We start from the raw sequence: 57,671 nt of genomic DNA, 5'->3' as shown, positions 1-57,671 counted from the left end.
CGATCGCGAACAGCATGCCGATGACGGCGGCGAACGCCACCCGGAGGATCCATCTGCGCACGTCGGGCCGGGCGATCAGTTCGCGGAAATCGGGCTTCCCGCCCGGTTCGCCTTCGGGAGGCTGCCCTCGGGCGCCGCCACGGTCGATCATGGCCATCGCTCAACCCCTCTACGAGAAACGGACGTTTCGTGGTCAGGTGACCCCGCGAACATGATCCTCTGCGCGCAGAGTAACCAGATTCGCCGACGGTCGCCTAGGGGTGTCCGGTTAACAGTTTTCTTGCCTGTCCTACCGGATTGACAACATTTACCGGCGGGTAGATTTCGGTGATTTACTCACGGGTAGGCTCGCGTGCCCCCCGGTTCACTGCCGCCAGACCAGCACCAGCGCGCAGTCGTCGTCATGCGCGTCCGAGAGCGTCTGGACGATCTCCCGCGCGCCCTGGCGGAACCCGCGGGGCACCAGCCGCTCGGCCTCGCCCAGCAGGGCGTCGATGCCCGCGTCCAGGTCTCGGCCGGGGGCCTCGACCAGCCCGTCGGTGTAGAGCATGAGCGCGTCGCCCGGCGCCAGGCGGCCGGTCTCCGGCTCGCACTTGAGGTCGGGGACCACGCCCAGCACCACGCCCTTGGCGGTGCCCACCTGCCAGGTCCCGCTGGCGGAGGCGAACTTGACGGCGGGGGGATGCCCGGCGGACTCGATGGTGTACTCCCCGGTCTCCATGTCGACGACGAGATGGACGGCCGTGACGAACCCCTCGTCCCAGCGCTGGCGGTGGAGGTAGGTGTTGCAGGCCGAGAGGAACGTCTCGGGCTCGACCGAGCCGAGCAGCCCGCCGAACGCCCCGGACAGCATGAGCGCCCTGGTGCCGGCCTCGATGCCCTTGCCCGACACGTCCACCAGCGCGACCTCCAGGAGGTCGCGTTCGCCGTCGGCCGAGCGGTGCCGGCAGGAGACGACGAAGTCGCCGCCGAAGGAGGAGCCCCTCGCCTGGGCGAGTTCCACCTTGCTGTCCCAGCCGCGCGGCAGCGTCGGGATCTGGCCCTGCCGGTTCAGCCGGTCCCGCAGCTCCAGCAGCATCGACTCGCCGCGCAGGCCCTGGACGCCCAGCTTCTGGCGGGTGCGCGACAGCGACAGGCCGAGCAGGGTGGTCAGCGCGAGGGTGATGACGATGCCGGGAGAGAATCCGCGGTCCAGGACGAAGGAGTCGACGCTCAGCACGACCGCGACCACGACGAGTAGCGCGCTGAAGGCGCGCACCCGCAGCACCAGGCCGCCGGCCAGCACGATGAGCACCAGGGCGCTGGGCGGGAACCACTGCTGGGAGACCAGGAGCGTGCCCAGGCACATGAGCACCGAGACCAGGGACAGCCCGGCGAACAGGTACCGCTCGCGGATGCGGCCGCGCTGCAGCCAGCGGTAGAGGGTCACCAGGAAGGGCACGCGCCTCAGCTGGGCACGTACCTTCGGCGGGAACAGGTGGACCAGGCGCTGAAGCATGTTGCCCGCCACTGTACCGAGCGAATCGCGTGGAGCGCGGTAATCCACCGCACCCTTACCTTCATGCCATCGCCTCGTGATTGCTATTGCGAGTATCTTGCAATTACTCTTGGCAGGCTCCAAACTGGAATAAAAGGCTCCTAACAGGGAGGATTCGCCGTGCATGTTCCCGACGGGTTCATCGACGCGCCGGTGTCGGTGACCGCGGGCGTGATCGCCGCGGCGGGAATCGCCGTCTCACTCCGCGGCGCGCGCCGCGAGCTGGACGATCTGACCGCCCCGCTGGCCGGACTCACCGCAGCGTTCGTCTTCGCCGCCCAGATGCTCAACTTCCCCGTCGTGGGCGGCACCAGCGGCCACCTGCTGGGCGGGGCGCTGGCCGCCATCCTGGTCGGGCCGTTCACCGGGGTCCTGGTGGTCTCGGTCGTCCTCATCGCCCAGGCGCTGATCTTCGCCGACGGCGGGCTCACCGCCCTGGGGGTCAACATCACGATCATGGCGATCGTCACCGCCCTGGTCGGGTACGGGGTGTTCAAGCTCCTGGTGAAGGTGCTCCCGCGTCGCCGCTCGAGCGTGACGGCGGCGGCGTTCTCGGCGGCGCTGCTCTCGGTGCCCGCCTCCGCGGCGGCCTTCGTCGCCTTCTACGCCGTCGGCGGCACCACCGACGTCCCGCTGTCCACGGTCATCCCCGCGATGCTGGGCGTGCACGTCCTCATCGGCCTGGGCGAGGCCCTGATCACGGCGCTGGCCGTCTCCAGCGTGCTGGCCGTCCGGCCGGACCTGGTCTACGGGGCCCGCGGCCTGGCCCGCCCGCTCCGTCTGGCCACCGAACCGCAGAAGACAGAGGAGGTCGCGACCTCATGAGCCTCAAGCGCCTGCTGGTACTCGGCCTGCTCGTCGCGGCGGTCCTGGCCGGAATCGTCAGCTACTACGCCAGCTCCAGCCCCGACGGCCTGGAGAAGGTCGCCGGAGACAAGGGCTTCAACGCCAAGGAGGAGGAGCACCCGCTGGGCGGCTCCCCGCTGGCCGACTACGGGGTGAAGGGCGTGGAGCACGAGCGCGCCTCCGTCGGGCTGGCCGGGATCGTCGGCGTGGGCGTGGTCCTCGTCGCGGGCACCGGACTCTTCTGGGGACTGCGGACCAGGTCGAGGCCGGACCGGCAGGACACCCGGAAGACGCACGCCTGAGATGGGCGCGGGTCACGCTCACACGCTGTACCGGGCAGGGGAGTCACCGGTGCACGGGCTGCCCCCGCACTGCAAGATCCTCGCCACGCTCGGCTTCGTGCTGGCCGTGGTCGCCACTCCCCGCGAGCAGATATGGGCCTTCGCGGCCTACGCCCTGCTGCTCGCGGGAGTGGCCGCCTGCGCGCGGGTGCCGCTGGGGCACGTCGCGAAGCGGGTGCTGATCGAGGTCCCGTTCGTGGGGTTCGCCTTCCTGCTGCCGTTCCTCGCGACCGGGCCCAGGGTCGAGGTCCTGGGCCTGGAGATGAGCCAGAACGGCCTGTGGGGGGCCTGGAACATCCTCGCGAAGGGCACCCTCGGCGTCATCGCCTCGATCCTGCTGGCCACCACCACCGACCCCAGGGTGCTGCTCCTGGGCGTCGAACGGCTGCGCGTCCCGCCGCTGCTCACCCAGATCGCCACCTTCATGTTCCGCTACGGCGACGTGGTGGTCGAGGAGATGCGCCGGATGAAGACGGCCCGCGCGGCCCGCGGCTTCGAGGCCCGGGACCTGCGCGACGCGCGGATCCTGGCGCGCTCCCTGGGCGCGCTGTTCCTGCGCTGCTTCGAGCGGGGCGAACGGGTCCACCTGGCCATGCTCAGCCGCGGTTACGACGGGCGGATGCCCGTCCTGCTGCGGGCCGACGCCTCCGGCGGCCAGTGGGCGGCCAGTGCGATCCTGCCCGCGGCCGCAGCGGCGGTCTCGCTGGCTGCTTGGATGGCGCAGTGGACGTTTCTCTAGAGGTCAGCGGGCTGGCCTACGCCTATCCGGACGGAACCCAGGCGCTGTTCGGCGTGGACGCCGTGATCGGCAAAGGCGAACGGGTGGCCTTGCTGGGGCCCAACGGAGCCGGCAAGACGACCTTCGTCCTGCACCTGAACGGCATCCTGCACGGCGGGGCCGGTACGGTGCGGGTCGGCGGGCTGCCGGTCGACCCCCGCGACAAGAAGGCGCTCAAGGAGATCCGCCGCCGCGTCGGCCTGGTCTTCCAGGACCCCGACGACCAGCTGTTCATGCCGACCGTCCGGGAGGACGTGGCGTTCGGCCCGGCCAACCTCGGCGTGCGGGGCGCCGAACTGGAGCGCAGGGTCGCCGCGGCGCTGGAGCGGGTCGGCATGGCGCACGTGGCCGACCGGGCGCCCCAGCACCTGAGCTTCGGGCAGCGCCGCCGGGTGGCGGTGGCGACGGTCCTGGCGATGGAGCCGGAGATCCTGGTGCTGGACGAGCCGTCCTCCAACCTCGACCCCGCCTCCCGCCGGGAGCTCGCCGAGATCCTGCTGTCCCTGGACGTCACGGTGCTGATGGTCACCCACGACCTGCCGTACGCCGCGCAGCTGTGCCCCCGCGCGCTCATCCTCTCCGGCGGGGTGATCGCCGCGGACGGGCCCACCCTCGGGCTGCTGGCCGACGAGGAGCTCATGGCGGCGCACCGGCTGGAGCTCCCCTACGGGTTCGTCGTCCCCCAGCCCTCCTGACCGCGCGGCTTTCCCGGGTGTGACAGCGCGTTCGGGTTGCGCCACGGGAAGTGATTCGCAAGACTCGGCTATGACAATGGTTTTCATTCTTGTACAGCCGAGTGGCTCTTAGGAGGGCACTGTGAAGGTCGCGTTCGTGGGCAAGGGCGGCAGCGGGAAGACGACGCTCTCATCGCTGTTCATCCGTCATCTGGCGGGGGTCGGGCTGCCCGTCGTGGCGGTGGACGCCGACATCAACCAGCACCTGGGCGCCGCGCTCGGCCTGGACGACGGCGGCGCGGCGGTCCCCGCGCTGGGAGACCACCTGCCGGAGCTCAAGGAGTACCTGCGCGGCGGCAACCCCCGGATCTCCTCGGCCGCCGCGATGGTCAAGACGACCCCGCCCGGCGAGGGCTCCCGGCTGCTGCGCCCGCACGGCCCCGACCCGTTCCACGCGGAGTTCTCGCTCTCCCTGGAGCCGTCGCTCAGGCTCATGGCCACCGGCCCGTTCACCGACGACGACCTGGGCGTGGCGTGCTACCACTCCAAGACCGGCGCGGTGGAGCTGTACCTCAACCACCTGGTCGACGGGCCGGGCGAGTACGTGGTGGTCGACATGACCGCGGGGGCCGACACCTTCGCCTCCGGGCTGTTCACCCGGTTCGACGTGATGTTCCTGGTGGCCGAGCCCACCCGCAAGGGCGTCGGCGTCTACCGGCAGTACACCGAGTACGCCCGCGACTACGACGTGACGATCAAGGTCGTGGGCAACAAGGTCCACGACGAGCAGGACGTCGCCTACCTGCGCGAGCACGTGGGGGAGGACCTGCTCACCTGGTTCGGCCACTCCCCGGCGGTGCGGGCGATCGAGCAGGGGCGGCCGGGCGCGCACCTGGAGGAGGCCGGGGTCGCCGCCCTGGACGTGCTGCGCAAGACCGTCGACGAGCAGGTCAAGGACTGGCCGAAGTACCTGGAGCAGGCCGTCGAGTTCCACCGGAGGAACGCCCGCAGCTGGGCCAACCGGGCCGTCGGCGAGGACCTGGAGGGGCAGATAGACCCCGTGTTCGCCTTCCCCGCCTGACCTGGGAGACTTGGGTCCATGCGAGTTTTCCTGGGATCCGACCACGCCGGCTACGAGTTGAAGGAACACCTGGTCGGGTGGCTGAAGGCCAACGGCCACGAGCCCGTCGACTGCGGCCCGTCGGTCTACGACGCCCTCGACGACTACCCGCCGTTCGTGCTGCGGGCCGCCGAGGCCACCGCGGCGGAGCCCGGCTCCCTGGGCATCGTGCTGGGCGGTTCGGGCAACGGCGAGGCGATCGCCGCCAACAAGGTCAAGGGGGTGCGCGCCGCCCTGGTGTGGAGCGAGTCCACCGCGACCCTGGCGCGCGAGCACAACGACGCCAATGTGATCAGCCTCGGCGCGCGCCAGTACTCCCTGGAGGAGGCCACCCGGTTCGTGGAGCTGTTCCTGGCCACCCCGTACTCCGGCGAGTCCCGGCACACCCGCCGGATCGACATGATCAGCGAGTACGAGAACGACGGAAAGCTGCCTCCGCTGCCCTAAGGCCTGACCGCCGCTCTTGCGAAGCCTGCGAAGACGCCGCCGTTCTCCCTTGCGGGAGAGCGGCGGCGTCTTCGTCTCGGCGTCCGGGGAGGGGCCGGTCCGCGCGTCCGGGGCGGGTACTCCGGCGCCGGCGGGCGGCTCGGCGGGCGTCCGGCCGTCGCCGGGGCGGGAGACGTCCCGGACCCGCATCGCGATCTGGGGGGTGATCCGCGTCTGCTGGGTCATGGCCCGGCGGTACCCAGTGCGTTACTACTCGAAACTGGGAGGAACGTCGCGAGAGCGCTTGAGTTCGTAGAAACCGGGCGTACCGGCGACCAGCCGCACGCCGTCCCAGAGGCGTCCGGCGTCCTCTCCCCGGGGGATCGGGGTGACCACCGGGCCGAAGAAGGCGACGCCCTCGACCTCGATGACCGGGGTGCCGACGTCCTGGCCGACCTTGTCGATGCCGACCTTGTGAGAGGCGCGCAGGGCCTCGTCGTGCGCCTCGCCGTGGGCGGCGCCGATCAGCTCCGGGTCAAGGCCTGCGGCCTCCAGGGCCTCGACGACCACCTCGTCGCTCACGCCGCGCCCCTGCTCGTGGATCCGGACGCCGAGCTCGGTGTAGAGACCGCCCAGGACCTGCGGGCCGTACTTCTGCTCGGCGGCGATCGCCACCCGCACCGGACCCCAGGCCTTCTTGAGGCCCTCGGCGTACTGGGCGGGGATCTCGCGGCCCTCGTTGAGCACCGCGAGGGACATCACATGCCAGCGCGGCTCGATCTGGCGCACCTTCGCGACCTCGTGGATCCACCGGGAGGTGATCCAGGCCCAGGGGCACATCGGGTCGAACCAGAAGTCGACCGGTACTTTCTCGTTTTCGGACACGTCGAACTCTCCTCACCACAGGTGTTTTCCCTGCGGACAACCCGGGGGACGGACGGCGAATTCCCGCAGGCCGGGTAGACGTGAAAAGATCGGGAGAGCTACCAGACAGATTTCGGGAGGGCACGTGGCAGGCAACCTCACGCGCGACGAAGCGCGGGAAAGGGCCCGGCTGCTGACCGTCGAGTCGTACGGAGTGGAGCTGGACATCACCGCCGGTAACGGCGAGGGTGCGGTCTCCACGGGCACCGAGCGCTTCGGCTCGGTCACCACCGTGCGGTTCGCCGGCGCCGAGGCCGGTGCGACCACCTTCATCGACCTGCACGACGCGGTCGTCACGGAGGCCGTGCTGAACGGAACCCCGCTCGACCCCTCCACCTACGACGGAGAGAAGGGCAGGCTCCCGCTGCCCTCGCTGGCCGAGGCCAACGAGCTGGTCGTCAAGGCGGAGATCCTCTACTCGCGTACGGGTGAGGGCCTGCACCGGATGGTCGACCCGGTGGACGGGAACGCCTACCTCTACACGCAGTTCGAGACGGCCGACGCGCACCGCATGTTCGCGTGCTTCGACCAGCCCGACCTGAAGGCGACCTACACGTTCACCGTGACGGCCCCCGAGGGCTGGCAGGTCGTCTCCAACACCGCCCCGGAGCAGGACGGCGGGGTGTGGCGCTTCCCGGAGACGGAGAAGATGTCCACCTACATCACCGCGCTGGTCGCCGGGCCGTACCACGTGGTGCGCGACTCCTACGACGGCGGGCGCATCCCGCTGGGCATCTACTGCCGGGCCTCCCTGGCGGAGTTCCTGGACGCCGACGCCATCTTCGACGTCACCAAGCAGGGCTTCGAGTACTTCGAGCGCGTCTTCGACTACCCGTACCCCTTCGGCAAGTACGACCAGCTGTTCGTCCCGGAGTTCAACGCGGGCGCCATGGAGAACGCGGGCTGCGTGACGTTCCTGGAGGACTACGTCTTCCGGTCGCGCGTGACGGACGCCGCCTACGAGCGCCGTGCGGAGACGATCCTGCACGAGATGGCGCACATGTGGTTCGGCGACCTCGTCACCATGCGCTGGTGGGACGACCTGTGGCTGAACGAGTCGTTCGCCACCTACATGTCGGTGCTCTGCCTGGCCGAGTCGACCCGCTGGAAGAACGCCTGGACGACCTTCGCCAACCTGGAGAAGGCCTGGGCGTACCGGCAGGACCAGCTTCCCTCGACCCACCCGATCGCCGCCGACATCCCCGACATCCGGGCGGTGGAGGTCAACTTCGACGGCATCACCTACGCCAAGGGCGCGTCCGTCCTCAAGCAGCTCGTCGCCTACGTCGGGCTGGAGAACTTCCTCGAGGGCGTCCGGCGCTACTTCCAGCGGCACGCCTGGGGCAACACCGTCCTGGCCGACCTGCTGGACGCGCTGGAGGAGACCTCGGGCCGGGAGCTGACCTCCTGGTCCAAGGAGTGGCTGGAGACCTCCCAGGTCAACACGCTGCGGCCGTCCTACGAGGTGGACGAGGCCGGGAACTTCACCGGTTTCGCCGTGCTGCAGGAGGCCGTGCCGGAGTACCCGACGCTGCGCTCGCACCGGGTGGCGATCGGCCTGTACGACAAGACGTCCGAGGGCCTGGTGCGCCGCAGGCGCGTCGAGCTGGACGTCGTCGGCGCCCGTACCGAGGTGGCCGAGCTGGTCGGAGAGAGGCGTCCCGACCTCGTGCTGGTCAACGACGACGACCTCACCTACGCCAAGATCCGGCTGGACGAGCACTCGCTGCGGACCCTCGTCTCCTCGATCGGCGAGGTCAAGGAGAGCCTGCCGCGGGCGCTTTGCTGGTCGGCGGCGTGGGACATGTGCCGCGACGCCGAGATGGCCACCCGCGACTACGTGAAGCTGGTGCTGTCGGGAATCGGCGGCGTCAGCGACATCACGGTCGCCCAGACGCTGCTGCGCCAGGCCCGCACCGCCCTCGGCCAGTACGCCGACCCGGCGTGGCGCCAGACCGGCCTGTCCCTCATGGCCGGCCGGCTGTACGACCTGGCGCGGGCCGCCGAGCCGGGCTCGGACTTCCAGCTCAACTACATCCAGGCCTTCACCTCCTGCGCGATCTCCGACGAGCACCTCGACTACGTCAAGGGCCTGCTGGAGGGCTCGGAGGAGCTGGAGGGGCTCAAGGTCGACACCGACCTGCGCTGGACGCTGCTGCGCAGGCTGGTCGTCCGGGGCAGGGCGGGCGAGGCCGAGATCGAGGCCGAGCACCGGCGGGACGCCACCGCCGCGGGCGAGCGCCACGCCGCCGCGTGCCGGGCGGCGATCCCCGCGCCAGAGGCCAAGCGGGCCGCGTGGGACCGCATCATCGCCGGCGACCTGCCGAACGCGGTCTTCCGCGCCACGCTGGGCGGGTTCGTGGAACCCGACCAGGCGGAGCTGCTCGAGCCCTACACCGAGGAGTTCTTCTCCGAGGTCGGCAGGGTCTGGAGCGAGTGGAGCAGCGACATGTCGCAGACGTTCGCCGAGGTCGCCTACCCGTTCCTCAACATCTCGCAGGCGACGGTGGAGCGCACCGACGCCTACATCGAGACGGAGAAGCCGCCGTCCGCGCTGGTCCGGCTGCTGTCGGAGGGCCGTGACGGCGTGGCGCGGGCGCTGCGCGCCCGGGCGAAGGACGCCGCCGCGGGCTGACCCGAGAGTCGTCGGAAGGGGCCGTCCGGTAGTTCCGGGCGGTCCCTTCCTCATCAGTCCAGTTCGCCGCGCAGGCCCTGGAGGCTGGGTCCGTACAGGCGCAGGACATGGGCGCTGAGCTCCTGGACGCTCACCGCACCGGACATCCCGGCCGAGCGCCGGCGGATCCAGTTGGGGACGCGCCAGGGCCGCATCAGGACCACGCCGCCCGCGGTCATCCGGGTGTCCTTGGGCTTGCCGCCGTGCACCGCGACGATGATCGACGCCTTGACCGGGAGGCCGAGGTCGCCCGAGAGCGTCTCGGAGACGCTCTGCGCGAGCTTCTCCAGCCTGGCCACGACGTGGGCGTGGGACGACTTGCCGACGAACAGCCGTCCCTTCACCGAGAGCAGGGTGTCCTCGGGGGAGTACACCTGGTTCTCCACCAGCCAGATCCGGCCGTTCCCGACCACCAGGTGGGGGAACGCGCCGTAGCCGGGGATCACCCGCCGGTGCAGCACGCTGTAGCCCTTGAACTCCAGCAGCCGCAGGAAGCGCGCGGTGTGGGCGGCGCCGCTCTCCCCGCGCCGCCACACCCGGTTGGTCAGCCGCTGCTGGGTCTCGAACAGCAGGTCTCCGGCGAGGTAGACGACTCCCGCCGCGACGGAGATGACGGGGCCGGCGAGCCACCACGCCAGGGCCAGCACGATGACCGCGTTGCGCAGCCGCGCCTTCCAGCGCCGCTGTCTGCCCGCCAGCCACAGCTGCTCGTGGACCTGTTGAGGGGATCCGCCTACCAAGGCCGAATTGTCGCCCTGGTAGATGTTGTTGCCGAACATGCCTCTATGGTCGCTTAATCACAGTCAAAAGCAAGATATCCGCGTGGTAACTGAGAGTTGTCAGGTCACAAGAAAGATGCGGCTGTTGACACTCTTTGTCGGGGTGTGGTGCTGTTCGCGGATCCGATCATTTCGTGGGGGCCACGTGAAGAAAGTTGCGCTGGGGGCGGTACTGCTCGCCGGTTCACTCGTCCTGGTGCCGCTGGCGGAGAGCGCTTCGGCGGTTCCGGCCGCTCCGGCCGCCGCTCCCAAGGCGGCGGGCGAGCCCAACCTGAAGATGGGCAGCAAGGGAGCCGCGGTCAAGCGGCTCCAGCTGCGCCTGAAAGAACTGCACTACGACCCGGGCACGGCCGACGGGCGCTACGGCTCGACGACCAGGGCCGCGGTCTGGGCGTTCCAGAAAGTGAACAAGCTCACTCCCAAGGCCGCCGGCGCCGTCGGCAAGAAGACCTGGGCGGCGCTGAAGGACCCGAAGACTCCCAAGCCCGTCACTCCGAAGCGGCTGCGGGAGCGCAACCGGGTCGAGGTGCTCATCGGCCGGCAGCTCGTCGTCGTGTACAAGAAGGGCGAGATCGCCCTGATCAGCCACACCTCCACCGGCAGCGGCCGGTACGAGGACGGAGCGGTCTCCCGCACTCCGCGCGGGAACTTCCGCGTCCAGCGGAAGATCAAGGGCATCCGGGTGGCCAAACTGGGCACGCTGTACAACCCCATCTACTTCTACGGGGGGTACGCGCTGCACGGCTCGCCGAACGTCCCGCTCTACCCGGACTCGCACGGCTGCGCCCGGCTGCCCTTCGGCACGGACATGAAGATGTTCAAGCTGGTGCCGATCGGCTGGCAGGTCTACGTGAAGTGAGGCCGTAGAACGTAGAACACGGAAGGCCCGGATCCCTGAGGATCCGGGCCCTTCATGTTCCTGCCTTGTTGCCGTGGCCCGCGTGCTAGGACCTCCCACCCCTGGGGCTCTTACACGCGGGCCACCGGTCCGCCGCACGGTTCCCGGGCCCCGATCGTCGTCCGTCGAGGAGGAGCCGACGACGATCGGCGGTTCGTGTTCCGTGCGACCCCGCTTAGCGGAGATGTCTTAAGACTAGGGAACTAGATCGCACGGAAGGCTACGTCCCCGTGACGTGTTTGTTTCGTACGCTCCAATTCGCGGGGGCCGCCCGCGGCCTACCCGACGGCCACATCGGGGTGACGATTCGGTTGCATACACCTCCCCGAACGGGCAAATAGGGCACCCTTGACCTCGCATGATCGTCGCCGACGGAACGGGTGCAGGTGCAGGTGCAGGAGACGCTGCCGGGCGGAATACATCCGCTGACGCATGAGGATCCGCGGACGGTGGGCGGCCTTCCGCTGCTGGGCCGTATCGGCTCGGGCGGGATGGGCACCGTCTACCTGGCGGAGGAGCCCGGCGGGAGGCGGGTGGCGGTGAAGACCATCCATCCCCGGCTGGCCGAGGACAAGGTCTTCCGCGCCCGCTTCGCCGACGAGGTGGAGCTGGCCGGGCGGGTCGCCTCGTTCTGCACCGCGCAGATCGTCGGGCACGGCGAGGACCACGGGCTCCACCCGTCGGGACTGCCGTACATGGTCAGCGAGTACATCGGCGGGGTCTCCCTGGCGCGGCGGGTGCACGAGAGCGGGCCGCTGCCCGTCTCCGACCTGCACGGGGTGGCGCTGGGCGTGGCCACGGCGCTGGCCGCCATCCACGAGGCGGGGCTCGTCCACCGGGACCTCAAGCCGTCCAACGTGGTCCTGACCCTCTCGGGGCCGCGGGTCATCGACTTCGGCATCGCGCGGGCCCTGGACGCCACCACCTCCTGGACGACGACGGGGACCGTGCTGGGCACCCCGGGGTGGATGGCGCCCGAGGTGCTGGTGGGCGGGAGCGCCGCCCCCGCCGCCGACGTCTTCGCCTGGGGGCTGCTCATGGCCTACGCGGGCACGGGGCGTCCGGCCTTCGGGCAGGGGCAGGCGCTGGACGTGGCGCGCCGGGTCGTGCAGGAGGAGCCGGACCTCGAGGGGCTGGAGGAGGGGCCGCTCCGCGAGCTCATCCGCGCCGCGCTGGGCAAGAAGCCGGAGGACCGGCCCACGGCTCCGGAGCTGATGATGCTCCTGGTCGGGCGGGAACCGGACGAGGCTCCTCCCGCTCCGGAACCGGCTCCGGAGCGTTCTACGCGGCCCTGGGCCGCGGTCGCGCTGATGGTGACGGTCGCGGCGCTGTCGCTGGGGCTGGTGGTGGCGCTGTCCAGGAATCCCCCGTCTCCCTCGCAGACGCCGACGAAGGTGACGCCTTCGGTGCTCGAGATGGTGCAGAAGGCGGAGCGGGGGACCGGTCCCTGAAACCCTTTAACTGTTAACAAACTTGCCTATTATGGGGTCGTGACCCTCTCGCTGATTCCGGCTCCGCGCGCCCTGGTCGTCCGTGAAGGCGCCTTCGAGCTCGCCCCCGAGACCGCCGTGCACGCCCCGCGGTGCCACGCCGCCCGGTTCCTGACGGAACTCCTGCGGCGCGCCACCGGATACGCCCTGCCCGACGCGTCCGACGCGTCCGACGCGTCCGACGCGTCCGACGCGTCCGACGGGGCGCTCCGCCTGTCCCTGGACGGACCGGCGGACCTGGGCCGGGAGGGCTACCGGCTGGACGTCGGCGCCGAAGGCGTCCGGCTCCGCGCCCACACCGAGGAAGGGCTCTTCCGAGGCGTGCAGACCCTGCGCCAGCTCCTGCCCCCGGAGATCGAGTCCCCGACTCCGGTCCCCGGACCCTGGCGGATCCCGTACGTCTCCATCACCGACGCGCCCCGCTTCCGCTGGCGGGGAGTGATGCTCGACGTCGCACGCCACTTCTTCGACGTGGAGGCGGTCAAGCGCTTCATCGACCGCGCCGTCCCCTACAAGTTCAACGTCCTCCACCTGCACCTGACGGACGACCAGGGCTGGCGCCTGCGGATCGAGTCCCATCCCCGGCTCACTGAACACGGCGGCACCTCCCAGGTCGGCGAGGGACCCGGCGGCCACTTCACCCAGGCCGACTTCGCCGAGATCGTCGCCTACGCGGCGGCCCGCCACCTGACGGTCGTCCCCGAGATCGACCTCCCCGGCCACACCCAGGCCGCCATGGCCAGCTACCCCCACCTGGCCCCCGACGGCGTCACACCCGAGCTCTACCGCGGCATCGACGTGGGCTTCAGCCAGCTGGCCGTCCACAAATCCACCACCTACGACTTCCTGGACGCTGTCCTCTCCGAACTCGCCCCCCTGACCCCCGGCCCCTACCTGCACCTGGGCGGCGACGAGGCCCACCAGACCGTCGCGGAGGACTACGACGCCTTCATGACCCGCACGATCCCCCTGGCCACCCGCCACGGCAAGACCGCCGTCATGTGGCAGGAGGCCGCGGCCGTCACCGCCCTGCCGGAGGGCACCCACCTGCAGTACTGGCGTCCCACCCGTGAGCCCGTCCCCCCGGCCCTGGCGGACGCCGCCTCCCGCGGTCTCCCGCTCATCATGTCCCCCGCCGACCGCGCCTACCTGGACATGAAGTACGACGACACGACCGCCCTCGGCCTCAGCTGGGCGGGAACCCTGGGCGTGCGCCAGAGCTACGACTGGGACCCCGAGACCCTCGTCCCCGGCGCCCGCGTCGCCGGGATCGAATCCCCCCTGTGGACCGAGACCCTCACGACCCCCGACGACCTCGACCACATGCTCTACCCCCGCCTCCCCGGCCTGGCCGAGGTCGCCTGGTCGCCCGCCCCCAAGGACTGGTCCGCCTACGTGCCCCGCCTGCGCGCCCACACCCTCCGCTGGGACGCCGCCGGCATCACGTCCTACCACCGCTCTCCCGAACTGGAAGAGGACTGACCCCCGCCCCGGGCGGCGGGCTCCGGTCAGCCCCGCGGGGGCCGCATGCGGAGGAGGGAGCGGTACGTCGCCTGGGGAGCGGGCGGTTCGGGGAGGTCGCCGGCAGGGGCGGCGAAGGCCACGAGAACCGGGCCTACGAGCTGAGCGGCGACGAGGCGTGGACCCTGGCCGAGTACGCCGCCGAGGTCTCCCGCCAGTCCGGGAAGGAGATCGTCTACCGGGACCTCCCGCCCGCCGAGCACGAGAAGTTCCTCGTCGGCGCGGGCATCCCCGAGATGTTCGCCTCCATCCTGGTCTCCACCGACGACGCCGTTCGCCGCGGCCTCCTCGCCGTCGGCGACGGAGCCCTGTCCCGTCTCATCGGCCGCCCCACCACCCCGACCGCGGACTCGATCGCCGACGGGCTCAAGAACGCGGGCTGACGTCCCGGACGGCCGGAGGCCGGGTGCGTGCCGCCGCCGCCAGCGTCGCGACGATCGAGACCTGGAGGGCCAGTTCGCCCAGGTTCGCCACCCACACGTGGGAGCTTCCGGCCGCCGCGGCCACGAACATGGTGAGCGAACCCAGGCACAGCCAGGGGCTTCCGGCGGTCCGCCAGACCGCCACGCCGAGCGCGAACAGCACGAGGATCGTGACGATGGAGGGGATCGGGGGACCTTCGGAGCCTTCATTGGTGTAGCGCACGAGGTCCGCGTACTCCGTGGGCGCCAGTTCCAGCTTGGCGACGTCCTCGACGACGCCGAGCGCGATCAGGGCGACCACCAGCACCCCGCCGGCGACGGCGGCGGGACGGGAGGCGGCCCATCCGACGCCCAGCCGGGCCGCGAGCATCCCGCACGCGATGATGAGCAGGGGAGTGAGCAGCGCGTGGATCCAGAACCTGGGCGCGCTCACCGCTTCCAGCGTTCCGCCGAAGCCCAGGATCCGTCCCACCGCGACGGCGAGGTTGTCATAGGCCAGCCCCAGGCAGATCAGCGCCACCAGGAGCGCCGCGCCGCCGACGGCTTCGCGTCGCCGTAGAGCCAGGCCCCCGAGCACCAGCATGCTCAGGCCGACTCCCGCCATCACCAACGAGACCATGGGGACTCCGTTCCGCAGGGGAGAACAACGTATCCAATTTCGACCCTCTTGCCCATGGTTTCGGGGCCGTCCCCGGCGCGGCTCGCGGAGTCGCCTGACGGTGCGCTTCGGGGTGTCGCTCGTCACCCGGCCTAACCGGACCTGCGGGTCCGCTTACTGCTAGCGTCGGGCGGAAAACGGACTCAAGGGTCCATTCTCTGTTTCGGAAGAGAGCGGGAGGCTTCGGTGAGCGGTGTACAAGAACGTCAGGCGGCGGCCGTTGAGGGGAACGTGCTCGCGGTGCTGCTCGGCGCCCCCTCGTAGCGGAACCGGCAGACTGTGATCATGTCCTCAGAGCTCCCGCCCGAGGAACCTCCGGCCGCCGGCCGGCCCGACCGTCGTGCCGACGCGCGGCGCAACCAGGAACGGGTCTTCACCGCGGCGGTCGAGGTCTTCGCCGAACGGGGCCTGGAAGCCACCGTTCCGGAGATCGCCGCCCGGGCGGGGGTGGGCAAGGCCACCGTCTACCGCAGCTACCCCGCCAAGGCGGATCTCGCCGAGGCCGTCGCCCGGCACCGCCTCGCCTGGCTCGCCGAGCGCATGGCGGCCGCCGCCCGGCAGCCCGACGCCTTCACCGCGCTGCGGGACCTGCTCTGCGACGTCTCCGAGCAGCTGTCCAAGGACCGCCTCCTGGTCGAGGTCCTGCCGCGGGCCCGGCGATGGGAGGAGGAGAACGACATCTCCGGACTGACCGAGAAGCTCATCGCCGCGGCCCAGCGGCAGGGGACCCTGCGCCCCGACGCCACCGCCCAGGACATCCGCGTCCTGGTCGGCGGCTACTCCCGGGTCCTGATCGCCCTGGACGTCCGGGACCCCGCCCAGTGGCGTCGCTACGCCACCCTGTCACTCAACGCCCTACGCCCCTGACCGGCGGCCCCCCGAACACAGGACCACCCGCCCCGGAACCGTCCCTGTGCTCCGCCGCGTTCGAAGGCGCCCCAGAAAGGACGGGCCGTGAACTCCCCGCGCCCCTACCCCCGCCCCAAAGTCATCGGTGAGCTCGTCCTCATCACCATCCTCTACGGCGTCTACCGGCTCGGCCGCCTCCTGGCCAACGGGAACGTCACCGAGGCCTTCGCCAACTCCGTCAGGGTCTGGGACTGGGAGCGCACCGTCCGCCTGCCCGACGAGGCCGCCGTCCAGGCCCTGATCCTGCACAGCGACGCCCTGCAGAAGGCCGCGAACGTCTTCTACACGAGCGTCCACTTCCCGGCGACCATCGTGTTCCTCGTCTGGATGTTCCTCCACCATCCGGGCCACTACGTCTGGGTCCGCCGGACCCTCACGCTGCTCACCGGCGCGGCCCTCCTCCTGCACCTGGCCTTCCCCCTGGCCCCGCCCCGCATGATCGCCGACTTCGGCCTCATCGACACCGGCCGCCTGGTCGGCCCGTCCCCCTACGGCGAGGTCGACACCGAGGGCCTGGCCAACCAGTTCGCCGCCATGCCCTCCCTCCACGTCGGCTGGGCCCTGGTCGTCGCCATCGGCCTCATCACCGTCGCCCGCACCCCCTGGCGCTGGCTCTGGCTCACCCACCCCGCCCTGACCCTCTTCGTCGTGGTGGCCACCGCCAACCACTACTGGCTCGACGCCATAGCCGCCACCGCCCTCCTGACCACCGCCCTCCTCCTGATCCGCCCCCGCCCGCACCCGGGGCCGGGCCGGATCAGGCAGAGGATCACGTCCACCGGCGTGGAGCGGCGAACCGCGTAGCGGGCCCGACGCACGGCGGGACGTCAACGGCTCGCCGGGCTCGGCCTCCCACGCGCCCCTTGGCGGCGCGCCGCGGACGCGTTCCGCTCACGGCCAGACGGGATCGGGAGCGGGGACGGCGACCGTCGACAGGCCGATCGTCGGGCAGAAGGCACGGGCGCGAACGGCCTCCCGCCGGGTCGCGGCGCGGGAGTTCGCGAGGGCCTGCGATGAGGCGGCCTCCATCGCGGGGGAGCCGAAGCCGAAGCCCGAACCGCCGAAACCGGAACCGCCGAACGGCGAGGAACCCATGTTGCCGATCACCGCCATCGAGGAGAGATGGGAGCCGCGCAGGGTGTCGGAGGTCAGCACGGCGTGCAGCTGACTGCGCTGGCGCATCAGCAGCAGCGCCCGCGCGGCGGGCACGCCCAGCCCGTCGGGGGTGCGGGTCGGCAGAGGGTTCTGCGCGACCTCGGTCGGTGAGCCGTCCTTCCGGCCGACGTTCTCAGTGATCATCATGCTGGTGTCGTGGTCGATGTTCGCGCGTTCGGCGTGGATCCACCGCAACTCCTCCAGGTCGGCCGGAGACACCGCGATCCGCCCGTAGACCTGCCGGTGTTCCGGCGCCGCGGCCAGCGCCGCCAGGCCCGCTTCCGCGACGGCCGCGACGCAGTCGTTCCACCCGACCGCGACCGCCGCCCGGAAGTGCCCGATCCCGCCCGCGACGTTCCCGAGCCGTCCCTCGACGTCGGCGAGCAGGAAGTGCACCAGCCCCTCCATCCAGCGGGGCCCGCGTTCCCTCACGGCGGGCAGCAGCCTTCCGAGGTCCCGGCGCGCCTGCTCGTGGTCGCCGCTGATCATCGTGCCGCACGCTTCGTGCAGCTCTTCGAAACCGATCTCCATGCCGCCCCACGGTAGGGACGCGATGTCCGCCCGGGAGGTGAGCGGCGTCCCGTGGAAGCCGGGAAGAAGTGACATCGTGTACTTCCGGCGTCCGGACTGGAAAGGGCAGGCGGGTCATCAAGTACAGCCATCACGGCAACGGTGAGAGTGCGCCCGACAAGGCGTTCTCCCTGGCCTTGGCTGATCCCCGATCGAAGGCGGACGGCGATACCGCGTCCAGCGTCGGCTCGGCGCGCACCCGCCGGGCTCCGCAGGGGCCGCGGGATGCCTTCTTCACCGCACTCGGGACAGACCGTGATCTGCCGGTCGAGTCGCGTGCCTTGCCGGATAAGGGTGAGAACAGGGCGGATGGTCCGGTGGAGCCTAGACTCAGGACATGCCGATCGACCTGAGCCTGCTCGACGATGTGCGGTGGCGCGGGCGGCCGGTGGTCGGCGGGAGGGCTCAGGCGCTACTCGCCGCCCTCGCGCTCGCCGGCCGGGCCGTGAACGCGGAGCGGCTCGTCGCGGAGGTGTGGGGGGACGAGGAGCCAGCCAATCCGGCGAAGGCGCTCCAGGTCCTGGTGTCCCGGACCCGGGCGGTCGTGGGGGCGGAGATGCTGGCCACAGAGGGGAACGGCTACCGGCTCGAAACCCCGCCCGACCGGATCGACGCCGGCCGGCTGCACGGCCTGGCGGGCCGGGCGCGGACGTTGCTCGTCGAGGACCCCGCCGCGGCGGCTGCGGCGGCAGAGGAGGCGCTCGAACTGGGCACCGGAGCGCTGCCCCCCGAGGGCGGCGGCCCGCTGGCCGATGTGCGGCGGCGCGCGGCACGCGACCTGGCGTCCGCGCGGGTCGTGCTCGCCCGGGCCCGTAGCCGCAGCGGCGACCACGCCCCCGCCCTGTCCGGGCTTGAGGAGGCCGTGCGCGCCCACCCCGAGGACGAGGGTCTGCTCGCCGACCTCCTGCGCAGTGAGGCGGCGGTGCGCGGGACGGGTGCGGCGCTGGGCCGCTTCGAGCGCCACCGGTCTGACCTGCGCGATCGGCTCGGCGCCGACGTCGGCCCCGAGCTGCGGCGGGTCCACCGTGAGCTGCTGGCGCTCGACAGCCCGGTGCGCGTCGGCGTGCGGTTCGACGCGACCCCGCTGCTCGGCCGCGACGACGACCTCCGGCGGGTGCGGGCGATGCTCGCCGCGTTCCGGGTGGTCTCGATTCTCGGCCCGGGCGGGCTCGGCAAGACCCGGCTCGCCCATGCCGTCGCCCGCGAGGCCCCGCAGCCGGTGGTGCGCTTCGTCGAACTGGTCGGCGTGACCGCGCCCGAGGACCTGGTCGGCGAGGTCGGTTCGGCGCTCGGCGTCCGCGACTCGGTGACCGGACGCGGCACGCTCACCCCGCGGCAGCGCGCCGACGTCCGCGCCCGGATCGCCCAGCAGCTCGACCTGGCCCCGACGCTGCTGGTGCTCGACAACTGCGAGCATCTGGTGGAGGCGGTCGCCGACCTCGTCGCCTACCTGACCGCGACCACGCGGGAGCTGCGCGTCCTCACCACGACCCGCTCTCCGCTGGCGATCGCCGCCGAACGCGTCTACCAGCTGCCCCAGCTGGGAACCGGTGACGCCGTCGAGCTGTTCCGCGACCGCGCGACCGCGGCCCGGCCCGGCGTGCGCCTCGACGAGGGGGATGTGCTCGCCGTCGTGACCCGCCTGGACGGCCTGCCGCTCGCGATCGAACTGGCTGCCGCGAAGGTGAGGGTGATGTCACCGGCTGAGATCGCCCGCCGGTTGGAGGACAGGTTCGCGCTGCTGCGCGGCGGCGACCGCAGTGCCCCCTCCCGGCACCAGACGCTGCTGGCGGTGATCGACTGGTCCTGGAACCTCCTCGGCGAGCGGGAGCGCCGGGCCCTGCGCCGCCTCTCGGCCTTCCCGGACGGCTTCGCCCTCGACGCGGCCGAGGAGGTGCTCGGCGGCGGTGCCCTTGGTGCCCTCGGCGATATCGAGGAACTCGTGGAGCAGTCCCTGCTCACCGTCGTGGAGACGGCCGACGGCGTGCGGTATCGCATGCTCGAGACGGTGCGCGAGTTCGGCCGGATGCGGCTGGACTCGGCCGGCGAGACCGCCGAGGCGCGGGCCGCCGTGCGCGTGTGGGCCCTCGGGTACGCCGACCGGCACGGCGTCCGGCTGTACTCGCCGGAGCAGGCCGACGCGATGGACCGGCTGCGTTCGGAGGAGACGAACCTCGCCGACGTCCTGCGCGAGGCCCTCGCCGACCCCGACCCGGAAGCCGTGGTGGTGCTGTTCTCGGCCCTGGGCGGCTATTGGTCGATCTGCGGAGACCATTCGCGCAGCATCGTCCTCACCCCGGCCGTCGCAGCCGTCCTGACCGGCTGGACGCCGCCACCCCGGCTCCTCGACCGGACCCGGGTGGCCCTGGGCATCGCGCTGCTCAACACCGTCATCGTCTCCTCCGAACAGATCGGTCCGCTGACGCGGCTCCTGTCCGTGCTCGGCGCCGACTCGGCGAACCCGTTCGTCCGCGCGCTGGTGACCGTGCTGCTCGCCACGGTGTCGGACCCCGAGAACGGCTGCGACAAGATGGCCGCGGACCCCGACCCTCTGATCCGCAGGATCGCGCTGCACTGGCTGAGCCACGGCCGGGAGAACTCCGGAGACCCGGCCGGCGCGATCGAAGCGGCCCGGGCGGCCCTCGAACTCGCCGACGACGACGTCGGCCCCTGGCACCGGGCGGTGCTGCACGCCCAGCTGGCCGGCCTGTACGCGAACTCCGGCGACTCCGCGTCGGCCTCAGAACACGCCGCTGAGGCGCTCCCGGTGCTCGAACGCCTCGGGGCGGTGGACGACGCCATCCAGATCCGCGCCGTCCTCGCCACAGGGGCGCTCGTCGAGGGCCGCCGCGACGAGGCCGCGCGGATGGTCGACGAACTGGGGGCGCTCGCCTCCCACGGAACCTACGGAGAAGTCCTGTCGATCGCCGTCAGCAGAGCGGAGCTGGCCCTCTTCGACGGCGACACCGCCGAGGGATTGCGGCAGCACCGCGAGGCCGCCGAGAAGCTCCGGAACCTGCGTCTCCCGGGCACACCGGACGAGCAGACGCCGTGGTCCGTCGTGGGCGAGGCCGTCGCGCTCTCCGCGTTCGCGCAGCACGGCGAGGGCGACGACGGCACGGACCTCTTCGAATCACTGCGAGCCAGGACCTCGATCGCGTTCAGTCCGACCCATTCCTTCATGGACTATCCGGTGGCGGGAATGGTGCTCGCCGCGTTGGGCATCTGGGGCCTGCTGAAGGAGGCGCTGCCCGCCGAGGAGGCGGTCCGGCTGCTCGCGCTCGCCGACAGGTTCGCCTACAGCCGGTTCACCCCGACGATGCACTGGCCGGTGCTGTCCGCGCACGCCGAACGGATCGCCCCCGGCGTCCTGCCGCGGATCAAGGCCGAGTACGGCGAACGGCGCGGCCCCGACCTGTTGGCCGAGGCCCGCGCCATCCTGGAGAGGATGATCCGACCCCGCTTACATCTTGCGCGAGTACGAACGGACCGCCAGCGGGGCGAACACCGCGACGACGACCACACAGCCGACGACCGCCCAGCCGACCTCGGCCGTCACGGCCCCGTCGTTGAACAGGTCCCGCACCGCGGAGACGACGTGCGACACCGGGTTGACCTTCACGAACGCCTGCAACCAGCCGGGCAGCGTCTCGGCCGGGACGAAGGCGTTGGACAGGAAGGTGAGCGGGAACATGATCATCATCGAGATCCCCTGGACGCTCTGCGCCGACCGCGCCATCGTGCCCAGCCACGTGAAGATCCACGCCAGCGACCAGCCCGCGATCACGGTGAGCGCGATGCCGCCGACGCAGCCGAGCACGCCGCCGCCGGGACGGTAGCCGATGAGCAGCCCGGTGACGAGCGTCAGCACCGAAGCGATGAGGTAACGGATCAGGTCGGCGACCATCGGCCCGGCCAGGGGGGCGATCCTCGCGATCGGCAGGGACTTGAAGCGGTCGAAGACCCCCTTGTCCATGTCCTCCCGCAGCTGCACCCCTGTGGCCATGCAGACGGTCAAGGCAGTCTGGGCGAGGATGCCGGGAATCAGTACCGGAAGGTAATCCGACACACTGCCGGAGATCGCGCCGCCGAAGATGAACGCGAACATCGCCGTGAACAGCAGAGGCTGGATCAGGACGTCGAAGAACTGCTCAGGCTTGCGCCGCATCTTCTTCACGGCCCGCCACGCCATCGCCAGGGTCTGGACCCAGGTCTCCTGAAGCGAACTGCGGGACGTCGTGCGGTTGACCACGGCTGCCGGGTCGATGCGCCGGGGGTCGAGAACGGTAGGGGTCATGGTGGTCATCGGGCCGCCTCCATCTGGGGCTCGTCGTCGGCGCCATGGCCGGTCAGCGCCAGGAAGACCTCGTCCAGCGTCGGCTTGGCGACGCTCACCGAGGAGATGCCGAGGCCCGCTTCCCGCAGGCCGATCAGAACGTCCGCGGCCCGATCCGGATCGGGAAGGGAGACGTTGAGCCGTCCCGATTCCGGAGTGAGGACCGGCTCCTCGCCCAGCATCCGACGGACGACGTTCGCGGCCAGCACGGTGTCGGAGCCGTCGGCAAGGCCGAGCTGCAGGGTCGAGTCGCCGACCTGGGTCTTGAGTGCGTCCGGGGTGTCCTCGGCGACCTTCCGCCCCCGGTCGATCACGGCCACCCGATCAGCCAGCTGGTCGGCTTCGTCCAGGTACTGGGTGGTGAGGAGGATCGTGGAGCCGTCGGTGACCAGCTGACGAATGGTGTCCCACATCTGCCCCCGAGTCCTCGGATCGAGCCCGGTCGTGGGCTCGTCCAGGAAGATCAGAGGCGGCCGGGTGATCAGACTCGACGCCAGATCCAGCCGCCGCCGCATGCCACCACTGAACTGGGACAGAGGCCTCTCTGCCGCCTCCTGAAGCCCGAAACGCTCGAGCAGCTCACCGGCGACGGCTTTCGCCCGGGTGCTGGTCAGCCCTTGCAGCCGGGCGAACAACCAGAGGTTCTCCCGGCCGGTCAGATCCTCGTCCACCGAGGCGTACTGCCCGGTGACGCCCACCAACTGCCGGATGCGGTGAGGTTCCCGCCGAACGTCGACCCCGAAGATCTCCGCGTGCCCGCCGTCGATGGGAAGCAGCGTGGCGAGCATCCGAAGCGTCGTGGTCTTGCCTGCCCCATTGGGCCCCAGAACCCCGAAGATTTCACCTTGCCGCACTTGAAGGTCGATCCCGTCCACAGCCCGGAAGTCCCCGAAATCTTTGACCAGCCCGTCGACCCGGACGGCACTGAGATCCGCCATAACGCGCCCCCTCCCTGACGCCGAGCACCTCCCGGCGTCAGAGAAGAGCTTCCGCGCCACCGGCTTCACCACGGCTTCAAGCCGGTTTCACCCCCGCCCTGGCCGGTTTCACTGGTACTCACGTGCTGATGGCGGACGCGACGGAGTTGAGTGGGATAAGGCGATCGTCCAAACTCTCGGAAGCGCTTTCAAAGCGGTCCAGGCGACAACGGCAAGGGCATGAAAAGCGATCGGGCACGCAATGGGCACGGAAGGCGAAGAAGGGCCGGTGCAAGTGAAAGGCCCGGGTCGGGATCGTGTTCCTGACCCGGGCCTTTGCCGTGTGGAGTGAATGATGGGAATCGAACCCGCGTAGCCAGTTTGGAAGCGAGCTCGGGCGTCCGCTTTGCCAAGTCGTGACCTGGGTACGCATTGATTAACCTGCTGGTCAGAGCCGGTTTTCGTGTTGACCAGTGCAAGATCGTCTCACTGCGTATCAGCATGATCCAGTGACAAATGAGTGACAAATGATCAAGGTGCGAGGAGGTTCTCCGTGGGCTTCACCCGGCAGCGGACCGGCAGGAACGGCAAGATCAGCTACCAGGCTCTGTACGACGACGCGTCCGGGATCCGGCAGACCGCCGGGACCTTCGGGACGCTGAAGGAATCCGAACGGGCGTGGCAGGCGGCCGAGGCGAAGATCGCCGAAGGGCGAACATGGGATCCACGACGAGGTAGACAGAAGTTCGGCACGTACGTCATGGAGACGTGGTTGCCGAACCACCGGATCGAGCTCAGCACCAAGCAGGACTACCTGGGGGCTCTGCGGACGCACATCCTTCCGTACTTCGAGAACATGCGGATGTGCGACATCAGCTCCCAGGATGTCCGCTCCTGGGTCACCGGCCTCAAGACGAAGGAGGTCGGCAGGCATCGGATCGCCTACTGCAAGGGCGCGGTCCTGAACGCCATCTTCACGACCGCGGTCAACGACGGGGTCATCCTGCTGCATCCGAGCAGGGGAGTGCCGACCGACCCGATTCCGGAGAAGCCGCGCCGGATCATCACCGCTGACGAGTTCGACCAGATCTATGCGGCGCTCCCTGATGAGACCTCGCGCCTTCTCGTTGAGACGGCCATCGAGAGCGGTCTGCGTTGGGGTGAGCTGGCCGAACTCCGAGTCAAGGATCTCGACTTCGGGACCAACATCCTGACCGTCAGCCGGGTGGTCCTCTACCTGTCCTCAGAGATCCATCCCGAGGGCAAACGCAACCTGGTCAAGGAGTACCCCAAGGGCCGCAAGTGGCGGAAGCTCAAGCTCAGCGGTCAGATCGTCGCCAAGCTGCAGGACCACGTCAAAGCCGAGAACCTCAAGTGGGACGACCTCTTCTTTTCCCGCCGTCTCGACTACAGGCTGGCCTACGAACCCGTCCAGGATCCCGAGTCCCTCGGCTACACCGAACCCAATGAGAACGGCCGGGTCTACCGGCACGGCACGACTACCGCTTACGGCCTGGGTAAGTGCCGCTGCCAGCACTGCCGAGCCGCCGTTGCCGCCTACCGGGCCAAGCGCCGTGCCGCAGGCAAGGACAGCCCCCGCAAACCCCCCGTCGTCGACCTTGACCCCCACATGAACGCCACCTGGTTCCGCAACGGCACCTGGCGACCTGCCTGCGAAGCCGCTGACCTCGGTTTCAACCCCCGCTTCCAGGACCTGCGCCATGCCCACGCGTCCTGGCTCCTCGCGGGCGGAGCGGACCTCCAGGTCGTGAAGGAACGCCTTGGCCACGCGAAGATCACGACAACGGAGCGCTACCTCCACACGCTGCCTACCGCCGACGAAACCGCCCTCACAGCGCTCAAGAAGATCAGGAACATCGAAGTCCCCGAAGATGCGACCACCGCGCTGAAAGCCGAGCTCGAAGCCGCCAACGCCGAGATCGACAAACTTCGCGCGGTCCTCGCCCGGCAGCTCATCGAGCAGCACTTCGGCTCGGGATGAGGTTCCCCCCGTTGGGGGAACATCAGCTTGACCACCGAGAGGGGGGAACCTCATTCCTTCGTGTCGGCTTCGAGTGAACTGGATACCCTTGGCCGCATGACCGGCATTGTGGCTTGGGAAGACCCTGTCATCCCCCTCGACGCCGACCCCGAAGACTACGCGGGAAGCGACCTCGACGTCCGGGCCGTCCTCCAGCGACTCCCCGCCGAGGACCGCCCCGGACGACGTCTCGACGACCTTCCTTGGGGACGTTTCCACCACGCTCACGGCAGAGCCGACGACGTACCCGGCTTCATCACGAACCTCGGATCATCCGATCCCATGATCGCGAAGAACGCCCTCCGCCTGCTGTCGGGCACGCTGTGCCATCAGGGCAGCACCTCCGCGCCCGGGGCGATGGCCGTCCCCTTCCTGCTGCGCGTCGCCGAGAACCGGATAGCGCATCACCGCGCCGACGTGCTCTGGCTGATCGCGGACATCGCCCGGCGCTGCCACTACGGCGACGGGACACGGGCCGGCTTTCTCCGCACGGCCCCCGACGGGTTGACCTACGACACCTACGCCTACCCGGCCGGTTGGTCGATCCAGGCAGCTCGTGACGCGCTCGCCCAGGACATGGACATCCTCATCGCCCTGCTGGACGACCCCGACCCCGAGGTCCGCAGCCACTCCGCCTACGCTCTCGCCGCAGCCACCGTCGCCGACGGGAGCGTCTACCCCCACCTCCACGGCCGACTACGCGCGGAGCAACGACCCGAAGTCCGGGCAAGCCTCGTCCTCGCCATTGCGCAACTAGCCTTCGACAGAGATCGCGATCACGCGACTGCATGGGCTCACTCGCTTCTTTCGAACCTGGAGCAGCCCGACGAGACCCGGGTGAGCGCCGCCATCGCGTGGCTGTGCCTGACCGACGGGCCCGTGCCACACCAGATCACCGCACTCCTTCTGGATGCAGACGACTCCGTCATCGATGCCCTGGAACAGAGTCCATGGCTACAGGCCATCGCCGCCCCAGGCCTCGGCTACACGCGATGCATCGGCCAGCTCCTCGACCTCAACGACCCTCCCCACATGATCGACGACCCCTGGGCCTGACGGGCCGGCGGCCGGTTCACCGGAACAGACGTGACAGCCGTGGGAGGTACTGCTCCATCGCGGAGCTGTCGTCGAAGTCCCAACCGAAGTCGATCGAGGGGTAAGGGACCGTCGCGTTCCCTGGAGGAAGCTCCTCGCCCACCTTCTGGCGGTATGCCTCCCATACGATGCCCAACATTGCTTCGCCGTCGAGATCCAGGCCTGCCGAAACGGCCGCACGAACAGCGGGCTCCTCCGCCAGCGAATCAGGCGCGGCCAAAGCGCGCCCGAACACCTCCCGGCCTTGGCTGATCAACCAGCCGCGGAAGTATTCGAAACCATCGTCTGACGCCCCGCCGTTGATCAGGTAGGCGGCACCCCACAGATCGCCCCGATATGACTCGGCCAGCACACCCCACAAGGGCTGCTGCACCGCCGCTATCTCAGTGGGATCCCACGAGTTCATGATCTTGATGGCGCTCGCGGAAACGCTGTCGGGATCATTCGCATTCACGGCCGCGGCTCGGGCCTCGTCGATGAACACCCAGAACTGATCACGATTCACAGATCCGCAGCCTGTCAGTTGATCGCCCCGGCAACAAGATCGAGCGGCATCGGCATCAACCGGTCGCATGCCGCGTCGCCGGTAATTCGTTGGACCACGATCGGTGCCGGGCCGATCATGTGTCGGTGGATGATGCCGACTATTTGGGATTCGCCGCTGCGGCGGTGCGACACTTCGCCCAGCGGATGACCGACGATCCGGAGCCGTGCTGGGAGTCGTGCCATACGGCGGGGGCGGCCTGGCTCGAAGTCCTGGAATCACGGCGGCGCGAGCCCGGTGAGATTGAGCGGGTCGATGTCCTGATGGAGCAGGCGGACAAGTGCGTCGGTTCGCGGGAGGTGCATCGGTCGCAGGAGACGTTGAAGTTCCTCTACCTGCGGTGGCGTGACGGTGCTCCCCGCGTCGCGGAGGCCGACGTGCGGGCCATCGAAGAGATCGTCAGGCCTCTGTACGGCCGACCCGCGTGGAAGGTCGAGCTCGGCCACGGCAGCTTCTTCACGATGGAATTCGGCGCGCCGGTCACCGGCCTGGAACGCGATGGCGAGACCGTCGAGCACGGCGAATGGCATCTGTGGGTGGCGATGGCCGCGTGGCGGCTGGAGACCGCCACGCACGTCGTCGCCGCATCCGAATACCCGCGCGTCTTCCTGCAACGCGCTCTCCAAGCCCTCCACGGCCAAAGCCTCGACCACATCACGATCGACACCCCGAGCCTGGAGACGACGCTGCGGTTCGGCGCCCTGCGGCTGCGCCTGTTTCCCGTGTTCCCCGAAGATCCCGACGGGCTCGGCGACTGGGTGCTGTGGACGCCCGGCGGCTGCGTCCTCACCGTCGGTGAAGGCTCGACCTGGACCTACGCCGACGAGAACACATGATCACCGTCCGCGGCCGAACGTCTCGGGTCCTACGATGACCCGATGAGCAGCAACCGGACGTATCGGATCGTTGACGGAGAACGGATCGATGGCGTCTACCGGCCGATCTTCATCAGGAACGGAGACACCTACTTCCTGACCGACCTCAAGGTCTTCGCTGACGGGGCGCTCTACTACTGGGAATGGGGAGACATCGAGGGGCTGCGCGCCAAGATCGACTGCGGCTGGGTGGCCACGTCGCTGCCTGAAGGCGGCTCCGCTCATGTGCATGCGCTGGCGACGTGGCGGTTCGGCGAGCCGGAGATGTGGGTGACCGCGGACGAACTGATCGGCGAGGTCGCGGATGAGATCGATCGGTTGAACGGGCGGCCCGACTCGCTGGAACGGTGCCGTGACGTCGCGGTGCGCTACGCCCACTCGCGGGCCGAGCAGGACCGCCACGCACTTCGTGCCGCTTACGGGATGGTGCCCGCGCATCAGCGGGTCTACCTGGGCGATATGGACTCCCGGGATATCCCCTTTCGTCTGCTCATCGCGGAGGTCGGCGGGGAGTGGGAGGAGTACTTCCACTACGAGGACGAGTCTGGTGCTGAGGACGGCGGGGAGACGGTCACCGAACAGACGAGGGAATGGGCGTTCCGGTACTTCAAGGATTGGGACACGCCTGATCCCACCCGGGCCGCGGTGCGGGAGGCCGATGGCCCCGTCGAAGCCTCGTCGCCGACCGTGTACCTCAACGAGGGACGCCCGATGTACCCCCGCGCGCACGGGCTCCGCAACACCTACCCCGCGCCCTTCACCGTCGCCGGCCAGGTCTACCCGACGGTCGAACACGCCTACTGGGCACTATCGGTCGCCGACGAGACGCAGCGAGAGGCGATCCGGACGGCACAGACCACCTCGCAGGCCCAGCAGTTCGCGGCCAGGCTGGAACGCCGGCCAGGCTGGTCCGACGCACGCCTGGCCATCATGGCCGATCTGATGCGCGCCAAGTTCGCCCAGCATCCCGACCTCGCGGACATCCTCCTGTCCACCGGAGACGGCCGGATCGTCTACAGCTACGCCAGCTCCCCCTACTGGCAAGGCGACGGGACGACGGGCAGGAACTGGCTCGGCCGACTCCTCGAACTGATCCGATCGGAACTCGCCTCCGCCCAGATCGGCCCCCACCTGTAGCCGAGTCGAGGCCATCGGTCCGGCAGTATAAAACTGACGGTCATCGTTGACACCTGGGTCTCCGACGCACTGCGGAGGTCCACATGTCTCAGCCCCATCCCCCGCTCGATCGTGAGGCCCGGCGGCGCCTGGCCGTCATCCGGCATGTCGAGGAGGTCACCGGCAACGTCGCGATGTCGTGCCGGTACTTCGGGATCAGCCGGCAGGCGTACTGCACCTGGTACCGGCGCTACCAGGCCGAGGGCGTTGAGGGCCTGCGCACCCGCTCCAAGGCCCCCAAGCACAGTCCGAACGCCACCCGCGCCGAGGTGATCGAGAAGATCATCTGCCTGAGACGCAACTACCACTTCGGGCCCGAGAAGATCGCGATGTACCTCAAGCGGTACCACGACGTCACCATCAGCCGCTCCGGGGTGTGGCGGATCCTTCACAGCCTGGACATGGGCCGCCTGCCCGCCTCCCAGCGCTACAAGCCCCCGTGACCTTTGCCTGGTCGTTCAGCAGGCGCCACATCGGTACCTCTGGTTCGTCGGAGACTGAGCCGACACCGAAACGCCCATCTGTCGGCGACGACCGCCACACGCACTGTCCTCGCCAGGTCGGTGGCAGCGGTACGGCTCTGGCAGCCGGTCCTGGCATCGGTGATCGGCCAGCTTTCGAGGAGAACCGGCAACACTTGGCTCCCACGCCCACCGATACTCCACTCCAGCCAAGATCGAATAATGGCTCTCAAAGTCACTGATACCGGCTCTCGTTTTCAGCGACGTAGCCAGAGTACAGAGGCCGGTTCCCGAATCATTGGGAACCGGCCTCTCGGTGTCTGGCGGTCACTCAACCGTAAGGAGCGAACACGGCCGAACGGCTTCAGCCCGTGCTCATGAACCTTTCTGCGCGTCTCCCGGCGGGCTCATGAGCTTGATCAGCTCCTTGAGGCTGACCTTGTAGCTCGCCCCGACCACGATCACGTGGCAGGGGAACTTGCCTTTCCGCGCCAGCTCGTAGGCTTTGGTCCGCCCGATTCCCAGGATGCCCGCCGCCGTCATCAGGTCGATGAACGGCGGCAGCGAGCCCAGGTCGTCCAGGGTCGCGTGCCCCATGCCTCAGACCTCCTTCTTGGTCTGGACGTCCCGAGCCTGCGGTTTTCGTCCTTTGTCAGCGTCGCCGGGGGAGGACATCCGCACCGCCTCCTCGACAGTCAGCGAGAAGGCATGACGCGCCAACCTCACGGGGTTGAGTTCGGGCTGTGCGTTGATGGCGTGGATCGCGTTCTGCGCACGCCCGAGCGTGCTTACGAGCTTCCTCGTCATCGCCCCGGCGGCGAATATTGCTTCCTGCGCCCGGTGGACATCTGAGTCTGGGCTGTGCCCCAGGTCGTGCCCGAGCCTGCCGGCGTCGAGTTCCTCGCCGAGGAAGCGGTGGAGCTGCCCGAGGCTCTGCTCCAGCCCGTACACGGCGACGGCGAGGTTGCCCAGGATGGTGTAGACGGTCCCGGGATAGGTCAGCCCCGGTGGCCCGGCTGTCGCGTGATTGAGTTGCCGCACGCCCTCATACAGGTCGCGGGCGATCTGCTCGGTGCGGTCGTCTGCTGCTTGCTGCCCGTTGTTCGTCATCTGCTGCGCACCTCCACGAAGTAGTCGGGGTCGGCGCAGCACAACGCGGTTCGGCTACTGCGCGAGCCCTCTCGGTGCTCGCTCGTCGGGTTTTTGTTTCCTCGACTCAGCCATAGGCGCTCCTTTCTCTTCGATGTCTCCGCGATGCACTGCACGCCATGCTCATTGATCGAGCACTGCCACGCACTTTACCCAAAGCGACGAACGATTACTCGTAGCAATGTTGCCGAGGTGGTGACGTCATCGTCCGCGTCCTCGACCACGACCTGTGGACGGCCCTGGCCGCGTCGGGGGAGGGTTGCTCCAGACGACCCCGCCCGTCGGTGGCATGGGGAAGGACGCGGCAGCGAGTGCTTCGGGCAAGAGCGGTCCCGATCGTGCCCCCGTACGCGTACGAGGTCTGGTCATGTCCTTCAGCTCCTCCGAGGCCAGGCGTGCGGCTTCGGCCTGGGCGCTCCTTCCCTGGCGTGCGCGGTGTTCGGCCACCGCATCGGCGAGGTCGGCCAGGCACGAAATCAGCTCGATCAGCGCGACCGTCATCTCGTAGGTCTTTCGGCTCTCGGGTCCCATGGCGTGAGCGAGCAGTCGGCTTGCCGCTCTCAGCCCTCGTGAGTAGCTACCCAGCGGCGCCACCCGTCCGTAAGGTTCCCGCCCTGCTCTGGCGTAGATATCCGCGACGTCGCCCAGACGTGCATTCCCCGTCGTCTGCGCGGCCGTGTACAGCACGCCGGTGGTGGCCACCGCGATGTCGGCGCGCACCTGCGGGCTGCTGCTCCACCGGAACTGCTGGGCCGTCCGGGTGACGGCCTTCGCGGAAGCCCGGTAAAGCGTCTCCCTCCCGGCCGCGTTCCGTCTGGCGCGCGGACGGGAGGAGAGATCGGCGGAGAGTGCCGGATCGGCCCACCGCCGGAGCAGCTTTGGGAGACTGAGTTCCGGTGCGAGCTTGCCGCCAGCGAACCAGACCTGCTGCCCGTCCCCGGTAAGGTCACCGGGCAACCCGACCTTGTATCCGGTCACCTCGGACGCATCCAGCTTGCTGTACCGCTTGGCGACCAGCAGCCCCGCCTCGCCGAGCTTGCCGAAGAACTCCTCCATGCCGCCGGCCCCGGCCGCAGAAGTCGCTACCACCTTCCGCAACGTCTGCCGGGGAGTCTCCCTGCGCCCCTGGCGTACTGCCTTCTCCAGTTCGGCTCGGGTGGGTCGCGGCGTGGCGGTGCGATCGGCCGGTGCCGTGCGTCTCAGTCCGTACCGCTCTTCAGCAGCGAGACAGGCGCTCCTGATCTTGAGCTTGTCGTTCCACAGCCGCGGTATGCTCCCATCTTCCCGGGCGAGCGTGACGACGAGGTGGATGTGGTCATCCGCGTGCCGGATCGCAATCCACCGGCATCCGGCTTCATCCCCGGCCCGGATGAGACCGACCCTGTGGAGGGTCTCCTCGGCGATCTCGGCCCACTGCTCGTCGCTCAGATAGGAGTCTTCCGGTGCGGCCCGCAACGAGCACTGCCAGACGGGCTGCTCATAGCCCGACTCCTGGAGGGCCGTGACCGGCTGACGCAACAAGCTGATCAGCGATCGAAGATCCCGTTTCCCCTCGCTGATGCTCGGCTCCAACTCCATAGGCGCCCTGAAGCCTGCCACCACATGCGGGTCTTCGTGCACGCTGCTGCGGCCAGGTCCGTACAGGTAGACGATCAGGTTCCCGACGTTCGCCCCGCGGGTGATCTTCCCGATCATCGGTGGTCGATCACCTCGTCCAACCGCACCGCCAATGCCTCCAGTTGCGCCAGGCCCGCCGCCACCCGCTCCAGGCACCGTCCCAGCTCCGGGGGACACTCCTCAGACGTGTGAAACCGCATGGTGATCTGGTTGAGGTTTGAGCCCACCCGCCGGACCTGCCGATTGCTCTCCATTACTTCACGCAGCAACGCCCGATCAGCAGACCTCGCCAGCGGAATTTCCTCACGCGCCGCCAAGAGAACCGCCTCGGCGGCAAAGAACGTACGGGTCATTCCATTCCGCTCTGCCGCTGCCCTGATCGCCTCGTGCTCGTTCTCGCTGAGCCGCAGGCACAGACACCGCCGCCGCGCATCCTCCCCGCGTCGCCGATACCCTCGCTGACGTGGCCACCTGTCTTCACCCTGCCCACTGTCCGACACCCCACCTCCAATCTCGCCGTGTGGATCGCGCCCGTTCCGCACACGCCCAAAGACAAATGTGAGGACCGCGCCCGGTCCTCACATTTGTAGCCACAAAGGCATCATCTTGCACCCCGCGGAGCCGAGCCGATAGGTGACGGTGGAAGGCAAAAATTGTCTTGCTGTCTCGATTATGCAGGCGAAATGCTAAAGAATTACGTTTAGTGCTGTAGGCATCGGGTTGAAGCTGAGGCGGACGACGACCACGTTGTTGCCGTCAGGATCTTGGCTGAGGACGTCGCTTGGTAGCTGCTTCTCGGGCTGAGTGCTTACACGTTCACACATCTGCTTCACAACTCCGACGCGAGCAGAGGCTGGCCCGAGCTGTTACGGCATGCTCGGGCCGGCCTTGACCATGCCTGGTGCGACATCACCACCGACCCGCGCTCCATGAACAACCCAGGGCGTCAGCACCACGTGACGGCGGACCCTTGCCTAGGCCTTCGCGATCCGCTTCAAGGCGCGCTCGTCGAGGGCGGCCAGAAGATGGCACATGGTGGAGTCGGAGGCGGGTTTCCCGAGCAGGCCAGTGTGGTGGGCTTACAGTTGCCCGGCCTCGGATCCAGTCGGTTCCGTAGACCTCGTGTCAGTGATCTCGCTCTTCTCGCCCGCCTCGATGGGGGTGTGGCGCCGTCGTTGGAGATCCTCGCGTTCAACGTCCGGGATCGTCATCGACTCGGAGAGCACGGCGGCGAGCGCGTCCACCTGGGTGTCGTCGATGTCAGCGCGGAAGACCCACCGGATGTTCTCGTCGCGCGTGATGAGGTCGATCGCCAGGCGCGCGCTCTTATCCTGTGTGGTCACTGCTCGGACGTATCGCACCTGGTCGGTCGGGATGGCCTGACGGATCTCGCCCTGCTCGAGGAATGCGTTCGTCTTGGCCGTGATGATGCGGCGATCCGTGACGGCGACCAGTGTCTTCGCCGCCGCCTTGTCCCTCGCTGCCGCCAGTTTCTCCTTCGCTCCGCCGAGGATCGAAGAAATCGGGCCGAGGGCATCGAGCTGCTCGGGGAAGCCGAGGACACGCAGGGTCTCACCGTCTTCGAGGAACCACCGCAGGATGCGAAGGTAGGGCTCGAGAGCCAGCGATTCGGATGCGCAGACGACGCCCGGGGCCTCGAGCGGAGGGATCGGCGGATGGAGGGCATCGGCAAGAGGCTCGATCGCCTCTAGAAGACGGGCGGAGGTCTGGCGGGCCGCGTTCGAGTCCTTCCGCTTCCCCGGCAGCGCCAGTGTGTCGCGTCCGGGGAGTTCGGCGATGATGCGCAGCTCCCACGTCAGCGAGTCGACGAGGCTCTTCGTCTCGGCGAGAGCGGAGTCGAGCTCCGCGCGAGTGTCGCGCGCAATGACGTCGACGAGCCGTGCCTCGTCGGCGTCTTCGGGTCCAGCGGCTCTCGCCCGCGCGGCGTGGAGCGCCTGGTATCCGATCCATGCCTTGAGGGAGGACAGGAGGGCGTGGGCGTCGAAGACGATCGCCTCGGCGTTCGTCTCGAGATACTCACGGCGGCCGTGTGCGTCGCCCCGAGGGATCTGCCGGACGTGATTGCCGACGTTCAGCCGGTACAGCTCGAGCTGCTTACGCAGCGACGCTTCGCTACCCGCGACCTTGTCCCACAGTGACGTCGGAACCGATTCGATCTCTCGCGCCTGGTCGACCACCTGATCGATGGTGGCGGTGAGCGCCATCAGCTCGGCCCACTGCCCGTGGCGGATGGTCGTGAGTACCTGGCTGGTCAGCGCGATGTTGGTTCTGGCAAGGCCCGCGACTTCACTCAGCTGCATCTGAAGGGCGATCATCGCCAGCGCCGGCCCAATCGTGGCCGCGTTCTTCGCCGCGCTCACCGTAGTCACGGGTATAAGGCGGGCCTGAGCGATTATCTTGCCGTTGGCGAACACCGCTCCGAGATTCGCGCCATCTTTGACGGCGAGCGTTCCGCCGGCCTTCAGTAGGGACTGTGTCGCGTCGCTGATCCTGTAGAGCCCCTGCACGCTGGCGAATGCGGTTCCAAGGTTGCCGGCCACGGTCGCCGTGTTTCCGATCGAGGCGAGGATTGCAGAGATCTGCTTGCGGTCGGCGGTCGGCACGAGCCCGAAGTCGATCAGATCGAGCCTGAGTTCCGCCGGGACCTCACCGAAGACGACAGCAACCCCTGGAAGAACCTCTGCCAGGACCGTCGATGCCGTCGTTGGGTCGGCGGTATTGTTCTGGCCGTTCTCAGGCTCGGGGATTTCCATCGAGTCCGAAGGGTCCTGCATGCGATCTCCTACCCGCGGGGGCGCGCAACGGCTAGACGTCGTTGGCGTTCACTGCCGAAGTCTACGGCTCGACGTCTTGCTGTTCAGTCTGAATCCACCGGCTGATTTCAGACTGGCCGGTGCCAGGCATGGGTGCACTCGGCGACGCTTGTTGAATGCTCCGAGCAGGGCTACCAACAGCCGAAATGCCGGCGCTCGCTTATCTCGCAGCAAAGAGGTTCAGAGACGGACGTGAGGTCCGGATACCGGCGGAGTTTTAGCTTGTCGATCTGGCCAATGAGGTTTTCCCAGCGAGTTTCAGCTGATCATGCGGTGTTCGAAACTCAGAGGAGAGTGATGCCGCCGTACGTGCGAGGCTGGCAGGAAGGGAATGACCTTCCATGAGCACCAGAGTGTTGCCATCGAGGCCGCCGGGACGGATGAGAGCTGCGTGCTCACCACCGGCACCGGTAAGTCGCTCGCCTACATCGTCCCGATCGTCGACCGGGTGTTGCGTAAGCGTGGTCAGGGAAGCAGGGGGCGGAGGAGTGAAGGCGATCATCGTCTACGCCATCCAACGTAGATTAGTGCATGCTTGTCGGCTCGGTGGCGCCCTTTGGGCGAGACGCAGTCAGAGCCCCACAAGAAGCCTGTGAGGCTCTAGCCGCGGACGGGAAGGCGGGTTATTCGGTCGAACGGAGGTGTCGGACGAGATCGCGGAACCTGCCAAGGTGGACGGCGAGCTTGGGGCCGTCGGGATTCTTGCTGTCTCTGATGCCGATCAGCCCGGGAAGGGAAGCGACTTCCACGCACTGGCCGGAGGCACCGCCGCTGTGGCTGCTCTTACGCCAGGTGACGGAGGCGAAGTCGGGTTCTGTCATGATTTCTCCATGAGGTCACGGATCATCCGTTCGGTATCCGTGTCTGACAGGGCCTTGTTACGGATCAGCTCGAACAGTACCTCCAGCTCGGCCAGATGTTGACCCGCCTCAATGAGCAATCCCTTGCGACCCGCGCTTTCGACGTAGCCCATCGGGGGACTTTCGGAAGAGGTCAGGATTGCGAAGGCACCTTCGGGGCAGAGCTCGGCGTCTCCAGGAACCATGTGCAAGGCGACCCTTGGTTCGGCGGCCAGCTTGAGCAGATGCTCATACTGCCTGCGCATCACCTCGCGGCCGCCGAACGGACGATGTAGCGCGAACTCGTCGAGTAGCGCGATGAGCATGGGAGGCTCTTCGCGGTACAGGATCGCTTGCCGCTCCACCCTGGTGGCCACTAGACGGTCGATCTTGTCCGGCCGGTTGCCCGCGCTGAGGACGGAACGGGCGTACTCCTCGGTCTGGAGTAGCCCATGGATGACGAAGTTCTCGTACAGCTTGATCATGTTGGCTTCGGCTTCCACATCCGTGTACTCCAAGAAGCCCGCTGGAAGGCCGATCTCCTCCACGACGCGGGGCTGGAGTGCGGTGAAGAACTCTGGGATGCCGAAGTACGCGTCGAACGCGGCCGAGAGTTTGGGGCTCGGGGTACGGGTGCAGTTCTCGATGCCGCTGATCAGGCTCGCCGATACGTGCACCTTCTTGCCGAGTGCGGGCTGGGAGAGACCGTGCTCCTCGCGGAGTCGCTTGAGGTGGAACGCGTACATGCCGCGGGCTGATTCGCGCGGTTCGGGGAGAGTCATCGGAATCCTTCCCAGCCTGCACACGGTGTTGTGTCGGCCTGGCGGCGGCTGTGCTGGCTCGCTCGTGGCCAAGCGTAACCGTGCGAGCACAGAATCGGGGGTGAGTCAGAGAACCCCAGATCAAAGGCCTTCCATGACACCCGATCGACACCTCACGCTGCCGGCGGAGCCCGACTCGTCCGTCTCCCGCACGGCCGGGCACGTTCTTCCCGCGCGGCACCTTCCTGATCCGCCCGCGCAGAAGGACGTGGCCCTGCGCCTGTACGCCGTGGGGGAGGGTGCCCGCCTGGCCCGCCACCTCGTCCGTTCCGTCATGGCCACCTGGCCCGCGCCCTGCGACACCGACACCGCCGTCACCGTCACGGGCGAACTCTTCGCCAACGCCTGCGCCGCCACCCCCGGCCGTCCCGTCTGGATCCGAGTCTCCTGGCACCAGGACGGTGCCCTCGTCTCCTGCTGGGACTCCAACCCGGCCTGCCCGGCCGAGCCCTCCCTCCCGGCCGACCTCCTGAACGAGACCGGCCGCGGCATGTACCTCATCCACACCTTGTCCCTGGCCCACGGCATCATCCCCGAGACCCGGGACTCCATCACCGGCAAGTCCGTGTGGTCTCTCGTCCCGACCCACCGCTCCTCCTGATCCCCGGCCTGTGCGCCGGGGCACTGACCGGCGCACAGGCCGGGTCCACGCGCCGTCGACACCCCTCAAGTTCGAGGCATTGGAGTTCCTTGCTTGTGCAGTCGGCTGCGCTCGCCGCCTGGCCGTCTGCGGCGAGCACAGCTCTCCCACAAGCCACTGACGGATGGTTGTTCGGTGTCGGAGTCATCACTCAAAGCGAACACCTGCGAAACATGCATTGTCAGGAGGAGGCTGGAAGAGGTAAGAGGAGAACCCCGCAGTTCCCGGCGATAGGTGACCTGGAATGAGCGAAGATGCCCTGAGGCCACCTGGGCGCAGGAGATCCGCACACGACGGCATCGGCTCTGCTGGAGCCAGAAGGAGCTGGCCCGGCGACTGGAACTCGCCGCAGACGACAGGCTCCGGTCTCAGCTTCCCAGCCGCGCTTCGATCATTCGGGAGATCAGATTTCATGAGAGCGGCACACACCGGCCCGGCCCTGTCTATGCGGAGCTTTATCGGCGAGTCTGGACGGCTGCAGTCCCGGAACTCGATGGCTATCCGGGTATTCTTCGGCCTTCCCGCTCGACGGATCACAGCCAGACGGGGGCTGAAGAGCTGGCATGGATCGTTGCCCAAGCTCGAGCGCTCACGGCCTCGAATGTCGATGACTACGTCCTGGACATCGTCGAACGTTCGATCGAACAGATCATCAATGGGTACGAAAACGATGGCCCCTGGCCGCTCGTCGAGCAGTCGCTCGGTCTCCGCCACGCGCTGCATGGGTTTTTGAAGGGACGCCAGTCGCCACAGCAGCGGCGTGAACTCTTCCGTTTGGCGGGCGGAGTCGCGGGGCTCCTCGGCTATATGTCGGTCAACCTGGGCCGTCCGCTCCTCTGTGACGCGTACTGCACGGAGGTGAGCTTCCCCCGTTCGGCGGCCAGGCGCGGTGAGATGGGCCAGGTCGATCAGGGGAAGGAAGATCACGTACCGTCACCTCATCCGCCGGAGTTCCGACGCCGTGCAGTCGAGCTCGCCAGAACGGGCGATAAATCGATCTCAGCGCTCACGAAAAGCCTCGGGATCAGCCAGTCGTGTCTGAGTAATTGGGTGCGGGTGGGGCCGAGCCTGTGAGAGGCGGCAACCCGGCAAGGAACCGCAGCCGGACACGGACATCAGAAAGGCCGTTTCCGTGATCGGAACCGGCCCTTGTCCTAGTGTCCTGCGCCTGAATTCGCCGGCAAAATCGTGCGAGGGATTCGAGGATCTCTTCGGCGGTCTTGGTCCAGATGAAGGGTCGGGAGTTGCTGTTCCAGTCGTTGATCCAGGCGCGGATGTCGGCCTCCAAGGCCTGGACGCTCTTGTGGGTGCCACGGCGGATCTTCTGGTCGGCCAGGAAGCCGAACCAGCGTTCCACCTGGTTGATCCAGGAGGATCCGGTGGGGGTGAAGTGCATGTGGAAGGGGGGATGGCGGGCCAGCCAGGCTTTGATGGCCGGGGTCTTGTGGGTGCCGTAGTTGTCCACGATGAGGTGGACGTCCAGCTCGGCGGGCACGGTCTTGTCGATGGTGGCCAGGAACTTCTTGAATTTGGCGGCCCGGTGCTGGCGGTGCAGTTGGCCGATGACGGTCCCGTCGGCGATGTCGAAGGCGGCGAACAGGGTGGTGGTGCCGTGGCGGGCGTAGTCGTGGGTGCGGCGCTCGGGCATGCCGGGCGTCATCGGCAGTAACGGTTGTGAGCGGTCCAGGGCCTGGATCTGGGATTTCTCATCCGTGCACAGCACCACCGCTTTTTCGGGCGGGTCGTGGTAGAGGCCGACGATGCCGACGACCTTCTCCACCAGCAGTGGGTGGGTGGAGAGTTTGAAGGTCTGGGCGCGGTGCGGCTTGAGGTTGAAGTCCCGCCAGATCCGGCCGATCGTCGACTTCGACAACCCGGTGCGCTCGGCCATCGGCGTCCGTGACCAGTGCGTGGCGCCTCGAGGTGCCTCCTCCAAGGTCGCCACCACCTCCACCTGCTCCAGCGTGATCGAGGGCGGCCGACCGGGTCGCTGTTCGTCCATCAAGCCGTCCAGTCTCAGCCTGACGAACCGGCCGCGCCATTTGGCAACGGTGGTCGGGTTCACCCTCAGTTCCGCGGCGATGTCCTTGTTGCTCATCCCGTCCGCGCACGCCAGCACGATCTTCGTCCGCATCGCCGGTCAGTGACTTGCCTCCACGGGAGCCTTTCATTCCGACCAGGAGATCCAATCGAAAAATTTTCGGTCAAATTTAAAGAGTTTTCGGGCCTGTTCCGAAGTGAAACCAAAAGTGTCTTGACCTACAACCGCCAAGGTCAATTATTAGATCTAATGATATCACTGTATAAATCACCCAATTTTCAATATGGCCCTAAGCTAGCACACTTGATGGTGGTCTACAAGTCGATTTTAATTTTAATTAATACCTAATTGGGCTACAGGCTTGCATGATGGGGCTTTTGTCCCAATATTGAAGCATTTGTGCCAGGCGTGCGATTTGGGCTGTGTGTCAAATGACCAAAACCCTGATATTTGGGATGATTTAAATATGGATGTCACTTGAATCCGACTCGACATAGCGCCGACGGTCCTGCAAGATGTCTGGAATTCCAGCGTATGGATGAGTTCGAGAAGGGGTCGGTCGGATATGTCACACGACGAACCATCCCCGTGGTCGCGTGTGCCCCTTGTTGGACCCATGCCAAACAAGGGGATGCTCGCCTACATTGACGAGGCCGGGCAAAGGTCGCACACGCCGAAGTCCAGCGATCACTTCGTCATGTCTGCCGCGATTCTGCTTGAGGAAGACTTGCCGCGGGCGCAAGCCTTCCTTGCGAGGCTTCGAATCGATCTTAATCGACAGCCTGGGCACCATTTGTCATGGAAGAATCTCAGGTCGCATAGCGACCGCCTCCACGTCTCGAAGAGTATCGCACAGCAGGAATGGCTGACTATATCTGCCGTGGTCGTCTGCAAGAAGATGATCATGCAGGGGGTGGATTATAAGGAAGAGAAAATAGCGTATCTCCACACCCTCAGATTCGTCCTAGAGCGGTTGTCCTGGCTCGCCCGTGAAGGTGATGGCCTGTTGACCTACCACCTTGCTCATGTCGTCAGGTTCAAGCTGTCCCAGCTTCGAGAATATGAGAGCAGCTTGCGCGGGAATCCATATTGTAGAGTCGCCTGGAATCATATGGATCCTGCAGGGGGTTCCCTCGGACAACCCCAGGAATCGGAGATGCTGCAACTCGGAGATCTAACAGCATCGGCCATCTTCCGCGGGTTCGAACCTGACAAATACGGATACACAGAGACCCGCTATTTGCAGGAACTCACCCCTCGGTTCTACAGGCGCGGGGCCAACCTCACTTCATATGGGCTGAAGATGCACCCTTGGAACGAAACCACGAAGGCCGCCTACCCGTGGGTAGCGGCCTTGTGATCACGTCAGTCGCCTTAAGCCGCAACCGCGGGTGCCAAAGTTTCCAGTGGCAGACGACCACCCATGCTCCTCAAGACTCCCCGAAGAACTACGAATCGTCAACGTCGTCAGTCTCTTCGATCAACTGAATCTGAGGATGATGGGCTGGCGGGTGTGGTGTTCTAGGGGCTGTCTGCGCTGGTCATCGGGGGTGTGGATGATGAAGGCGACCTGATTCGGGTGGGGCGCGGACGCGGGATGGCCCGGTGCCTTGCCCTGCGTGCGGAGTGCTGACCTCGCGGGTGCATGGCTGGTGCGGTCGGACGGTCGGGGATGTGCCAGTGGACGGCCGCCGGGTGGTCGTGTCGGTTCGGGTACGGCGGGTTGCGCTGTACGGAGTGGGATTGTCCCGGACGTTCCGGGAGCAGGTCCGGGGCTGCTGGAGCGTTATCAGCGCCGGACGAGCCGGCTGGCCGGGTAGCTGAGTGTGCTGGTGCGGGGGAGCTCGCAGGCCGGCCGCCGCCCACTTGTCCGGTGCGCTGGCGGTCACGGTGTCGTACTCGGTTGCGTTGCGGCTGCTCATGCGGCTGCCGCGACCTGTGGTGCGGGTTCCGCGGATGCTGGGCGTGGACGACTCCGCATTGAAGCGCCGCCACCGGTATGCGACCGTCCTCATTGACGCCGAGACCGGGTAGCGCGTCGATTAGTCCATAAGGGTGTCGAGTTTCGATACCAAGCAAGAGATTGTGGCTACTTAGGATTAGATGTCTGGGCTATATGTATCGGGGGATCGAGTGGCCTCTATTCGGGACGATTACTCATGGTGATTGCCGTGGTCGAATGTGGACACTCGAGCGAATCGATGGAAGGTCTGTTGCTACTGGTGCAGGCTTCGACCCAAATACGGCACGCCTTACCCAACTCGCCCGCATTTCTGGGCATCTCGCTATTGACTGGAGAGCGCCTCGTACGCTGCCCGGAGAAGCGAGGCCGATCCACTACCGTCTGCGTAGGTGATCGCCGCTTTCGGTGATGCCTTGGACGTGATAGCGCCTGTGGCAGCATGCTTGGCGCAACGAGTTGCAATAACAATGCGCGTCGCATTCTGCGCCTTCTCTTTAAGGGATGAGGTGGAAACTTTGTCACTGCTGATATGGACTTTGATACCTGTAAAGTCGCGGCGGAGGATTGAGGCCACCCGGGTGAGGACGTTTGTGTCGAGAGAGTAGAGAAGGACGACCTCGCCCTTGCCAGATATATAATCCTCGCTGATCCCTGCCTTGTTGCCCTCGGCACCCCAGGAGAGTTGAAGTTCGAGTTCTTCCGAAAGTTGTCGCGCGAAGGATTGGACCTGGGGATCGAGTCGACTAACTCTACTGGAGAGGGGTCGAAGAAGTGCGAGCGCCAGATTCATTCGAGAGTTGGGATCCGGGCACGCTGCTATGACGAGCCTGTCCGCAAAGTCCAAAACGATTTTCGCATTCTCGACGGATACCCAAAGATCCGAGGTTTCCCGGAGTTCGTCGAGGAGATCGCGATATTCGGCTGCTGAGGGTGCGGCACGCAGGTAGCTTTCGGTCAAAGCGTAGAGGGAGTTGAGGTCTCCCGCGGAGAGTCTCTCACCGGTCAGGGCAAAATTGATAAACTCGCGCGTGGCCTGCGGGGCGACATGATCATAACCACTCGACTCGAGGAAGGGCGCGGTGATCTTCCAGCATTCTTTCCACTGGGAGTCGGACAACGTGCTGAGGTAACCGGCAAGTTCATCATCGAGGTGGGAGACGGAAGGCCAAGCGACCCAAACGGCTTCCGCTATAACTTCCTGCGCAGCCTGGTCCCCTTCCGCGACGGCCTTGAACAGATCGAGCCATCCTTCGACTTTCGCAGCCATTTTCGCCTCAACCGGCGATGGGTTCGCAGACGGCTTTAGCTTCGTGGACGGACTGAGCTGTGCCGGGGCGGTCTGCTCCCTCAGCCTGATGCGCACCGCTTCGACGACAACACTCGGGATCTGGGACGTGAGGCCTCGTACTTCGGCCCCGTGGATCAGCGTCGCCGCGTAGTCCAAGTCGCCGCGGCCGAGCGCCGAGACGAGGAGAACAGTCAGAGCTTGAGGGCCGACAGCAGAGTCCAAATGGGCGGGAAGCGCGAGACCGAGGGTGCGAAGGGCTTCGAAGGCCGCGTCGAGATCGCCATGGCTCAGTGGGTGCTCGAGTTCGGCCGACTGCACAGCATTGAGGACGGCCTCGTAGACCGGTGCCGGAGGGCGCTGCAGAAGTACATCAGGAAGGTCCTCGGAAGCGAGGAGTTGATCGCTCAGCCCGAGTCGGTCAAGTCGCTTGATACGAAGGTGCGCGAGATTCGTGGGCGTGATTCCTCCCCGGTCCTGGAGTTCTTCCAGCACCCTGAGCGATCCCGCTTCACCGCCCGAGGCGAGTTCGGCCTCGAACTCCGCAATCAGCCGCCCGATCGGCTTACTGGGCCGCCAGGTGCGACGCGGCTGCATGCTGGCTGTCTCCAGCATCTGGAACAGAGCTCCGCGCAGAAGCTTTCTTTGATCTCTGTTCCTCGTCGTCTGGAGGACGAATGCACGTCCAGGAAAGTACTCGTGGACGACCGCGTCTATCGGGTCGTTCAGGTCAAGTGCTGCCGGAGCCGATTGGCCATAGGTGCAGTAGGACGGGCCAGCGAAGGCTGTGATGAGAGTCCCAGTACGTGAAACTTCTGCGCGTGTCCTAGCCATGACGTACATGGTGAAGTCGTCGAGGATCTCTTGGTACCGCGGCAGGACGATCGGCAGCGCGGGCTGCGTCCTCGCGTATTCCTTGAAGGGATCAATGTGTGGTGCCCACTGCTCGTTACTGCAGTCGTTCCCTTCTCCGAAGAAGCGCGTGAGGAACGCCTCGACCTGCGGACCGTCTCCGTCCGGTATTTCGCGCTTCACCTCAGTCCCTCCAGCGAGCTCGAAAATCGATGTGAGCCTGGGCGACGCTAGGGTCCGAAGTTCGGTAGGTCACGGACTCCTCGCTGTCGGCCATCCCGTTCTTGGTGAAGTTCATAGATCCGGTCATGATCCAGTCTTTGCCGCACAGTGTCTTCTCGTGCATGTTCGGGTCCCGGATGACACGGAGGCGACTCTCGCCTTGGATCTTTTGAAGAAGATGATCAAGAAAGATCGTATTGTGGGGATTCGGTCGCGTGGCGACACAGATCTTGACGCCGACATCGGCGACGAGGGCGAGCATGTGGGAGAGTCGACAGGTACTGGGCGGATCCTCTCCGAGGATCGAGTCGTAGGCGCCGTGGCTGTTGTCGAGCACCTTGACGTCGGAGATCCATCCGGAGACCACCCAGAGGGTCTTCCCGGGATCAAGGAGTTCCGAGACGAGAGCCGTGCCGACGATGTCATCAGCCTTCAGTCCGAGGTTGGTCCCGGTCCGGACCGTTCGCTCCAGCGACCTCACTGGGCGGCCTCCTGTAGTTTCACGCTGACGACGAATTCCTGAGTAATGCGGCGGACCTCGCAGACTTCCCCATAGGCACGCAGAACATCGCGATCGATGGGGAGCGCAGGAATCCTCCGCAGTGCGACTCCCAGCAGGTGTGATTGACGAGTCGGACACGTCAAGGCGACTACGCCGATCGGATCGCGCGCCATGAGGCTCTGATACGTCGCCTCCCACCCCGGCCTCGTGATATCGATCGATGGCAGGACTTCGTCGACCACGGCTTCCAAGAGCACACGGTCGAGGACGGGAGGCCGGTCATAACCGACGTAGGGCTGGTAGTGCCTGAGATGTTGCGAGCGGGCGTCGAAGCCCCGAGGCCAAAGCATGCTGAAGACCTGATCCGCGCTGATCGGCCGTCCAACGTCGATCTTGCCGCTGCCGACGGCGTAAGCCATCACTCGGGCGTCGATTTCTACTCCGAGTCTTTTCTCGAGCGATCGCCACTTCGTAAGGATCCGCAGAGTCGTGGCGTCCGTCTCAGGGTTACTGCCGGGACGGAGCAGTCGGGTCGAGAGCGTGGCGATGGCACTGTGTCTCGGTGTTCCGTCGACATCGGTCCAGGCTGCGCGCAGATTTCGGAGCGCGGTCGTCGCGTGGGCCGCAGAGTCAGCCTTTCGCAACGCCGCGATCGCTGTCCCCGCGGCGCCATAGGGGGCCTCCTCAACGATGTTCTTGAGAAGTGCTGTGACCGCGCTGTCGGTGTACTCGTACTCGTTCGGCCTCATCGCGCTGAGAACGAGCGACCAAAAGGCCGAGGGATCGCCCGAGTACTCTCTAACGAGTTGCTCGATGATTCCGAGCCCGCCCACCGATGTTTCGCTGATCCAGATCGTGCCCGCGTCTCCATCAGAGAAGGCGTCGACGATCAGGTCCTGTTCCTGTGCGTCCGGGCAGGCGCGCAGAATTGCCGCGAGCACGGCCGCAGCAAGCGTGTCCCGATAGGCGCGGCGAGCGAGGTCGGCGGTCTTACCGGAGATATCGTCGCCCGTTAGGAGTTCCGCCGCGCGATCCAGAGCCGCGACGACTAGCGGATCGTGGCTGAGCCCGTCGAGATCAGACGCGAGTTTCCCGTTCACCGCCTCAGGGAGGTCGACGTTCTCCTGCCTGTAAAGGACGGAGAAGATCTTGGGAAGGTCACGCCCCCATGACCCATCCGATAGGCCGGCGCGCACCTCCTTCGGTGAGCGTGACCCGTCAAGACCGCCGAGCGCGAAGGCCGTCATGTAGATGAGAGAAAGCCATCCGCGTTTAAAAGAGTTTGTCGCCCGCATGAGGTCTTCGTCCTCGGCGACTGCACGAAAGAACGCCTGCGATCGCCAACTGGGAGAGGCGAGGTACCGCCGGACGCGTTCCTGTTCGAGATCAAGCGGTTCGAGTTCGATGCGCATAGCGTCAGCCTCGAGTTGGAAACCAAGTGCGGCAGGCTCGCCCTCGAACGTGTAGCGGACGGTGCGCCGGACGCTCTCCTTCTGGGAGTTGTAAGCAGTGTCGCAGTCGGCCCCGTAGGTCATGCGCCGGACCTCGGCTGGGTTACCCATGGCATGGGTGTGGAAGCCGACGCACCGGATCCGTTCCGACCACGGCGCCGCGAGAGGCGCCGGCGCATCAATGCGCCACTCGTCGTCGGGAACATGGATCTCGCTGGCCCACAGTGGAGTGCCCTGGGCACGGTCAGCGATCTCGGGCGGCGGGTCACTCAGGCGGAGTTGGTAGGGGCGGAGGACGACGGCGCCGTCGGGCAGTGCGACGTTCGCGGGACGCCAACGTCCCTCATTCGCCGATGACGGCACGAGTTCGTCGGTAATCTCCAGAAAGTCACCCTGCTCCGGCAGAGGAATCCATGTCCGGTGCTCGTCGCGTTGGTACCCATACCGTTTGCTGATCCGTCCGGGGACGGCCTCCCTAAGGGCCTTGGCGACCGGAAGACGTTCCTCGGCACCCCCGGTGTCGAAGGGGAGGATGAACTCGACTTCCGGGGTGTTCAGCGGTTCGAACAAGGAGCGGGTGATGTACTCCGGGAGCATGGTCCTAGCTGAGGCGCCCGCGTCCGCCTGGAGCCCTTTCCAGTTCGTTTTGAGTCTCCGCAGAGAGGTGGGGACCACAGCGAGCAGAAGCGAGCGAGGCTCTTCCCAGAGGATGGCCTGCGCGTCGTCTGGCGTGATCTTCAGCGCAGCCGTGAGATGCCGGGCGAGGTCGTCCTGAACCACACGGTCCTTCAACAGTCGCTCCAGCAAAACCGTGAGCGCCTCGACAGCCTTTGGACCATGCTCGGAGGGCGTTGATCCTGGGGCCGTGAGTAGTGCGCGGGGGTCCCCCCACGCGCGCTGTGCGCGCATCCGACTAGCCAGCCAATCGAGGAGTGACTGCGCTGCCTGGATCTTCAGGACGTAGCGGTTGTTGATAGGAAGGCTGCGCGCGGTGAGTTCCGGGGCGAACAGAGTCTCATAGCCCTGGTAGCTGAGGCGATCCCTGCCGTAGTCCGACAGCGTCACGATAGTAATCGGACGTGTGCCCCTGGTTCGTCCCGCACGTCCCCGCCTCTGGATGAACGCTGCGGCGTCGTATGGGGCCTTGTGCTGGACAACGAGTCCGACCCGAGGGTCGTTGAATCCTACCTCCAAGGATGCTGTGGCAACCGTGAGATTTGCGTGGAGGTCCATGCCAGCATCCTGGCTGGAGGTACGGGCAATCCTGAGTTCGCCGACATTCAGGTCTCCATCGAGTGGATGGCCGATGTGCTCGACAAGGTCCCAGGACTGGCCATCGCGCAGGCGTTCCTGCCGGTGTTCCAGGCGCGTCGCGCGAAGTCCCGCAAGGACAGGACGGCGTCCACTGCGGTATCCGCTCCTGCTCTGCCCGCCCTCGGCGTCACGGAGGTTGTTGTAGAAGCGGTTGGTCACGTCCAGGTCGTCGGTGAAGAGAAATCCGGTCGATCCATACTGGGATCCCTCGCTATCGACGTCGAGGACGCGTCCCCAGAGCATCGATGTCTGAATCGACGTCGAGAGATGGCTGGCGCCGGAGGTGGGATCGCTCCGCAGAGCGATCGAGTATTCCCGTCCCTCGTCCTCCATGTCGCTCTCGGCGGGGTGGATGTACTCGACCGTGTGGTCGGAGAGACCGGTCAGTCCTGCGAAAAAGCGACCGGCGTCCTTTAGAGTCGCGCTCAGCCCGACAAACGTGACAGGAGTGCGGACGGCGTGGCGCCACCGGCGCAGCAGGAGGGCGACCTGTGCCCCCTGGGTGCCCGAGTAGGTGTGGACCTCGTCGAGAAGGACGAGTTTCGGAGAGTTGTTGCCAGACCACCCGAGAAGCCCACCGAGCCAGTCGTTGGAACTATTCCTGTTCAGTTGCTCGGTCGTGGTGAAGAGAAGATCTGGGGGTTGCTCGCGTAGGGATCGGCGGGTGAGCGCCAGGAGACCTTCGGGGATGACCTGCTGGCACTTCAGGCAACGGAGGATCTCACGGCCCGCCTTGCGATCGGCGTTGCTCCATAGGAGATCGCCCGTCATGCATGCCGGGCAACTCAGATAGGGACAGACCAGACCGTCGGCACGGGACGTCCAAACTCTGCGGAAGTGGCTGCGGTTGGAGTTGAAGCTATCGGTCTTAGGCGGGGTGTCGGCATAAAGGGCTCCGATCCTCAAGGGGCGTCGTTGGAGCCGGTCGAGAATGGGGCCGAGGCTCAAGGCATTCGCGACGGCGTCCCGGAGTTGGTCGCGGAGTAGTTCCTTGCGCGGATAGATCGCCAGTGTGTGCAGTTGGTCGCGCTTCCGGTGCCGAGGGACGTCGGCCATGCTGGCGAAGGCGGGAAGGTAGAAGGAAAGGGTCTTTCCGCTGCCAGTCCCAGCTCCGACGATCACACCGGAGGAGCGACCCAGCCCAAACGCCGAGAAGACTGCGGTGGTGGCGGCCACTTGGAAGGCACTGAGCGAGCGGGCACCGATCTGGACCTCGGCGATGGCGTCTTGTACGGTGCCCCAGCCCTCCACGGTACGAAACCGTCCGAGCGCGTCGGAGAGAGAGACATCCCGCTTCGGGTAGCGGCGCTTTGCGGTGTGCAGACGGTAATCCGCGACTAGGGCTGGCCCTCGCATCCACCAATTGCTGCCACCGTGCTTTTGGTGGTAGGGGAAGAGTTGCCGGAGGTTCGCGGTAAGGCGGAGAGCTTCAGCGAAGCGCGTCCTGTACTGCGTGGGAGACGTTCCCGGAACGCGGAACAGCAACCCCCGATTCACGAGGTGCTTGAGAAGCTTCTGTGGGTCAGCCTCCACGGGAGCATCAGCATCGAGCGTCGCGGCGAAGAGGACTTCCATCACTTCGTCCTCCGACAGCGCACGGTCGGTGATTCCCCAGGACAGGAGGGGTAGTTCTCGATCCTCAAGCGCGTTGAGGAGACGCCCTAGAAACTCGCGACTTAGGGCGTTCGTCACGAAGTTTTCCTCCGAAGCTCGATCTCGTGATCTATGTTGTAGCGCCTCAAGAGCGAGATTTCCTCGTCAGTGAGGTCCTTGAGCGTCAGGGGAGGCTTGCCCCCCAGACGGTCCAAGACTGACAGCAACTCAGCGGGAACGTCAGGGGCTTCCGCAAGATCCTCTGAGAGTTGTTGAAATGTCGTTGCGAAGATACCGACCTCCGCTGTGCCCAGATCCGCACTGGAAGCGATCTTCCTGAGTTCAGTCAGCCGCGAAGTAGCCTTCGCGAGGTCCGTCTGCTTGAGCATCGGTAGCTTGTGGGTGGGGAGTCCGGCGAGGCGCTCCTGGGTCCAGGAGCGCCAGACCTGGAGCGTTTGCTCCTTAAGCGCAGCGGTCGAACTTTCGATCTTCTGGCGGGCGGCATTAAAAGCCCTGTCAGAAGGTAGTACGCCGCCCTCCGCGCGTTTCGCCAACTCTGTGTAACCAGCGGCCACACCCGACAGGTCGAACTCGTGGCCCGTCTCCCTGATGACCGCACGCGAGACACGGACCTGAGCGCTCAGGCCTCCGAGCGCCGTTCTGAAGGTCTGGAGGCGCTCCCTAACCCTTTGGGCCTGCTGCTCTCCCTTACGGCTCAGATCGAGGCGCCGTACCTCACCACTGAGCTTCTCTGCCTTGTCAAGGATTGAGACATGCTCGGTCATGATGTGCTTTCTTCCGCCTTACTCAGTTCCGCCCATTCACGGAGGAGGGCTTGCACCTCGTCCGTAACGGAATCACCCATCGAGTCGGTTCGCTCACCCGCCTCCAGCAGGGCCCCTGTGAGCCAAGAGTCGGAAGCGACAAGGAAGTCCCGGATGTGCTGCGGACCGACCCCGTGGTCCTGGGCTGTCGCGACGACAGCATTCTCGTAACGCTCACCCTCAGGCGCGGCCCTCAGAGCTTCGAGGTTTCGGTGGGCAGCACCGATGACGCGCCAGTCAGCTTTCTCGGCGAGGGCGGCGATAGCGAGGATCCGGTCACGTTCGGCGGAGTTCGGTGAAAGGCCGACGGAGTCCGCCGCCTCGAGGCTGGTCCGGACTGCTGCAATCGTCTCCTTTGCGGCTCCCGGACGGATCCGGGAGCGAATGTCGATCATCATAGACTCGAACTGCTTGGCCTGCTGGTCGACGATGCCTTCTAGGCTGCTGAAGCCAGTCATCGCGCTTCCGATCCATTTGGGAATCGTTCCTTCGGGTTCCCAACGCCAGGATTTTGAGGCTTCCAAGACAAGCGGGAGCGCACGAGCGGCGTCAATCATGCGGACGACTCCAGTCGAACCCTTGCTGATGCCGAAGCGAGTTCGGAGGGCCATCACGAGATTTTGGCGCTCGCTCAGATGCTTGGTGAGTAGTTGGCGCCAAGGTGCCACTCGCGTGTCCAGATCACCTCGACTCCATGAGGATCCGTCATCGAATGCCGCATCCATGAGGTCGACGTCGCTCATTCCGGGCCACGCGTGTCCTGCGAGGGCGGCGCCGATCAGCGAGGCTCGGAGACCGAGAACGAGGTCGGCGTCGCCAGCCTCGAAATAACGCTCAAGAGAACTGGCGAGATCACGTGCGTGGTGCTCCGCAAGCCGGGCCAGTCGCCACGTCGCCTCCGACCGGGCTCCGGGCGCCTTCGCAGAGACGAGGAGAAGCGACTGGAAGAAGAGGCTGTTCGTGGCCGTCCTGTCGAATCTGATCGGCGCCCGGTCTGCGCCGGCGATGTTCTCCGTGGTGCCCGCGATGGAGACGGAAGTCGCGTTGACCGGCCATGCCTTGTCCACCTCGCGCTTGGAAAGCTCTTTGGAGATGGGTGCAGCCCAGGGATAGCGGCGGTAAACGGATTCAACGATGAGGGTGCGGAGTTCCCGAGCGAGCGCACCATCGAGGTTCTTGCCACGCGAAGCCCACTCCTCCAGAGATTGCAGTCGCCGCTTGAGAGACACGGGAATCTTCTCGGGCTCAGCCTTTGGGGTTTGGATGGGGGTGACGACGGCGCCACCGCCAAGAACCTCGGGGAGCGTCGACTTATCGAACTTGTGGAGACCGAAAGCATCTCGAATGCCCGGGTTGATGGCACTGGGGTCAGCCGGGGCGTCCGCCCAGAACTCGAGCACGAGTTTATGCCGCTCGGGTGCGATGGGGTCGTGCTCGTCCACGTACGCGACCACCGCGTTAGACAACGGTGTGTCCACCTCCGCTGTAGTGAAACGCTCGCGGAAGCGGGCTGTGGGGAACGCCCCTTCCTCGATCTCGTGTGCCGAATAGACCAGGACCGGCCTGATGACGTTTCCGAGGAATGCCCGGGGAACGAAGGCCCAGGGACGGCCAGTGGGCGCCACCGAGTGCACCATGCGCAGCAGTGCCGACCGGTTATACGGATAGAGGCCGTAACCCTCGCTCGTCTGCCCGAATGTCTCATGGCAGTCGACCTTGAACTGGCAGGTCTCACATGCGTTCGAGACGGACCTGCCCGCCTCCTTCTCGAGCTCCTCACGTCCTACACGGGCGGCGTTGAGGTAGCGCCCGGCAAAGGAAGCGATCTCTTCGACGCCGCTGTCCTTGCCATCGAAGACTTGGTCGAGGTCATAGACATATCCCGTGGTGGAGGCAGAGACCCGACTCATCACGGTCTCGGGCAGGTCTTTGAAGTAGCCTGTGGTCACCGCCATCAGGGTCCGCATACTCGCGTACCGCTGGTGACCTTCGCGGTGGGCTGCCTCGGTCAGCGCCTCGAGGAGTTCCCGTTGGACCCCTTGGATCAACGCGAAATCCTCGATGAGGAGAATGATCTCTTTGTTTTCCTTCGCGTACGCCTCTCGAACGTCGAGCATCGCCTTGACCAGCCGGCCAGTGCCGATGTTCGATGCCCGCTTTACAGCCGCTTCCATGTGCTCATTGAGCATAGTGACAGCGTCCTGCGACAGCCCCTCTGTCGAGTGGAGTTGACCAAGGAGTTTCTGCGCGATGTCGGACGCCTTGCGGACGTTCATGATGTCGAGCGGAAGGTCTTCCGTGGTGAAACCCGGTGGGCGTTCCGGTTGGTCCGCCTCACGGCTGTTCAGGAGTTGCGCGGCGTACTGTGGGATGTACCGGCCATCCGCCAGAAGATGCTCCTGGACATACGGGTCCTGGAGCAGCGCGGCGAGCCCTCTGGGACCGGCGAGGATCCTCGCTTTGCGGGAGGGAACGCTCTCGCGGTCGGTCTGAGCCAGCACCTCGTTCAACGCGTTGACGAGTCTGCGGGATAGCCCCGCCTCGTCGACGCCCTCGCTGAACGTGTGGACGTCCCGTCGAAGTTGGTCGAGAGTCTCGCTCTCGACGCCTTCGAGTAGTTGCTCGACGACCGCTTTGAGGCTGGTCCCCGACTTCTCGAGATAGATCACACGGCGGCGATCTCCTGCCTGGATGTTCTCCCTCACCCACCTGACGAGATGGGACTTCCCAGATCCCGAGTCACCCACGATGGGCATCAGGAGCGTGCCGGTGTTCGCCTTCGTTTCCAGGAAGTCACGCAGAACCTCGCGTTCCTCGACTGTGGCATCCGTGGGGACCAGCGAGCGACCGTTGATCAGCGACCTTCTGATCTTGAGCGGCGCGTGGGTGGCGAGGAAGACCGCGGCTGATGGATTGACAGCTTCCGTACTGATGACGGCCGAAGCTTTATCCGGCGCCCAGCAAAGGTAGTTGCGGAAATCAGCCATTTCCATCCTCGAGGACGATGACGGTGCTGAAACTGTGAGGCGTTGCAGGACGCTCTGGGTCGTAGATATGCAACAGGTAGTGTGCGTCCGCCTCGCGCTCGAACTTGAGCCAACCCTCCTCCTGTCCGCGCAGAAGGGCGAATGAGAGGGACCGCCCGGCTTGGGTGTCTCCGGGGTCTTTCACTCCGAGGCTCCGTGAGTAGGAACCTCCAGGTAGGACGGGGATTTTCTCGCGCAGTGTGCTGAGCAAAACCATCGTGTTCACGTGCTCGTCCGGTCTCCAGGTTTCGAGGATCGTCTGTCTAACCGCCACAGTGCAGTCCGCGACGTAGCTAGAGGCCCCACCCATCGTCGGAAGGGCAGTGGCGGCGAATCCCAGCGTGGACGCCCAAGGCCCGAAATTACTCCATCTCTCTTTATTAGCGATGGCCGGACGCGCCTCAGGAATGAGCGCCTCTTTTTGGAGGTCTTCGAAGTCGCTGGGGCCTACTGCGACAGCCGTGGGATCGAGGCTGAGGAACCAGCAAAGACCGCGGACGAGGTCGGCTGATCCTGTGGCTTTGCCCCCATCGGCAAGCGCCTCGTTCTGGTACGGCTCGAACACGGCCTTCCTCAGTGCGGAGCAGAAAGCGCTCCAGTCTGAACCATCGAGGGAGGCTGCGTGCCCCGAAAGAGAGATCGAGTCGTCCGAGCGCTGGAGCATCCTGAGGTCCTCCAACGTCTTGATGGCCAGATCGACCATCGCAGGGCTGGTATCTCCGAGCGCCTTCGGGCTGAGGAGCCTCTGAGCTCTTTCGACGGAGATAGGCCGTCTGGACGAGGCGAGAAGGCGGACGGTTGCCCACATGGGAATGGGACGCGATGCTTCGACGTTGATCAGCGACATTTAGAGTGCCCCCAATGCGCTCTTGATGGAGAGGGAGTCGCTGTGAATGTCGATGAGACGGCTCCCGGGCTTGCTCGGATGCTTGATGTCCTGGGGATGGACTAGGTAGGTCACGTCGGAACTGAAGAAGCGGGACGCCTCGTCGGCGGTGAGTGCGTGTCGACCGGGATCGAGCACCCAGGCGATCGGCCCCGGATGATTGATGAGGAGGTCTTCTTCATGATCCACAATGATTGCATCGGGCTGGACGATTCTCTGGATCTCCTCCACGGAGAGTCCGCTGAGCCCTGGACCGCCGATGATGTTGACGCCGCGCTTGCACAGGGACTCAAGAAGGTCTGGTAGCAGGTTCTTGGCCTCCTCCTCATTCTCCCACCAGATGCTGAGATTTCTCTCGCCTGAGGAAAGGTAGTTCCTCAGCGGAAGCGCGTCATGGGCTGGCCACTCCGCGAGCGGTGGGTGCGGTTGCCAGCCGACCTTATAGAAATCCCCTTCGGCCGGAATCGGGTTCCTCTGACGGCAGTGGTTGCATCCTCGGCAGTTCGGAGATGTTCTGCGCGCTCCAGATTCCGTGGGTAGTAGGTAGTAATCGGTAAGCACGTCGGAGATGCAGGTGTTGCCAGTGACTGCGTTCTCCAATTCAGCCAGAGCACTCCGCTGACTGTCGATCATGCTCCTGCGAGTGGATTCGATGACACTGTTGAAGTGTTCGAGGTTGTTGGTGGCGCCATCGAGGATGACGATCTCAACCCGGTTGGAGAGCGTCTCGAAATAATGTGAGATTCGGATGGACCATTCTTCGGCGGACTCGTTCTCCGACCGGGAGGGCATAGGCGGGGTCCGGACCTCAACGAGTTTCGCGCGCACCATGAGATTGATCGTCCGGATGTTCCAGGCTCGGTTCCTCTCACTGCTGACTGAGATGTGGGGCGGTCTCGAATCGAGATCGATCAGATAGCCTTCGGGCGTCTTGGCGAGCCTGTTATGAAACAAGCTGTTCCAGCGCGGCCATGCACCATCCTTGATGATGACCTGCTCGTTGAGGTTTTTGGCGATAATGCCGTCGCTGTGGGTCCTCGCCATGAACGCGATGGACGGGCTACCATCGCGGCCGCCGCGCCCTACCTCTTGGTAGTACCGATCCACGGTCTCAGGCAGGCACGCGTGGATCACGCTCTTGACATCGGAGAGGTCAATGCCGAGGCCGAACGCGGAGGTGCCAACGATGACGTCGAAGCGGGTGGGCCGAGAATCGGCGTTTCCCCCTGCCCAGCCCTCCAACCGGTCCCGCCGCTCGCCCGCTGACGAACGGCCGGTGACCGAAGCGATCCGAGCGAACCCGGCGTCTTTGAGTACAGCCTCCCAGCGCAGGGCGTCTTCAACCCGTGACACATAGAGGATCATCGGCCTTGGTAGCTTCGCGACGGCCTCCAGCACGACCTGTTCCCGCTCCGCCTCTGGCAACGACTCGATGTAGTAGGACGGCTCGCTTCTCAACTGAGAGGCCCAGACCACCTGAGTTCGGCCGGGGTCCCCATAGAGTTCCTTGAGCGCATCCACCTGTTGCGCGGTGAGCGTCGCACTCATCGCCACGGTCCGCGGCTCGCGCCCCTCGGGGGCGCGGCGGATCCAGGCCCGCCGCTGGCTCGCCATCGTCTGGAACTCCGGACGGAAATCGTTTCCCCACTGCTCGACGAGGTGCGCCTCGTCGATGACGAAATAGCGCAGAAGTCCGGCTTCCGCAGCGTCATCGATGGCCTTATAGAGACCGGTTGCCACTGATTCCGGTGCGCAATAGACGACCGGTTGCCGGCCGGTGCGGATGTCCTCGCGGAGTTGCCGTTTGAGATCGTCGGACATGTCGCCGGTATAGGCGTACCGCCCGGTTGGCGCTTTGCGCGGGGCCTGCTGGAGAAGGTCTCGGGTCCTCCTCTCCATGTCCAGGGCCAGCACGATGGTGGGGACAGCGACAATGGAGACGCCTGCGCCCCTGGTATCCAGGAGGATCGGGGCCAGCGCCACGGGAGTCTTGCCGTGGCCTGTCGGCAAGCAGACGATCGTGGTGCTTCCCGGTGGCGCGAGAGCAACGGAGCGAGCCGCCTGGCGCTGTCCAATCGAGTAGTAGTGGTCGTATCCGAGGGCGGCAGTCCAGAACGGGTCCGCAGGCACTCCCTCGAGTGACCTGCGCTGCCTGGAGTCGATGCCTAGGTAGACCTCTCTGAGGTCAGCGGCAGCCGCCTTGGCGGAGTGATCGTCCGGGGTGCTCGGATGCCATGGGACGGCGCTGACCGCGAAATGTTGGGCGCCGCTGGGGGCAGCCCGGCATCCGCTCTCCCACCATTGCGCGGATGTAGGCAGCAGCGCATCGGCCGGAACGAGCAGCGGGAACTCGTTCTCCCTGGCTGAAGCCTCCAGAAGGACCTGACGCGTGAGTGCGGCAACGTCTCGCCATCCGGCGGCGCCGGTAATTAGGCCCTGTAGAGCGTCGGCGAGTCGCCGCACAGTGCCGGTTGCTGCCTCGGGAATCGAGACATCCGGCCAGGTCGCGTAAAGATGCTTGGCCTGAATCCATCCATTGGCGCTCATCGTGCCGCCGACCGCAGACCCGCACGGACGACACAGGTCGCCGCGACCACCTTGACTGTCGGCTGCGTCAGCCTCTCTATGAGCGCCTGGGTGATGTCCACGTCGGTGAGAAGGCTCTCGGTATCGCCGACAAGATGGCCCGCCAATTGGCGGGTTCGCGCTTGGGCGACAGTGACGGCAACGCGCTGCCGGGCCTCGTCCTGGGCGCGCTGGCATCTTTCCGACAACTCCTTGGTCTTGAGGAGATGGTCGCGCGCGATCTGCTCGCAAGAGTTGCCGGAGGAACGGTATCCGTCCCAGCCGTTGAAGACATCGAGTAGTTCGTCGAGGAACCTGGCGTTGTAGTTCTGATCGGACCTGTTGTTGTAGGGCTGCTCAAGCCAACTCAGGATGCCGGGCTCGATGATCGGCAGTTCCGTTGAGGTATTTACCCACACCTTCATCGTGAACGGAGTGAGGAGTCTGTCGGCCTGTCGCCGAAGTGCACGACTGGCGTCGGCATTGCCCTCCAAGAGGAGGAGTGCGTCAGTGAGGTCGGCCTCAACGAGGTAGTGGAAGCCGAAATGCGCATGGGCGTCTCCCCGGTAGCGCTGGTCGACGCGACGGAAGGCGGTTGCCTGCCCGCGGTCGTCCAAGTAGACCGCCTCCGCAAGAACATCAATGAGTGGGTTTCCTACGCGTAGCAACCGGGTGCCGGGATGCCTAAGGGCAACGTTCCGGTTGAAGGCACCCTGGGCGGCAGTTGTCAACTCCGGACGGGCTCGCTTCCAGAGTCGCGGATCGATCTTCGGGGTGGAGGCTGAGAGGTCGAAGGCCACGGCGGGAGATTTACCAACGGTCCGTTCGTGGAACGCGAGACCTATGCCTCCGTTGATGTCGACGTACCCGACCAGAGTTTTGTGAACGTCACGCCAGAATGTCTCCATTTCCAGCAGAGAGGATGCTACGTTGCGGCCCGCAATGGAGGTTTCATGGATCGACTCGAGGAGGTCCATCTTGTCGATGTCGAGTCGGGCCTCGCGGAGGCTGTCCCTCACTTCGCCCGCTATGCCGTGGAGGCCCTCAGCACCACTCTCATATCCGGCAGTCCACACTCTGTCGAGACCGCCCGCAATCGCGTCCTGAAGAGTGGAGACCGATTCGGTAAAGAGATCGTATCCCCGTTCAAGTAGAACGGCCCAAGCCTCTGAATAAGAGTCAGACTCCTCGGAGGCGAGTCGGTACTGCCGGGCTGCTTCCCTCTGGCCCGTGGCACCGGGATAGCGGTCGACCCGCCCGAGCCGTTGCTCGAGATCGTTCGGAGACCAGGGCAACCGGAGGTGGATGATCGTGTCGGCGAGTTGGAGGTTAAGCCCTTCCTCCGCCGAGTCATCGGTGACGAGCACGTGGACTCTGGGCATTGACTCCGAGGCCCACAGCACGAGCGAGTGCTCGGACTCCTGCGGCCCCACCCGGTGGGAGTGTTCGTGGACGGCAACCTTCTGAAAACGTTTGCTCATTCGCTCGGCCACAACTCCGGCAAGCATGCCGGGGCCGCAGAAGATCACGGTTCTGGTACTCGTCTTGAGCGCGGGCAGCAGTGAGGAGACGACCGCGTTGATCGATTCACCCTCGTCGGCCTGCTCCTCAGCGCGCCATTCGGCGAGGAGTTCGCGTTCGACGTTGAGTACTGGGGCCTCCGTGAGGAGAACACGCTCATAAGCACTCAGACCAGCCCGGACGGCCGCGCCATCCTCGCGTTCGACGCGCCACGAGAGGGCGTCGGTCAGGTCGTTGACCCACCCGTTCGCGCGAGAGGCCAGGATGCCCAGCACTCGGCCGTAGGCTACCTTCGCCTCCTCGAGTCCGTGGTCGAGGAGATGGTCCCAGGTGGCGGACCGCCAGTCCATGAGCCTCGTCTGTGAAATTTCATGCTGTCCAGAGGCCGTGACGAGAGCTTCGGGTTTCTGACGGCCTCGAACCTCATAGGGAATATAGACCGCGTCCGGGTCGTCCATGGTGACACGGGACCTGCGATGCCGAATTACGCGGCGATGTAGTCGGTACCCCTCGCTGATGTGAGCTCGGAGAGCTTCGGTGCGGGCCTTCAACTCTGCTT

The 57,671-nt window shown here is 66.3% G+C and carries 47 protein-coding genes and 2 pseudogenes (1 of these 49 running past the window's edge); 23 read left to right on the top strand and 26 right to left on the bottom strand.

All coding sequences use genetic code 11. The features are described from left to right. A protein-coding gene (locus ABD327_RS35440) for a nuclease-related domain-containing protein (protein ID WP_344457665.1) crosses the window boundary here: on the bottom strand, positions 1-157 show its beginning. The gene continues 599 nt to the left of window position 1, outside the view; the window shows 157 of its 756 coding nt (coding positions 1-157); it begins with the start codon at positions 155-157; its stop codon lies beyond the left edge, outside the window. A gap of 207 nt (positions 158-364) precedes the next feature. After that, the gene (locus ABD327_RS35435; RefSeq protein ID WP_344457662.1) at positions 365-1,498 is read right to left on the bottom strand and encodes a SpoIIE family protein phosphatase; all 1,134 of its coding nucleotides are present in this window, start codon (positions 1,496-1,498) and stop codon (positions 365-367) included. Positions 1,499-1,657: 159 nt separating this feature from the next. Between ABD327_RS35435 and ABD327_RS35430 the strand changes: the two genes are divergently transcribed. The 6 genes from ABD327_RS35430 (at position 1,658) to ABD327_RS35405 (ending at position 5,743) form a co-directional block, all read left to right on the top strand. Beyond that, the gene (locus tag ABD327_RS35430; RefSeq protein ID WP_344457660.1) at positions 1,658-2,362 is read left to right on the top strand and encodes an energy-coupling factor ABC transporter permease; all 705 of its coding nucleotides are present in this window, start codon (positions 1,658-1,660) and stop codon (positions 2,360-2,362) included. Continuing rightward, complete coding sequence (locus tag ABD327_RS35425; protein WP_344457657.1) at positions 2,359-2,685, top strand: PDGLE domain-containing protein; 327 nt, start codon at positions 2,359-2,361, stop codon at positions 2,683-2,685. The genes ABD327_RS35430 and ABD327_RS35425 overlap by 4 nt, the downstream gene beginning before the upstream one ends. Positions 2,686-2,734: 49 nt before the next feature. After that, positions 2,735-3,463 (top strand): cobalt ECF transporter T component CbiQ, encoded by a 729-nt coding sequence (cbiQ, locus tag ABD327_RS35420; protein WP_344457655.1) that lies wholly within the window; start codon positions 2,735-2,737, stop codon positions 3,461-3,463. Further along, the gene (locus tag ABD327_RS35415) at positions 3,448-4,197 is read left to right on the top strand and encodes an energy-coupling factor ABC transporter ATP-binding protein (RefSeq protein ID WP_344457653.1); all 750 of its coding nucleotides are present in this window, start codon (positions 3,448-3,450) and stop codon (positions 4,195-4,197) included. Before cbiQ ends, ABD327_RS35415 begins: the two co-directional genes overlap by 16 nt. A gap of 121 nt (positions 4,198-4,318) precedes the next feature. Then, positions 4,319-5,257, top strand: a complete 939-nt coding sequence (locus ABD327_RS35410) for an ATP-binding protein (protein ID WP_344457651.1) — start codon at positions 4,319-4,321, stop codon at positions 5,255-5,257. Positions 5,258-5,275: 18 nt separating this feature from the next. Then, entirely contained in the window at positions 5,276-5,743 is a 468-nt protein-coding gene (locus ABD327_RS35405; protein WP_344457649.1) for a ribose-5-phosphate isomerase, read from the top strand. Between the two features lie 249 nt (positions 5,744-5,992). Here ABD327_RS35405 and ABD327_RS35400 read toward each other — a convergent pair whose 3' ends face one another. Continuing rightward, the gene (locus ABD327_RS35400; RefSeq protein ID WP_344457646.1) at positions 5,993-6,607 is read right to left on the bottom strand and encodes a mycothiol-dependent nitroreductase Rv2466c family protein; all 615 of its coding nucleotides are present in this window, start codon (positions 6,605-6,607) and stop codon (positions 5,993-5,995) included. A 124-nt stretch (positions 6,608-6,731) separates the two neighbouring features. Between ABD327_RS35400 and pepN the strand changes: the two genes are divergently transcribed. Then, the gene (gene pepN, locus ABD327_RS35395; RefSeq protein ID WP_344457644.1) at positions 6,732-9,281 is read left to right on the top strand and encodes an aminopeptidase N; all 2,550 of its coding nucleotides are present in this window, start codon (positions 6,732-6,734) and stop codon (positions 9,279-9,281) included. A 53-nt stretch (positions 9,282-9,334) separates the two neighbouring features. On the opposite strand, the gene ABD327_RS35390 is transcribed toward pepN, so the two are convergent. Continuing rightward, the gene (locus ABD327_RS35390; RefSeq protein WP_344457642.1) at positions 9,335-10,099 is read right to left on the bottom strand and encodes a hypothetical protein; all 765 of its coding nucleotides are present in this window, start codon (positions 10,097-10,099) and stop codon (positions 9,335-9,337) included. Positions 10,100-10,244: 145 nt separating this feature from the next. Between ABD327_RS35390 and ABD327_RS35385 the strand changes: the two genes are divergently transcribed. From ABD327_RS35385 to ABD327_RS35375, 3 genes are all read left to right on the top strand, one after another. Continuing rightward, positions 10,245-10,958 (top strand): L,D-transpeptidase family protein, encoded by a 714-nt coding sequence (locus ABD327_RS35385; RefSeq protein WP_344457640.1) that lies wholly within the window; start codon positions 10,245-10,247, stop codon positions 10,956-10,958. A 488-nt stretch (positions 10,959-11,446) separates the two neighbouring features. Next, positions 11,447-12,448, top strand: coding sequence for a serine/threonine-protein kinase (locus ABD327_RS35380; RefSeq protein ID WP_344457638.1), 1,002 nt, complete (start codon positions 11,447-11,449; stop codon positions 12,446-12,448). Positions 12,449-12,487: 39 nt separating this feature from the next. Beyond that, positions 12,488-13,969: a beta-N-acetylhexosaminidase gene (locus ABD327_RS35375; RefSeq protein ID WP_344457635.1), complete on the top strand. Its 1,482-nt coding sequence runs from the start codon at positions 12,488-12,490 to the stop codon at positions 13,967-13,969. A 26-nt stretch (positions 13,970-13,995) separates the two neighbouring features. On the opposite strand, the gene ABD327_RS35370 is transcribed toward ABD327_RS35375, so the two are convergent. Further along, positions 13,996-14,211 carry a hypothetical protein gene (locus ABD327_RS35370; protein ID WP_344457633.1) on the bottom strand — a complete coding sequence of 72 codons (216 nt, stop codon included), beginning with the start codon at positions 14,209-14,211 and terminating at the stop codon, positions 13,996-13,998. Positions 14,212-14,244: 33 nt separating this feature from the next. On the opposite strand from ABD327_RS35370, the gene ABD327_RS35365 reads away from it, so the two are divergent. Then, entirely contained in the window at positions 14,245-14,391 is a 147-nt protein-coding gene (locus ABD327_RS35365; protein ID WP_344457630.1) for a hypothetical protein, read from the top strand. Here ABD327_RS35365 and ABD327_RS35360 read toward each other — a convergent pair. Continuing rightward, positions 14,375-15,049 carry a hypothetical protein gene (locus ABD327_RS35360; protein WP_344457628.1) on the bottom strand — a complete coding sequence of 225 codons (675 nt, stop codon included), beginning with the start codon at positions 15,047-15,049 and terminating at the stop codon, positions 14,375-14,377. The two genes, ABD327_RS35365 and ABD327_RS35360, sit on opposite strands and share 17 nt — an antisense overlap. A 324-nt stretch (positions 15,050-15,373) precedes the next feature. On the opposite strand from ABD327_RS35360, the gene ABD327_RS35355 reads away from it, so the two are divergent. Further along, a complete protein-coding gene (locus ABD327_RS35355; RefSeq protein WP_344457625.1) occupies positions 15,374-15,955 on the top strand; it encodes a TetR/AcrR family transcriptional regulator in 582 nt (193 codons plus the stop codon). A gap of 87 nt (positions 15,956-16,042) precedes the next feature. Then, complete coding sequence (locus ABD327_RS35350) at positions 16,043-16,801, top strand: phosphatase PAP2 family protein (protein ID WP_344457624.1); 759 nt, start codon at positions 16,043-16,045, stop codon at positions 16,799-16,801. Positions 16,802-16,888: 87 nt separating this feature from the next. On the opposite strand, the gene ABD327_RS35345 is transcribed toward ABD327_RS35350, so the two are convergent. Further along, positions 16,889-17,758 carry a hypothetical protein gene (locus ABD327_RS35345; RefSeq protein WP_344457621.1) on the bottom strand — a complete coding sequence of 290 codons (870 nt, stop codon included), beginning with the start codon at positions 17,756-17,758 and terminating at the stop codon, positions 16,889-16,891. A gap of 301 nt (positions 17,759-18,059) precedes the next feature. Between ABD327_RS35345 and ABD327_RS35340 the strand changes: the two are divergent. Further along, positions 18,060-19,745: pseudogene (locus tag ABD327_RS35340) on the top strand (ATP-binding protein); the annotation flags it as partial. Between the two features lie 1,440 nt (positions 19,746-21,185). Here the strand turns inward: ABD327_RS35340 and ABD327_RS35335 are convergent. Both ABD327_RS35335 and ABD327_RS35330 read right to left on the bottom strand, forming a co-directional pair. Next, entirely contained in the window at positions 21,186-21,890 is a 705-nt protein-coding gene (locus ABD327_RS35335) for an ABC transporter permease (protein ID WP_344458113.1), read from the bottom strand. A gap of 134 nt (positions 21,891-22,024) precedes the next feature. Then, positions 22,025-22,996: an ATP-binding cassette domain-containing protein gene (locus ABD327_RS35330; protein WP_344457619.1), complete on the bottom strand. Its 972-nt coding sequence runs from the start codon at positions 22,994-22,996 to the stop codon at positions 22,025-22,027. Positions 22,997-23,528: 532 nt separating this feature from the next. Here ABD327_RS35330 and ABD327_RS35325 point away from each other — a divergent pair. Then, positions 23,529-24,977, top strand: a complete 1,449-nt coding sequence (locus ABD327_RS35325; RefSeq protein WP_344457617.1) for a tyrosine-type recombinase/integrase — start codon at positions 23,529-23,531, stop codon at positions 24,975-24,977. Between the two features lie 96 nt (positions 24,978-25,073). Then, positions 25,074-26,072, top strand: coding sequence for a HEAT repeat domain-containing protein (locus ABD327_RS35320; protein WP_344457615.1), 999 nt, complete (start codon positions 25,074-25,076; stop codon positions 26,070-26,072). 16 nt (positions 26,073-26,088) lie between these two features. Here the strand turns inward: ABD327_RS35320 and ABD327_RS35315 are convergent, their stop codons facing one another. After that, complete coding sequence (locus ABD327_RS35315) at positions 26,089-26,616, bottom strand: DUF4240 domain-containing protein (protein ID WP_344457612.1); 528 nt, start codon at positions 26,614-26,616, stop codon at positions 26,089-26,091. A gap of 125 nt (positions 26,617-26,741) precedes the next feature. Between ABD327_RS35315 and ABD327_RS35310 the strand changes: the two genes are divergently transcribed. The 3 genes from ABD327_RS35310 to ABD327_RS35300 all read left to right on the top strand — a co-directional run bounded on the left by ABD327_RS35310 (position 26,742) and on the right by ABD327_RS35300 (position 29,149). Next, positions 26,742-27,491 (top strand): hypothetical protein, encoded by a 750-nt coding sequence (locus tag ABD327_RS35310; protein ID WP_344457609.1) that lies wholly within the window; start codon positions 26,742-26,744, stop codon positions 27,489-27,491. A 42-nt stretch (positions 27,492-27,533) separates the two neighbouring features. After that, a complete protein-coding gene (locus ABD327_RS35305; protein ID WP_344457607.1) occupies positions 27,534-28,667 on the top strand; it encodes an NADAR family protein in 1,134 nt (377 codons plus the stop codon). 83 nt (positions 28,668-28,750) lie between these two features. Further along, positions 28,751-29,149, top strand: a complete 399-nt coding sequence (locus tag ABD327_RS35300; RefSeq protein ID WP_344457605.1) for a helix-turn-helix domain-containing protein — start codon at positions 28,751-28,753, stop codon at positions 29,147-29,149. A gap of 393 nt (positions 29,150-29,542) precedes the next feature. On the opposite strand, the gene ABD327_RS35295 is transcribed toward ABD327_RS35300, so the two are convergent. The 7 genes from ABD327_RS35295 to ABD327_RS35265 form a co-directional block, all read right to left on the bottom strand. Then, positions 29,543-29,764, bottom strand: a complete 222-nt coding sequence (locus ABD327_RS35295) for a helix-turn-helix domain-containing protein (RefSeq protein ID WP_344457603.1) — start codon at positions 29,762-29,764, stop codon at positions 29,543-29,545. A gap of 3 nt (positions 29,765-29,767) precedes the next feature. Then, entirely contained in the window at positions 29,768-30,277 is a 510-nt protein-coding gene (locus ABD327_RS35290) for a hypothetical protein (RefSeq protein ID WP_344457601.1), read from the bottom strand. Positions 30,278-30,517: 240 nt separating this feature from the next. Further along, on the bottom strand, positions 30,518-32,011 hold the full coding sequence (locus ABD327_RS35285) for a relaxase/mobilization nuclease domain-containing protein (protein WP_344457598.1): 1,494 nt from the start codon (positions 32,009-32,011) through the stop codon (positions 30,518-30,520). Beyond that, entirely contained in the window at positions 32,008-32,433 is a 426-nt protein-coding gene (locus ABD327_RS35280; protein WP_425547286.1) for a plasmid mobilization protein, read from the bottom strand. The genes ABD327_RS35285 and ABD327_RS35280 overlap by 4 nt, the downstream gene beginning before the upstream one ends. Positions 32,434-33,012: 579 nt before the next feature. Further along, a complete protein-coding gene (locus ABD327_RS35275) occupies positions 33,013-34,728 on the bottom strand; it encodes a hypothetical protein (RefSeq protein WP_344457594.1) in 1,716 nt (571 codons plus the stop codon). A gap of 662 nt (positions 34,729-35,390) precedes the next feature. Further along, positions 35,391-35,588 carry a DUF397 domain-containing protein gene (locus ABD327_RS35270; protein ID WP_344457591.1) on the bottom strand — a complete coding sequence of 66 codons (198 nt, stop codon included), beginning with the start codon at positions 35,586-35,588 and terminating at the stop codon, positions 35,391-35,393. Beyond that, positions 35,585-36,388 (bottom strand): helix-turn-helix domain-containing protein, encoded by an 804-nt coding sequence (locus tag ABD327_RS35265; protein WP_344457589.1) that lies wholly within the window; start codon positions 36,386-36,388, stop codon positions 35,585-35,587. The genes ABD327_RS35270 and ABD327_RS35265 overlap by 4 nt, the downstream gene beginning before the upstream one ends. A 133-nt stretch (positions 36,389-36,521) precedes the next feature. On the opposite strand from ABD327_RS35265, the gene ABD327_RS35260 reads away from it, so the two are divergent. Then, positions 36,522-37,028 carry an ATP-binding protein gene (locus tag ABD327_RS35260; RefSeq protein ID WP_344457587.1) on the top strand — a complete coding sequence of 169 codons (507 nt, stop codon included), beginning with the start codon at positions 36,522-36,524 and terminating at the stop codon, positions 37,026-37,028. 273 nt (positions 37,029-37,301) lie between these two features. Further along, on the top strand, positions 37,302-38,141 hold the full coding sequence (locus ABD327_RS35255) for a hypothetical protein (RefSeq protein ID WP_344457585.1): 840 nt from the start codon (positions 37,302-37,304) through the stop codon (positions 38,139-38,141). Here ABD327_RS35255 and ABD327_RS35250 read toward each other — a convergent pair. After that, positions 38,092-39,201: an IS630 family transposase gene (locus ABD327_RS35250; protein WP_425547285.1), complete on the bottom strand. Its 1,110-nt coding sequence runs from the start codon at positions 39,199-39,201 to the stop codon at positions 38,092-38,094. The genes ABD327_RS35255 and ABD327_RS35250 overlap by 50 nt on opposite strands. Before the next feature lie 538 nt (positions 39,202-39,739). Between ABD327_RS35250 and ABD327_RS35245 the strand changes: the two genes are divergently transcribed. Beyond that, the gene (locus ABD327_RS35245; protein WP_344457583.1) at positions 39,740-40,468 is read left to right on the top strand and encodes a DUF3800 domain-containing protein; all 729 of its coding nucleotides are present in this window, start codon (positions 39,740-39,742) and stop codon (positions 40,466-40,468) included. Between the two features lie 168 nt (positions 40,469-40,636). Then, a pseudogene (locus ABD327_RS35240) lies at positions 40,637-41,139 on the top strand (transposase family protein); the annotation flags it as partial. Between the two features lie 254 nt (positions 41,140-41,393). Here the strand turns inward: ABD327_RS35240 and dpdD are convergent. From dpdD to dpdE, 8 genes are read right to left on the bottom strand one after another with little or no spacing between them, the layout of a single operon-like run. Continuing rightward, positions 41,394-43,391 (bottom strand): protein DpdD, encoded by a 1,998-nt coding sequence (gene dpdD, locus ABD327_RS35235; RefSeq protein ID WP_344457581.1) that lies wholly within the window; start codon positions 43,389-43,391, stop codon positions 41,394-41,396. A gap of 1 nt (position 43,392) precedes the next feature. Next, on the bottom strand, positions 43,393-43,911 hold the full coding sequence (gene dpdK, locus ABD327_RS35230) for a phospholipase D-like domain-containing protein DpdK (protein ID WP_344457579.1): 519 nt from the start codon (positions 43,909-43,911) through the stop codon (positions 43,393-43,395). Then, complete coding sequence (dpdJ, locus tag ABD327_RS35225) at positions 43,908-48,389, bottom strand: protein DpdJ (RefSeq protein ID WP_344457577.1); 4,482 nt, start codon at positions 48,387-48,389, stop codon at positions 43,908-43,910. Before dpdJ ends, dpdK begins: the two co-directional genes overlap by 4 nt. Next, positions 48,386-49,075, bottom strand: coding sequence for a hypothetical protein (locus ABD327_RS35220; RefSeq protein ID WP_344457575.1), 690 nt, complete (start codon positions 49,073-49,075; stop codon positions 48,386-48,388). Before ABD327_RS35220 ends, dpdJ begins: the two co-directional genes overlap by 4 nt. Continuing rightward, positions 49,072-52,101, bottom strand: a complete 3,030-nt coding sequence (dpdH, locus tag ABD327_RS35215) for a protein DpdH (protein ID WP_344457573.1) — start codon at positions 52,099-52,101, stop codon at positions 49,072-49,074. The genes ABD327_RS35220 and dpdH overlap by 4 nt, the downstream gene beginning before the upstream one ends. After that, positions 52,094-52,987 (bottom strand): protein DpdG, encoded by an 894-nt coding sequence (dpdG, locus tag ABD327_RS35210; RefSeq protein WP_344457571.1) that lies wholly within the window; start codon positions 52,985-52,987, stop codon positions 52,094-52,096. The genes dpdH and dpdG overlap by 8 nt, the downstream gene beginning before the upstream one ends. Continuing rightward, complete coding sequence (dpdF, locus tag ABD327_RS35205; protein ID WP_344457568.1) at positions 52,988-55,573, bottom strand: protein DpdF; 2,586 nt, start codon at positions 55,571-55,573, stop codon at positions 52,988-52,990. It abuts the gene before it with no gap. Continuing rightward, positions 55,570-57,663 carry a protein DpdE gene (dpdE, locus tag ABD327_RS35200; protein ID WP_344458111.1) on the bottom strand — a complete coding sequence of 698 codons (2,094 nt, stop codon included), beginning with the start codon at positions 57,661-57,663 and terminating at the stop codon, positions 55,570-55,572. The genes dpdF and dpdE overlap by 4 nt, the downstream gene beginning before the upstream one ends. Positions 57,664-57,671: the final 8 nt, after the last annotated feature.

Source organism: Actinocorallia aurantiaca, assembly GCF_039533685.1.
GTDB lineage: Bacteria > Actinomycetota > Actinomycetes > Streptosporangiales > Streptosporangiaceae > Actinocorallia > Actinocorallia aurantiaca.
This window is presented reverse-complemented; position numbering and strand designations above follow the sequence as displayed.

What these genes read in the sequence shown, in the direction of transcription:
- ABD327_RS35390 (WP_344457642.1), bottom strand. Translation starts at nt 10,099, where the DNA reads ATGTTCGGCAACAACATCTACCAGGGCGACAATTCGGCCTTGGTAGGC.
- ABD327_RS35250 (WP_425547285.1), bottom strand. Translation starts at nt 39,201, where the DNA reads ATGCGGACGAAGATCGTGCTGGCGTGCGCGGACGGGATGAGCAACAAG.
- ABD327_RS35330 (WP_344457619.1), bottom strand. Translation starts at nt 22,996, where the DNA reads ATGGCGGATCTCAGTGCCGTCCGGGTCGACGGGCTGGTCAAAGATTTC.
- dpdF (WP_344457568.1), bottom strand. Translation starts at nt 55,573, where the DNA reads ATGAGCGCCAATGGATGGATTCAGGCCAAGCATCTTTACGCGACCTGG.
- ABD327_RS35245 (WP_344457583.1), top strand. Translation starts at nt 39,740, where the DNA reads ATGCTCGCCTACATTGACGAGGCCGGGCAAAGGTCGCACACGCCGAAG.
- ABD327_RS35335 (WP_344458113.1), bottom strand. Translation starts at nt 21,890, where the DNA reads ATGCGGCGCAAGCCTGAGCAGTTCTTCGACGTCCTGATCCAGCCTCTG.
- ABD327_RS35260 (WP_344457587.1), top strand. Translation starts at nt 36,522, where the DNA reads ATGACACCCGATCGACACCTCACGCTGCCGGCGGAGCCCGACTCGTCC.
- dpdH (WP_344457573.1), bottom strand. Translation starts at nt 52,101, where the DNA reads ATGGCTGATTTCCGCAACTACCTTTGCTGGGCGCCGGATAAAGCTTCG.
- ABD327_RS35305 (WP_344457607.1), top strand. Translation starts at nt 27,534, where the DNA reads ATGAGCAGCAACCGGACGTATCGGATCGTTGACGGAGAACGGATCGAT.
- ABD327_RS35265 (WP_344457589.1), bottom strand. Translation starts at nt 36,388, where the DNA reads ATGACTCTCCCCGAACCGCGCGAATCAGCCCGCGGCATGTACGCGTTC.
- ABD327_RS35365 (WP_344457630.1), top strand. Translation starts at nt 14,245, where the DNA reads ATGTTCGCCTCCATCCTGGTCTCCACCGACGACGCCGTTCGCCGCGGC.
- ABD327_RS35300 (WP_344457605.1), top strand. Translation starts at nt 28,751, where the DNA reads ATGTCTCAGCCCCATCCCCCGCTCGATCGTGAGGCCCGGCGGCGCCTG.
- ABD327_RS35290 (WP_344457601.1), bottom strand. Translation starts at nt 30,277, where the DNA reads ATGACGAACAACGGGCAGCAAGCAGCAGACGACCGCACCGAGCAGATC.
- ABD327_RS35220 (WP_344457575.1), bottom strand. Translation starts at nt 49,075, where the DNA reads ATGACCGAGCATGTCTCAATCCTTGACAAGGCAGAGAAGCTCAGTGGT.
- ABD327_RS35320 (WP_344457615.1), top strand. Translation starts at nt 25,074, where the DNA reads ATGACCGGCATTGTGGCTTGGGAAGACCCTGTCATCCCCCTCGACGCC.
- ABD327_RS35285 (WP_344457598.1), bottom strand. Translation starts at nt 32,011, where the DNA reads ATGATCGGGAAGATCACCCGCGGGGCGAACGTCGGGAACCTGATCGTC.
- dpdG (WP_344457571.1), bottom strand. Translation starts at nt 52,987, where the DNA reads ATGTCGCTGATCAACGTCGAAGCATCGCGTCCCATTCCCATGTGGGCA.
- ABD327_RS35425 (WP_344457657.1), top strand. Translation starts at nt 2,359, where the DNA reads ATGAGCCTCAAGCGCCTGCTGGTACTCGGCCTGCTCGTCGCGGCGGTC.
- ABD327_RS35270 (WP_344457591.1), bottom strand. Translation starts at nt 35,588, where the DNA reads ATGACAGAACCCGACTTCGCCTCCGTCACCTGGCGTAAGAGCAGCCAC.
- ABD327_RS35360 (WP_344457628.1), bottom strand. Translation starts at nt 15,049, where the DNA reads ATGGTCTCGTTGGTGATGGCGGGAGTCGGCCTGAGCATGCTGGTGCTC.
- ABD327_RS35345 (WP_344457621.1), bottom strand. Translation starts at nt 17,758, where the DNA reads ATGTCACTTCTTCCCGGCTTCCACGGGACGCCGCTCACCTCCCGGGCG.
- ABD327_RS35435 (WP_344457662.1), bottom strand. Translation starts at nt 1,498, where the DNA reads ATGCTTCAGCGCCTGGTCCACCTGTTCCCGCCGAAGGTACGTGCCCAG.
- ABD327_RS35355 (WP_344457625.1), top strand. Translation starts at nt 15,374, where the DNA reads ATGTCCTCAGAGCTCCCGCCCGAGGAACCTCCGGCCGCCGGCCGGCCC.
- ABD327_RS35275 (WP_344457594.1), bottom strand. Translation starts at nt 34,728, where the DNA reads ATGCAGGACCCTTCGGACTCGATGGAAATCCCCGAGCCTGAGAACGGC.
- ABD327_RS35405 (WP_344457649.1), top strand. Translation starts at nt 5,276, where the DNA reads ATGCGAGTTTTCCTGGGATCCGACCACGCCGGCTACGAGTTGAAGGAA.
- ABD327_RS35295 (WP_344457603.1), bottom strand. Translation starts at nt 29,764, where the DNA reads ATGGGGCACGCGACCCTGGACGACCTGGGCTCGCTGCCGCCGTTCATC.